54 protein-coding genes, 1 pseudogene and 1 other annotated feature (2 of these 56 running past the window's edge) are annotated in these 56,803 nt (G+C 56.1%); of the genes and pseudogenes, 29 read left to right on the top strand and 26 right to left on the bottom strand.

Features of this window, described 5'->3' with window-relative positions; translation table 11 throughout:
- Together K7H94_RS08725 and K7H94_RS08730 are read left to right on the top strand one after the other, a co-directional pair.
- Positions 1 to 459, top strand: partial view of a UDP-glucose dehydrogenase family protein gene (locus K7H94_RS08725; protein WP_021510077.1) — the 3' end only. The gene continues 882 nt to the left of window position 1, outside the view; the window shows 459 of its 1,341 coding nt (coding positions 883-1,341); its start codon lies off the left edge, out of view; its stop codon occupies positions 457 to 459.
- Between the two features lie 14 nt (positions 460 to 473).
- Entirely contained in the window at positions 474 to 1,481 is a 1,008-nt protein-coding gene (locus K7H94_RS08730) for an NAD-dependent epimerase (RefSeq protein WP_222951975.1), read from the top strand.
- Positions 1,482 to 1,579: 98 nt separating this feature from the next.
- Here the strand turns inward: K7H94_RS08730 and hns are convergent, their stop codons facing one another.
- Positions 1,580 to 1,987, bottom strand: coding sequence for a histone-like nucleoid-structuring protein H-NS (gene hns / locus K7H94_RS08735; protein WP_031280215.1), 408 nt, complete (start codon positions 1,985 to 1,987; stop codon positions 1,580 to 1,582).
- A 403-nt stretch (positions 1,988 to 2,390) separates the two neighbouring features.
- On the opposite strand from hns, the gene tdk reads away from it, so the two are divergent.
- Positions 2,391 to 3,011: a thymidine kinase gene (gene tdk, locus K7H94_RS08740; protein ID WP_222951976.1), complete on the top strand. Its 621-nt coding sequence runs from the start codon at positions 2,391 to 2,393 to the stop codon at positions 3,009 to 3,011.
- 53 nt (positions 3,012 to 3,064) lie between these two features.
- Here tdk and adhE read toward each other — a convergent pair whose 3' ends face one another.
- Positions 3,065 to 5,743 carry a bifunctional acetaldehyde-CoA/alcohol dehydrogenase gene (gene adhE, locus K7H94_RS08745; protein ID WP_222951977.1) on the bottom strand — a complete coding sequence of 893 codons (2,679 nt, stop codon included), beginning with the start codon at positions 5,741 to 5,743 and terminating at the stop codon, positions 3,065 to 3,067.
- A 444-nt stretch (positions 5,744 to 6,187) separates the two neighbouring features.
- On the opposite strand from adhE, the gene K7H94_RS08750 reads away from it, so the two are divergent.
- From K7H94_RS08750 to oppF, 7 genes are all read left to right on the top strand, one after another.
- Positions 6,188 to 6,835 carry a YchE family NAAT transporter gene (locus K7H94_RS08750; protein ID WP_031280216.1) on the top strand — a complete coding sequence of 216 codons (648 nt, stop codon included), beginning with the start codon at positions 6,188 to 6,190 and terminating at the stop codon, positions 6,833 to 6,835.
- A 571-nt stretch (positions 6,836 to 7,406) separates the two neighbouring features.
- A complete protein-coding gene (locus tag K7H94_RS08755) occupies positions 7,407 to 9,041 on the top strand; it encodes an ABC transporter substrate-binding protein (RefSeq protein ID WP_222951978.1) in 1,635 nt (544 codons plus the stop codon).
- Positions 9,042 to 9,199: 158 nt separating this feature from the next.
- Positions 9,200 to 10,840, top strand: coding sequence for an oligopeptide ABC transporter substrate-binding protein OppA (oppA, locus tag K7H94_RS08760; RefSeq protein ID WP_021510084.1), 1,641 nt, complete (start codon positions 9,200 to 9,202; stop codon positions 10,838 to 10,840).
- An 81-nt stretch (positions 10,841 to 10,921) separates the two neighbouring features.
- Positions 10,922 to 11,842, top strand: a complete 921-nt coding sequence (gene oppB, locus K7H94_RS08765; RefSeq protein ID WP_021510085.1) for an oligopeptide ABC transporter permease OppB — start codon at positions 10,922 to 10,924, stop codon at positions 11,840 to 11,842.
- Positions 11,843 to 11,857: 15 nt separating this feature from the next.
- Positions 11,858 to 12,766: an oligopeptide ABC transporter permease OppC gene (gene oppC / locus K7H94_RS08770; RefSeq protein ID WP_021510086.1), complete on the top strand. Its 909-nt coding sequence runs from the start codon at positions 11,858 to 11,860 to the stop codon at positions 12,764 to 12,766.
- An 11-nt stretch (positions 12,767 to 12,777) separates the two neighbouring features.
- A complete protein-coding gene (gene oppD / locus K7H94_RS08775) occupies positions 12,778 to 13,797 on the top strand; it encodes an ABC transporter ATP-binding protein (RefSeq protein WP_222951979.1) in 1,020 nt (339 codons plus the stop codon).
- Positions 13,794 to 14,798, top strand: a complete 1,005-nt coding sequence (gene oppF, locus K7H94_RS08780; protein ID WP_222951980.1) for a murein tripeptide/oligopeptide ABC transporter ATP binding protein OppF — start codon at positions 13,794 to 13,796, stop codon at positions 14,796 to 14,798. Before oppD ends, oppF begins: the two co-directional genes overlap by 4 nt.
- Before the next feature lie 59 nt (positions 14,799 to 14,857).
- Here oppF and K7H94_RS08785 read toward each other — a convergent pair whose 3' ends face one another.
- The gene (locus K7H94_RS08785; RefSeq protein WP_013509338.1) at positions 14,858 to 15,187 is read right to left on the bottom strand and encodes an HI1450 family dsDNA-mimic protein; all 330 of its coding nucleotides are present in this window, start codon (positions 15,185 to 15,187) and stop codon (positions 14,858 to 14,860) included.
- Positions 15,188 to 15,224: 37 nt separating this feature from the next.
- Positions 15,225 to 16,685: a cardiolipin synthase gene (gene cls, locus K7H94_RS08790; RefSeq protein WP_021510090.1), complete on the bottom strand. Its 1,461-nt coding sequence runs from the start codon at positions 16,683 to 16,685 to the stop codon at positions 15,225 to 15,227.
- A gap of 162 nt (positions 16,686 to 16,847) precedes the next feature.
- Between cls and K7H94_RS08795 the strand changes: the two genes are divergently transcribed.
- Positions 16,848 to 17,021 (top strand): YciY family protein, encoded by a 174-nt coding sequence (locus tag K7H94_RS08795; protein ID WP_088517180.1) that lies wholly within the window; start codon positions 16,848 to 16,850, stop codon positions 17,019 to 17,021.
- A 16-nt stretch (positions 17,022 to 17,037) separates the two neighbouring features.
- Here K7H94_RS08795 and K7H94_RS08800 read toward each other — a convergent pair whose 3' ends face one another.
- Positions 17,038 to 17,211, bottom strand: a complete 174-nt coding sequence (locus tag K7H94_RS08800; protein WP_021510092.1) for a hypothetical protein — start codon at positions 17,209 to 17,211, stop codon at positions 17,038 to 17,040.
- Positions 17,211 to 17,507: a YciI family protein gene (locus K7H94_RS08805; RefSeq protein ID WP_010617723.1), complete on the bottom strand. Its 297-nt coding sequence runs from the start codon at positions 17,505 to 17,507 to the stop codon at positions 17,211 to 17,213. The genes K7H94_RS08800 and K7H94_RS08805 overlap by 1 nt, the downstream gene beginning before the upstream one ends.
- A gap of 205 nt (positions 17,508 to 17,712) precedes the next feature.
- On the opposite strand from K7H94_RS08805, the gene tonB reads away from it, so the two are divergent.
- Entirely contained in the window at positions 17,713 to 18,444 is a 732-nt protein-coding gene (gene tonB / locus K7H94_RS08810) for a TonB system transport protein TonB (RefSeq protein WP_031280217.1), read from the top strand.
- A 52-nt stretch (positions 18,445 to 18,496) separates the two neighbouring features.
- Here the strand turns inward: tonB and yciA are convergent, their stop codons facing one another.
- The 4 genes from yciA to K7H94_RS08830 are packed head-to-tail and all read right to left on the bottom strand — an operon-like array spanning position 18,497 to position 20,746.
- Entirely contained in the window at positions 18,497 to 18,913 is a 417-nt protein-coding gene (yciA, locus tag K7H94_RS08815) for an acyl-CoA thioester hydrolase YciA (RefSeq protein WP_058758638.1), read from the bottom strand.
- A 54-nt stretch (positions 18,914 to 18,967) separates the two neighbouring features.
- Positions 18,968 to 19,507 carry a septation protein A gene (locus K7H94_RS08820; RefSeq protein WP_058758637.1) on the bottom strand — a complete coding sequence of 180 codons (540 nt, stop codon included), beginning with the start codon at positions 19,505 to 19,507 and terminating at the stop codon, positions 18,968 to 18,970.
- Positions 19,508 to 19,567: 60 nt separating this feature from the next.
- Positions 19,568 to 20,302 (bottom strand): YciC family protein, encoded by a 735-nt coding sequence (locus tag K7H94_RS08825; RefSeq protein WP_104092993.1) that lies wholly within the window; start codon positions 20,300 to 20,302, stop codon positions 19,568 to 19,570.
- A gap of 27 nt (positions 20,303 to 20,329) precedes the next feature.
- Complete coding sequence (locus tag K7H94_RS08830) at positions 20,330 to 20,746, bottom strand: YkgJ family cysteine cluster protein (protein WP_058758635.1); 417 nt, start codon at positions 20,744 to 20,746, stop codon at positions 20,330 to 20,332.
- 245 nt (positions 20,747 to 20,991) lie between these two features.
- Here K7H94_RS08830 and ompW point away from each other — a divergent pair, with 245 nt between their 5' ends.
- On the top strand, positions 20,992 to 21,624 hold the full coding sequence (gene ompW / locus K7H94_RS08835; RefSeq protein WP_058771265.1) for an outer membrane protein OmpW: 633 nt from the start codon (positions 20,992 to 20,994) through the stop codon (positions 21,622 to 21,624).
- Positions 21,625 to 21,671: 47 nt separating this feature from the next.
- On the opposite strand, the gene K7H94_RS08840 is transcribed toward ompW, so the two are convergent.
- The 6 genes and pseudogenes from K7H94_RS08840 to K7H94_RS08870 form a co-directional block, all read right to left on the bottom strand.
- Entirely contained in the window at positions 21,672 to 21,986 is a 315-nt protein-coding gene (locus K7H94_RS08840; protein ID WP_021510099.1) for a BON domain-containing protein, read from the bottom strand.
- A 172-nt stretch (positions 21,987 to 22,158) separates the two neighbouring features.
- On the bottom strand, positions 22,159 to 22,962 hold the full coding sequence (trpA, locus tag K7H94_RS08845; RefSeq protein ID WP_058771266.1) for a tryptophan synthase subunit alpha: 804 nt from the start codon (positions 22,960 to 22,962) through the stop codon (positions 22,159 to 22,161).
- Positions 22,962 to 24,155: a tryptophan synthase subunit beta gene (gene trpB / locus K7H94_RS08850; RefSeq protein WP_058758632.1), complete on the bottom strand. Its 1,194-nt coding sequence runs from the start codon at positions 24,153 to 24,155 to the stop codon at positions 22,962 to 22,964. The genes trpA and trpB overlap by 1 nt, the downstream gene beginning before the upstream one ends.
- A 46-nt stretch (positions 24,156 to 24,201) precedes the next feature.
- On the bottom strand, positions 24,202 to 25,569 hold the full coding sequence (gene trpCF / locus K7H94_RS08855) for a bifunctional indole-3-glycerol-phosphate synthase TrpC/phosphoribosylanthranilate isomerase TrpF (RefSeq protein ID WP_222951981.1): 1,368 nt from the start codon (positions 25,567 to 25,569) through the stop codon (positions 24,202 to 24,204).
- 1 nt (position 25,570) lies between these two features.
- Positions 25,571 to 27,164 (bottom strand): annotated as a pseudogene (trpD, locus tag K7H94_RS22985) (bifunctional anthranilate synthase glutamate amidotransferase component TrpG/anthranilate phosphoribosyltransferase TrpD).
- Positions 27,164 to 28,726: an anthranilate synthase component 1 gene (locus K7H94_RS08870; protein WP_031280219.1), complete on the bottom strand. Its 1,563-nt coding sequence runs from the start codon at positions 28,724 to 28,726 to the stop codon at positions 27,164 to 27,166. The pseudogene trpD and the gene K7H94_RS08870 overlap by 1 nt, the downstream one beginning before the upstream one ends.
- 23 nt (positions 28,727 to 28,749) lie before the next feature.
- Positions 28,750 to 28,854 (bottom strand) — a sequence feature (Trp leader region).
- A 155-nt stretch (positions 28,855 to 29,009) separates the two neighbouring features.
- Between K7H94_RS08870 and rnm the strand changes: the two genes are divergently transcribed.
- Positions 29,010 to 29,894: an RNase RNM gene (gene rnm, locus K7H94_RS08875; RefSeq protein ID WP_222951982.1), complete on the top strand. Its 885-nt coding sequence runs from the start codon at positions 29,010 to 29,012 to the stop codon at positions 29,892 to 29,894.
- A gap of 12 nt (positions 29,895 to 29,906) precedes the next feature.
- Entirely contained in the window at positions 29,907 to 30,527 is a 621-nt protein-coding gene (locus tag K7H94_RS08880) for an L-threonylcarbamoyladenylate synthase (RefSeq protein ID WP_021510107.1), read from the top strand.
- Here the strand turns inward: K7H94_RS08880 and K7H94_RS08885 are convergent, their stop codons facing one another.
- Positions 30,528 to 31,184: a serine protease family protein gene (locus K7H94_RS08885; protein ID WP_181444749.1), complete on the bottom strand. Its 657-nt coding sequence runs from the start codon at positions 31,182 to 31,184 to the stop codon at positions 30,528 to 30,530.
- Between the two features lie 818 nt (positions 31,185 to 32,002).
- Between K7H94_RS08885 and rluB the strand changes: the two genes are divergently transcribed.
- Complete coding sequence (rluB, locus tag K7H94_RS08890; RefSeq protein WP_058782079.1) at positions 32,003 to 32,881, top strand: 23S rRNA pseudouridine(2605) synthase RluB; 879 nt, start codon at positions 32,003 to 32,005, stop codon at positions 32,879 to 32,881.
- A gap of 33 nt (positions 32,882 to 32,914) precedes the next feature.
- Here rluB and cobO read toward each other — a convergent pair whose 3' ends face one another.
- Both cobO and K7H94_RS08900 read right to left on the bottom strand, forming a co-directional pair.
- Positions 32,915 to 33,502, bottom strand: coding sequence for a cob(I)yrinic acid a,c-diamide adenosyltransferase (gene cobO, locus K7H94_RS08895; RefSeq protein ID WP_125308571.1), 588 nt, complete (start codon positions 33,500 to 33,502; stop codon positions 32,915 to 32,917).
- The gene (locus K7H94_RS08900; protein ID WP_021510112.1) at positions 33,499 to 34,263 is read right to left on the bottom strand and encodes a YciK family oxidoreductase; all 765 of its coding nucleotides are present in this window, start codon (positions 34,261 to 34,263) and stop codon (positions 33,499 to 33,501) included. Before K7H94_RS08900 ends, cobO begins: the two co-directional genes overlap by 4 nt.
- A gap of 174 nt (positions 34,264 to 34,437) precedes the next feature.
- On the opposite strand from K7H94_RS08900, the gene sohB reads away from it, so the two are divergent.
- A complete protein-coding gene (gene sohB / locus K7H94_RS08905) occupies positions 34,438 to 35,484 on the top strand; it encodes a protease SohB (protein WP_058758624.1) in 1,047 nt (348 codons plus the stop codon).
- A gap of 26 nt (positions 35,485 to 35,510) precedes the next feature.
- On the opposite strand, the gene K7H94_RS08910 is transcribed toward sohB, so the two are convergent.
- The gene (locus tag K7H94_RS08910) at positions 35,511 to 35,759 is read right to left on the bottom strand and encodes a YciN family protein (protein WP_141495395.1); all 249 of its coding nucleotides are present in this window, start codon (positions 35,757 to 35,759) and stop codon (positions 35,511 to 35,513) included.
- A 370-nt stretch (positions 35,760 to 36,129) separates the two neighbouring features.
- On the opposite strand from K7H94_RS08910, the gene topA reads away from it, so the two are divergent.
- From topA to acnA, 5 genes are all read left to right on the top strand, one after another.
- A complete protein-coding gene (gene topA, locus K7H94_RS08915; RefSeq protein ID WP_058774627.1) occupies positions 36,130 to 38,727 on the top strand; it encodes a type I DNA topoisomerase in 2,598 nt (865 codons plus the stop codon).
- A 192-nt stretch (positions 38,728 to 38,919) separates the two neighbouring features.
- A complete protein-coding gene (cysB, locus tag K7H94_RS08920) occupies positions 38,920 to 39,894 on the top strand; it encodes an HTH-type transcriptional regulator CysB (RefSeq protein WP_021510116.1) in 975 nt (324 codons plus the stop codon).
- A gap of 492 nt (positions 39,895 to 40,386) precedes the next feature.
- Positions 40,387 to 40,545: a YmiA family putative membrane protein gene (locus K7H94_RS08925; RefSeq protein ID WP_071813666.1), complete on the top strand. Its 159-nt coding sequence runs from the start codon at positions 40,387 to 40,389 to the stop codon at positions 40,543 to 40,545.
- Between the two features lie 3 nt (positions 40,546 to 40,548).
- Positions 40,549 to 40,725 (top strand): hypothetical protein, encoded by a 177-nt coding sequence (locus K7H94_RS08930; protein ID WP_021314644.1) that lies wholly within the window; start codon positions 40,549 to 40,551, stop codon positions 40,723 to 40,725.
- A gap of 437 nt (positions 40,726 to 41,162) precedes the next feature.
- Positions 41,163 to 43,844 carry an aconitate hydratase AcnA gene (gene acnA / locus K7H94_RS08935; protein ID WP_222951983.1) on the top strand — a complete coding sequence of 894 codons (2,682 nt, stop codon included), beginning with the start codon at positions 41,163 to 41,165 and terminating at the stop codon, positions 43,842 to 43,844.
- A gap of 90 nt (positions 43,845 to 43,934) precedes the next feature.
- On the opposite strand, the gene ribA is transcribed toward acnA, so the two are convergent.
- Positions 43,935 to 44,528: a GTP cyclohydrolase II gene (gene ribA / locus K7H94_RS08940; protein WP_058758620.1), complete on the bottom strand. Its 594-nt coding sequence runs from the start codon at positions 44,526 to 44,528 to the stop codon at positions 43,935 to 43,937.
- A gap of 230 nt (positions 44,529 to 44,758) precedes the next feature.
- On the opposite strand from ribA, the gene pgpB reads away from it, so the two are divergent.
- From pgpB to yciH, 5 genes are all read left to right on the top strand, one after another.
- Positions 44,759 to 45,523, top strand: a complete 765-nt coding sequence (gene pgpB, locus K7H94_RS08945) for a phosphatidylglycerophosphatase B (RefSeq protein ID WP_021505947.1) — start codon at positions 44,759 to 44,761, stop codon at positions 45,521 to 45,523.
- 126 nt (positions 45,524 to 45,649) lie between these two features.
- Positions 45,650 to 45,955 carry a LapA family protein gene (locus tag K7H94_RS08950; RefSeq protein ID WP_058771279.1) on the top strand — a complete coding sequence of 102 codons (306 nt, stop codon included), beginning with the start codon at positions 45,650 to 45,652 and terminating at the stop codon, positions 45,953 to 45,955.
- A 6-nt stretch (positions 45,956 to 45,961) separates the two neighbouring features.
- On the top strand, positions 45,962 to 47,131 hold the full coding sequence (lapB, locus tag K7H94_RS08955; RefSeq protein WP_058758617.1) for a lipopolysaccharide assembly protein LapB: 1,170 nt from the start codon (positions 45,962 to 45,964) through the stop codon (positions 47,129 to 47,131).
- A gap of 205 nt (positions 47,132 to 47,336) precedes the next feature.
- The gene (gene pyrF / locus K7H94_RS08960) at positions 47,337 to 48,044 is read left to right on the top strand and encodes an orotidine-5'-phosphate decarboxylase (RefSeq protein WP_021505950.1); all 708 of its coding nucleotides are present in this window, start codon (positions 47,337 to 47,339) and stop codon (positions 48,042 to 48,044) included.
- Complete coding sequence (yciH, locus tag K7H94_RS08965) at positions 48,044 to 48,367, top strand: stress response translation initiation inhibitor YciH (RefSeq protein ID WP_021505951.1); 324 nt, start codon at positions 48,044 to 48,046, stop codon at positions 48,365 to 48,367. The genes pyrF and yciH overlap by 1 nt, the downstream gene beginning before the upstream one ends.
- Before the next feature lie 69 nt (positions 48,368 to 48,436).
- On the opposite strand, the gene osmB is transcribed toward yciH, so the two are convergent.
- Positions 48,437 to 48,652, bottom strand: a complete 216-nt coding sequence (osmB, locus tag K7H94_RS08970) for an osmotically-inducible lipoprotein OsmB (protein ID WP_150057988.1) — start codon at positions 48,650 to 48,652, stop codon at positions 48,437 to 48,439.
- Between the two features lie 383 nt (positions 48,653 to 49,035).
- On the opposite strand from osmB, the gene araD reads away from it, so the two are divergent.
- Positions 49,036 to 49,734 carry an L-ribulose-5-phosphate 4-epimerase gene (gene araD, locus K7H94_RS08975; protein ID WP_021505953.1) on the top strand — a complete coding sequence of 233 codons (699 nt, stop codon included), beginning with the start codon at positions 49,036 to 49,038 and terminating at the stop codon, positions 49,732 to 49,734.
- A 293-nt stretch (positions 49,735 to 50,027) separates the two neighbouring features.
- Complete coding sequence (locus K7H94_RS08980) at positions 50,028 to 50,894, top strand: crotonase/enoyl-CoA hydratase family protein (RefSeq protein WP_021505954.1); 867 nt, start codon at positions 50,028 to 50,030, stop codon at positions 50,892 to 50,894.
- 15 nt (positions 50,895 to 50,909) lie between these two features.
- On the opposite strand, the gene pdeR is transcribed toward K7H94_RS08980, so the two are convergent.
- The 4 genes from pdeR to K7H94_RS09000 form a co-directional block, all read right to left on the bottom strand.
- Entirely contained in the window at positions 50,910 to 52,895 is a 1,986-nt protein-coding gene (gene pdeR / locus K7H94_RS08985; RefSeq protein WP_058758614.1) for a cyclic di-GMP phosphodiesterase, read from the bottom strand.
- Between the two features lie 154 nt (positions 52,896 to 53,049).
- Entirely contained in the window at positions 53,050 to 53,346 is a 297-nt protein-coding gene (locus K7H94_RS08990) for a YbdD/YjiX family protein (protein ID WP_222951984.1), read from the bottom strand.
- Entirely contained in the window at positions 53,339 to 55,405 is a 2,067-nt protein-coding gene (locus K7H94_RS08995) for a carbon starvation CstA family protein (RefSeq protein ID WP_222951985.1), read from the bottom strand. The genes K7H94_RS08990 and K7H94_RS08995 overlap by 8 nt, the downstream gene beginning before the upstream one ends.
- Before the next feature lie 184 nt (positions 55,406 to 55,589).
- Positions 55,590 to 56,803 carry the 3' portion of an exoribonuclease II gene (locus tag K7H94_RS09000; RefSeq protein WP_222951986.1) on the bottom strand. 721 nt of this gene lie beyond the right edge of the window, so only the last 1,214 of its 1,935 coding nucleotides appear in the window; the start codon falls outside the window, past its right edge; it ends in the stop codon at positions 55,590 to 55,592.

Here is a 56,803-nt window from a genome sequence, read left to right on the forward strand (position 1 = left end):
AACGATTCGCAGAAGAACAAGCTGCCGACGTTTATTAAACGTCACTTTGGCGACGATCTGCGTGGCAAGACGTTTGCGCTGTGGGGTCTGGCGTTCAAACCGAACACCGACGACATGCGTGAAGCCTCAAGCCGCGTGCTGATGGAAGCACTGTGGCAGGCGGGCGCAACGGTGCAGGCGTTTGATCCGGAAGCGATGGAAGAAGCCCAGCGCATCTACGGCCATCGTGACGATCTGAAGCTGTGCGGCACTAAAGAAGCTGCGCTGCAGGGCGCTGATGGTCTGGTGATCTGCACCGAGTGGCAGAACTTCCGTGCTCCGGATTTCGACGTGATTAAATCCTCGTTAAAACAACCCGTGATTTTTGATGGTCGTAACCTGTATGATCCGGAGCGTATCAGCAAACGCGGTTTCGTTTATTATGCAATCGGCCGCGGAGCGTCTATTCAAATTGTGTAATAAATGAGGGATGTATGAATTTTCTGGTCACCGGCGCGGCAGGATTTATTGGTTTTCACGTTAGTCAGCGTTTGCTGGCTGCCGGTTACCAGGTTGTTGGTATCGATAACCTGAATGATTACTACGATGTTAGCCTGAAACAGGCGCGCCTCGACCAGATTACCGCACATCCCGCGTTTACTTTCCTTAAAATGGACCTGGCGGATCGCCAGGCCATTTCTTCCCTGTTTGAACAGCATGCTTTTGCGCGCGTGATCCATTTAGGCGCACAGGCAGGGGTTCGCTATTCCATCGAGAATCCGCACGCCTACGCTGATGCCAACCTGATTGGTCACTTAAATATTCTGGAAGGTTGCCGTCATCATAAGATTGGCCACCTGCTGTATGCTTCATCGAGTTCGGTTTATGGCCTGAACCGTAAAATGCCGTTCTCCACGGATGATTCGGTTGATCATCCGGTATCACTTTATGCTGCGACGAAAAAAGCCAACGAATTAATGTCGCATACCTATTCACACCTTTACCAATTACCCACCACCGGATTGCGCTTCTTTACCGTTTATGGTCCGTGGGGCCGTCCGGATATGGCGCTGTTTAAGTTCACCCGCGCGATGCTGGCCGGTGACGCGATTGATGTGTACAACCGCGGCCAGATGACACGTGACTTCACCTATATTGATGATATTGCCGAAGCGATTGTGCGTTTGCAGGACGTGATTCCGCAGGCAGATGAAAACTGGACGGTGGAAAACGGCTCGCCTGCCACCAGTTCGGCGCCGTATCGCGTGTACAATATTGGCAATAGTCAGCCTACCAGCCTGATGACTTACATTGAGTCGCTGGAAAAAGCGCTGGGGATTGAGGCGAAGAAAAATATGCTGCCGATGCAGCCCGGCGATGTATTAGGCACCAGTGCAGACACCCAGCCGCTGTATGACGCGATAAATTTCCGCCCGCAGACCAGCGTAGAGCAGGGCGTGCAGCGTTTTGTTGACTGGTACCGCGACTTCTATCAGCAGTAAATCGCGATAAAAAAAGGAAGCCAGCGGCTTCCTTTTTTCTTACCCGGTGTAAAACAGAGCACAGCGCCAGGGCTGGCATGCTGCGAAGCACTGGTTCCTTACAGCAGGAAATCGTCCAGTTGTTTACCTTGTTCTTCAATCGCTTTTTTAATCACGGCTGGTGTACGTCCCTGGCCGGTCCAGGTACGGTTCTCACCGTTTTCATCGACGTAACCATACTTCGCCGGGCGAGCCGCACGTTTGGCTTTACCTGGCGCTTTGGTTTCTGCTAATGCCTGCAGCAGTTCGTTTGGATCAATACCGTCTGCCATCAGCATTTCACGATATTGTTCCAGCTTACGGCTGCGCTCGGCATTTTCCGCCTGGGCAAGAGATTCTTCTTCACGACGTTCATTCACCACAACCTCAAGTTTTTCCAGCATCTCTTCCAGTGTTTCCAGAGAGCATTCCCGAGCCTGCGCGCGCAATGTACGGATATTATTAAGAATTTTAAGTGCTTCGCTCATTGTCCTAATCTCAAAATATAATAAATGGAGTTGTTCTGCCGCCTCATAATAGTGGCGGCGAAAAATAACTGCAATAGCCAGATTAAAAAGCAAAACGTAAAGTTAATGTTGTTAAGCTTTTTAAGTCGCTATTTATTATTCTTTTTATAGATTTGATAGCACAGGTTTTGCAGGGATAAATACCGCTGCGCGCCTTTCGCCGGGGCATCAGCGCTATTAATACTGAATAAAATTGCTGCATGATGGCGGCTTTGACATAACGTGCGAATGTTGATCACGATGCCGCTGATCTATGACGATGGCGTTAATTTGAGCAGTTGATAAAAATAATGCATCGCAACAGTGCAGCAGCTTTATGATAGACTCACGCGCAACAGTTTCGGGCAGTGACAAGAGATATTTTATGGCGCAACTCTATTTTTATTACTCAGCGATGAACGCGGGAAAATCCACCGCACTGCTGCAGTCATCCTACAATTACCATGAGCGCGGCATGCGTACGCTGGTGTATACCGCGGAAATTGACGACCGCTTCGGCGCCGGAAAAGTCAGCTCGCGTATTGGTCTTTCGTCTCCGGCTTTTTTATATAACGCGCAGACCAACCTGGAAAGTGAAATAGCGGAACAGCACGCGAAGCAAACGGTTCACTGTGTACTGGTGGATGAGAGCCAGTTTCTGACGCGGGAGCAGGTGAAAGCCCTGTCGGACGTGGTAGATAATCTGGATATTCCGGTGCTGTGTTATGGTCTGCGTACCGACTTTCGCGGTGAGTTATTTACCGGCAGTCAGTATTTACTGGCCTGGGCCGATAAGCTGGTGGAATTGAAAACCGTGTGTCACTGTGGACGCAAAGCCAGCATGGTGTTAAGGCTGGATGTGCAGGGTAAACCGTTCAGCGAAGGGGAGCAGGTGGTGATCGGTGGTAATGAGCGCTATATCTCTGTGTGCCGCAAGCACTATAAACAGGCGATTAATGACGGCTCGCTAAACGCCATTTACGGTTCACAACTGCCTCACGCCTGAATAGCCGCAGCATAAAAAAACCCGCCGCAGCGGGTTTTTTTGTATCAGGCCAGTCAGGCCTTTTTGGTTTTCTTCTCACTCTTTACGGCTTTAGCTTCACCCTCAGCGGCAACACTGATATCTGCTTCTGAGAACTCACGGCCATAGAAGGTATCCAGCATGATTTGTTTCAGTTCGGCAATCAGCGGATAGCGTGGGTTAGCGCCAGTACACTGGTCATCGAACGCATCATCCGCCAGCTTGTCGACTTTCGCCAGGAAGTCAGCTTCCTGCACGCCCGCTTCGCGGATAGAAGTTGGGATACCCAGCTGAGTTTTCACCTCTTCCAGCCATGCCAGCAGTTTTTCAATTTTCTGCGCGGTACGGTCACCGGCCGCACTCAGACCGAGATGGTCAGCAATCTCAGCATAGCGGCGGCGTGCCTGCGGACGGTCGTACTGGCTGAAGGCGGTCTGCTTGGTTGGATTGTCATTCGCGTTATAGCGAATCACGTTACAAATCAGCAGGGCGTTGGCCAGACCATGTGGAATGTGGAACTCAGAGCCCAGTTTATGCGCCATGGAGTGACACACGCCGAGGAAGGCGTTGGCGAAAGCGATACCGGCAATGGTCGCCGCATTGTGAACACGCTCACGCGCCACAGGATTTTTCGCGCCGTCGCGGTAGCTGGCAGGCAGGTTCTCTTTCAGCAGCTTCAGTGCCTGCAGCGCCTGACCGTCAGAGTATTCGTTGGCCAGTACCGATACGTAGGCTTCCAGCGCATGGGTGACGGCATCCAGACCCCCAAAGGCGCACAGCGAACGCGGCATCTCCATTACCAGGTTGGCATCGACAATCGCCATATCCGGCGTCAGGGCATAGTCTGCCAGTGGATATTTCTGTCCGGTGGCATCGTCGGTTACTACCGCAAACGGGGTAACTTCTGAACCGGTACCGGAAGTGGTGGTGATGGCCACCATGCGCGCTTTGACACCCATTTTCGGGAACTTGTAGATACGTTTACGGATGTCCATAAAGCGCAGCGCCAGTTCTTCAAAGTGGGTTTCCGGATGCTCGTACATCACCCACATAATCTTGGCCGCATCCATCGGTGAACCCCCGCCCAGGGCGATGATCACGTCAGGTTTGAAGCTGTTCATCTGCTCGGCACCTTTACGCACGATGCTCAGCGTTGGGTCTGCTTCTACTTCAAAGAACACTTCGGTTTCAATCCCGTGCGACTTCAGCACGCGGGTGACCTGGTCAGCATAACCGTTGTTGAACAGGAAGCGGTCGGTGACGATAAAGGCGCGTTTTGCACCGTCAGTCGCCACTTCTTCCAGCGCAATTGGCAGAGAGCCGCGGCGGAAGTAGATAGACTTCGGAAGTTTATGCCACAACATATTTTCAGCTCGCTTGGCCACGGTTTTCTTGTTAATCAGGTGTTTTGGACCCACGTTTTCAGAGATAGAGTTACCACCCCATGAACCGCAGCCCAGCGTGAGTGAAGGGGCCAGCTTGAAGTTATACAGGTCACCGATCCCGCCCTGTGAAGCCGGGGTGTTGATCAGGATGCGCGCGGTTTTCATTTTGTCGCCGAAGAAGTTAACGCGCTCGCGCTGGTTATCCTGGTCGGTATAAAGACAGGAGGTGTGGCCGATACCGCCCATTGCCACCAGTTTTTCTGCTTTATCCACCGCATCGTAATAGTCTTTCGCGCGGTACATGGCCAGCGTAGGCGAGAGCTTCTCATGGGCGAACGGCTCAGACTCATCCACCAGTTTCACTTCACCAATCAGAATTTTGGTGCTCACCGGCACGCTAATCCCTGCCAGTTCAGCAATTTTGTAAGCCGGCTGACCGACAATCGCCGCGTTCAGCGCGCCATTTTTCAGGATGATATCCTGCACCGCTTTCAGCTCTTTGCCCTGCAGCAGGTAGCCACCGTGGCTGGCGAAGCGCTCGCGCACGGCATCATAGACAGAGTCCACGACAATCACTGACTGTTCAGACGCGCAAATCACGCCGTTGTCGAAGGTTTTGGACATCAGGATCGAGGCAACCGCGCGTTTGATATCGGCCGTTTCGTCAATTACCACCGGGGTGTTACCCGCGCCCACACCAATCGCTGGTTTGCCGGAGCTGTAAGCCGCTTTCACCATGCCCGGACCACCGGTGGCGAGAATCAGGTTGATATCCGGGTGATGCATCAGCTGGTTAGAGAGCTCAACCGATGGCGCATCAATCCAGCCAATAATGTCTTTTGGCGCGCCGGCCGCGATAGCAGCCTGCAGTACGATGTCAGCCGCTTTATTGGTGGCGTCTTTGGCACGTGGATGAGGAGAGAAGATGATACCGTTACGGGTTTTCAGGCTAATCAGGGCCTTGAAGATGGCGGTAGAGGTCGGGTTGGTGGTGGGCACGATGCCACAAATCAGGCCAATCGGCTCAGCGATGGTGATGGTGCCAAAGGTATCATCGGTGTCCAGCACGCCACAGGTTTTTTCGTCTTTGTAAGCGTTGTAGATATATTCGGAAGCGAAGTGGTTTTTGATGACTTTATCTTCAACGATACCCATGCCGGATTCGGCAACGGCCATTTTGGCGAGAGGGATACGGGCATCGGCAGCGGCGAGGGCGGCCGCACGGAAAATGGTATCAACTTGTTCCTGACTAAAATTGGCGTATTCGCGCTGTGCCTTTTTAACACGTTCTACCAGTGCGTTAAGCTCGGCAACATTAGTAACGGCCATAATACTCTCCTAAGGAAGTTAAACTTTTTTAGTAAACAAGCCTGAATCCAGAAGTATAGTCTCGTTACGCTTATGGATAGCTAAGGATGGCGATGCCCGTGCCGTTGCTTACTAAAAAGGTTTTTCCGCCAGGATGACCTGAGTCACAGGGTTGAGTTCCGATGGGCTAAGATTACCCCTGATGGGGTAGGCAATTTATGATGCAGATCAATTTAACTATCAGCTGACACCTTTCAGCGCTCACTTTTGCAAGTAAAGTTAGCGTCGACGGCTACAGAAGGCGATCTGACCGGCTGCAGGCCGATAACATCGCGCTAACAGTAGCGGAATAAACTGGGATAGTGCTTTAAGTGCAGCATTTATTTCTGTGTTAGCCTCTGGTGTTTCGCCAGGCTTTTGCACTACATTAAGCGCGATTTTTTTCGCCATCACCTGGAGCCCACCGTGACCCCTGCGCTACTCGATCTTTCTGGCTACATTAAATTTTTTGTGGGTTTGTTCGCGCTGGTTAACCCGGTCGGCATTATTCCGGTATTTATCAGCATGACCAGCTACCAGGCGGTGGCGGAGCGCAATAAAACCAACCTGACCGCGAACCTGGCGGTGGCGATTATCCTCTGGACCTCGCTATTTCTTGGCGACGGTATCCTGCATCTGTTTGGTATCTCGATTGACTCTTTCCGCATCGCCGGTGGCATTCTGGTGGTCACCATCGCCATGTCGATGATTAGCGGCAAGCTGGGTGAAGACAAACAGAACAAGCAGGAGAAGTCAGAAACGGCGATTCGTGAAAGCATCGGCGTGGTGCCGCTGGCGCTGCCACTGATGGCAGGGCCGGGCGCGATCAGCTCGACCATTGTCTGGAGCTCGCGTTATCACAGCTGGCCAAATCTGCTGGGCTTTACCCTGGCGATTGCGATATTTGCCTTCTGCTGCTGGTTATTGTTCCGGGCCGCACCGCTGATGGTGCGCGTATTGGGACAAACCGGTATCAACGTCATTACGCGTATCATGGGGCTGCTGCTCATGGCGCTGGGCATTGAATTTGTCGTGACCGGAATGAAAGCTCTGTTTCCAGGATTACTGAATTAACGGCGGTTATTTTTTATCGCTAAGCGCTTTGTGAACCAGAATGGTGCAAATAAATGAAATATTGCACCATTATAGTAATTTTATTTGTCGCGCTTAATATCGGCCTGACCGCATCAGTTTTACTACTGGTGTTATCCCGCACACAGCCTGAGCCGCAAAATACTGTGATAATCGTCACAGCATATCCCTCTGCTCTGCAAATCATCCGCAGTATCATTCTATAGCTTGTGCTGTAAATCTGAATAAAAATCCGGGCTTCAGCATTAAAAGCAGCAATATTCGTAAATATTATAAAGTTAGTTGATTAACGAATAATTAACGTGCAAATCAGGCTTAAATTCATTATTTATCAGTGTTTTAATCGATAATTCTGCTCAAGAATTAACACTTTTCCTGTGCGCGGCAACGTGATAAAAGAGAATCAGCTAACATTTTTGTGGTTTAGCTTTGGCGTGCGGGCAACGCTTCTGATAATTTTCGGCTCACCGCAAAATTTTTTATCTGCTAGCAACAAATGTGTACGCTTCTTGCTTACTGCTATCAGGTTTATGTTGAAGGTTGATATTGGTTGATGAAAAGCATGGTAGCGAAAACGGCAGCGCGCACGTTTCTGGCGCTTTGCCTCTCCAGTGCGCTGGCGCAAAGTCAGGCCGCTGAGATCCCAGCCGGGACGTCATTAGCGGATACGCAACGCATCGTTATTAACAACGGCAGCGAAGTGTCCTCACTTGATCCGCAAAAAGTCGAGGGCGTGCCGGAATCCAATGTGATTCGCAATCTGCTGGAAGGACTGGTTGAGACCGACAACAACGGTCAACTGGTGCCCGGCGTGGCGCAGCAGTGGCAAAATCAGCAGGGCCGCATCTGGACGTTCACGCTGCGTAAAGACGCCCGCTGGAGCAATGGTGAGCCGGTCACCGCGCAGGACTTTGTTTACAGCTGGCAGCGTCTGGCCGATCCGCGCACCGCCTCGCCGTACGCCAGCTATTTGCAGGCTGCACACATCAGCAACATTGACGCCATCCTCGCCGGTAAAGCGGCGCCTTCCCAGCTGGGCGTGAAAGCGCTGGACGACCATCATTTGCAGGTTACGCTCTCCGAACCGGTACCGTATTTTGTTGATATGCTGGCTCATACTTCGATGAAACCGGTGTATCGTCCGGCGGTAGAGCAGTGGGGCGATGCCTGGACACAGCCGCAGCATTACGTGGGTAATGGCGCTTACACGCTGGCGGACTGGGTGGTGAATGAGCAGATCGTGGTGAAGCGTAATCCGCACTACTGGGACAATGCCCATACCACGCTGGACGAAGGCGTATTTCTGGCACTCACCTCTGAGAATAGCGATATAAACCGCTATCGCAGTGGCGGCACCGACATGACCAACAGCGTGGTGCCGCCCGATATGTTCAAAAAACTGCAGCAGGCGCTGGGAGATGAAGTAAAAGTCAGCCCGCTACTGTGCACCTTCTATTACGAAATCAATAACAAGAAAGCGCCGTTTGACGACGTCCGCGTACGCAACGCGCTGAAGTTAACGCTCGACCGCGACATCATCGCGCAGAAAATTATGGGGCAGGGACAGATCCCGGCCTACGGCCTGACGCCGCCCTTTATTCACGGTATTTCTCTCAATATGCCAGCGTGGGCGCGGCAGACGCAGGCGCAACGTAACGCGGCAGCGAAGCAGCTGCTGGCGGAAGCTGGCTTCAATGCCCAGCATCCGCTGCGTTTTACCCTGCTGTATAACACTTCAGAACAGAACAAGCGTCAGGCGATCGCGGCTGCCTCGATGTGGCAAAAGAATCTCGGTGCGCAGGTCACGCTGCAAAATCAGGAGTGGAAAACGCTACTGGAGACCCGTCATCAGGCACAGTTTGATGTGGTGCGCGCCACCTGGTGTGCGGATTACAACGAGCCATCCAGCTTCCTCAATCTGCTGCTGAGTGGTTCCTCCATCAACACCGCGTTTTATCACAGCGCCGCATTTGATGCGCTGATGGCGCAAACGCTCAACACCGCTGATGACGCGCAGCGCGCGCAACTCTATCAGCAGGCGGAACAACAGCTGGATCAGGATTCACCGATCATCCCGGTTTACTACCGCGTTAGCGTGCGGCTGGTGAAGCCGTGGGTGGGCGGTTTCAGCGGCAAAGATCCGCAGGATATGCTGGCGCTGAAATACTATTACATAAAGAAACATTGAGTAATGTGACGATCCGGCGCTACAGTCGGGCGTCACGTTGCCGTGGTAACCCTGCAGGGTGGTAGTGATCTTCGCGCAGACAGGCGGAGATCTCCCGGAAACGGGGTACGCCGGGCGGTCAGCCGACCCGGTGACGATAATAAAACTGGAGCGTAATAATGAACAACATCACGAAAAAAAGCCTGATCGCCGCAGGCGTACTGGCGGCCATCGGCGCGCTGGCAGGGAATGCTGCACTGGCGGCCAACGTACCGGCGGGTACCGAATTGGCAGCGAAACAGGAACTGGTGCGCGGCAATGGCGATGAAGTACAGTCGCTGGATCCGCACAAAATCGAAGGCGTGCCGGAAGATAATATCGCCCGTGACCTGTATGAAGGTCTGATCGTGAGCGACAGCAACGGCAAGCCAGTTCCGGGCGTTGCGGAAAGCTGGGAAAACAAAGACTACAAAGTCTGGACCTTCCATCTGCGTAAAAATGCCAAATGGTCAAACGGCGAGCCGGTCACCGCGCAGGACTTCGTCTACAGCTGGCAACGTCTGGTCGATCCAAAAACCGCCTCGCCCTATGCGAGCTACCCGCAGTATGGCCACATCCTCAACGTGGATGACATCATCGCCGGCAAAAAACCGACCTCCGATCTCGGCGTGAAAGCACTGGATGACCACACGCTGGAAGTGACGCTGAGCGAGCCGGTACCGTACTTCGATAAGCTGCTGATCAACGCGGTGATGTCGCCAGTGTATAAGCCAGCCATTGAGAAGTTTGGCGACCAGTGGACACAGCCGCAGAACTGGGTCGGCAACGGTGCCTTTAAACTGGAATCTCACGTGATCAACGAACGCGTGACGCTGGTGCGTAACCCGGAATACTGGGACAACGAACATACCGTACTGAATAAAGTCACCTTCCTGCCAATCAACTCCGAAGTCAGCGATGTGAACCGTTATTTCTCCGAGAACGGCAGCGACATCACTTACAACAACATGCCGATCGAGCTGTTTAAAAAACTGCAGCGTGATAATGGTAAAGAGCTGATGGTGAAACCGTATCTGTGCACCTACTACTATGAAATCAACAACCAGAAAGCACCGTTTACCGATGTCCGCGTGCGTACCGCGCTGAAGCTGGGTCTGGATCGCGACATCATGGTGAACAAAGTGCTGGCGCAGGGTCAACAGCCGGCCTACAGCTTCACCCCGCCAGCCACTGACGGCATGGAACTTCTGCCGCCGGACTGGTACAAGTGGGATCAGAACAAGCGTAACGAAGAAGCGAAGAAACTGCTGGCCGAAGCCGGTTATACCGCCGACAAACCGCTGACCTTCAACCTGCTGTACAACACTTCCGATCTGCACAAAAAACTGGCGATTGCCGCCTCGTCCATCTGGAAAAAGAACATCGGCGTCAACATCAAGCTGGAAAACCAGGAGTGGAAAACCTTCCTGGATACCCGTCATCAGGGCAACTTCGATGTCTCCCGCGCGGCATGGTGTGCCGACTATAACGAACCGACCTCCTTCCTGAACATCATGCTGTCGGACAGCAGCAGTAACACCTCGCACTATAAGAGCGCGGACTTCGACAAAGTGATTCATGATGCGGTGAAAGCGGCGGATGACAAAGCGCGCGTGGCCGATTATCAAAAAGCAGAGCAGATCCTGGATAAAGACAGCACCATCGTGCCGGTTTACTACTACGTGAACGCGCGTCTGGTGAAACCGTACGTTGGCGGCTACACCGGCAACGATCCGCTGGATAAAACCCTGGATAAGAACCTGTACATCATTAAGCATTAATAGCACTCAGGCTATCGACAGTGGCGGTGCTGCGGCGCCGCCTTTTTGACTTTGTGAAGCAACAGCCTGGTAGGTACGGCAATGTTAAAATTCATCCTGCGTCGGCTCCTTGAAGCCATCCCGACGCTATTCATTCTGATCACCATCTCCTTCTTTATGATGCGACTGGCACCCGGCAGTCCGTTCACCGGCGAGCGTGCGCTGGCGCCGGAAGTCATGGCCAACATTGAGGCCAAATATCATCTCAACGACCCGATCGGCAAACAGTATCTCAGCTACCTGGTGCAGCTGGCACACGGCGATTTCGGGCCGTCGTTTAAATATAAAGACTACTCGGTTAACTACCTGGTTGGTCATGCGTTTCCGGTATCGGCCAAACTGGGGCTGGCAGCCTTCTTCCTTGCGGTGGTGCTGGGCGTCACGGCGGGGGTTATCGCCGCGCTGAAGCAAAACAGTTTGTGGGATTACGCGGTCATGGGGGTGGCGATGACCGGGGTGGTCATTCCCAGCTTCGTGGTGGCACCGCTGCTGGTACTGATCTTTGCCATCACCCTGCGCTGGCTGCCGGGCGGCGGCTGGAATGGCGGGCAGTGGAACTACATGCTGCTGCCGATGGTGGCGCTGTCACTGGCTTACATCGCCAGTATCGCCCGTATCACCCGCGGCTCGATGATTGAAGTGATGCACTCCAACTTCATCCGCACCGCGCGTGCGAAAGGTCTGCCGCTGCGCCGTATTGTGCTGCGCCACGCGCTGAAGCCGGCGCTGCTGCCGGTGCTCTCCTATATGGGGCCGGCGTTTGTTGGCATCATCACCGGTTCGATGGTAATCGAATCAATTTACGGTCTGCCGGGCATCGGTCAGCTGTTCGTCAACGGCGCACTAAACCGTGACTACTCGCTGGTGATGAGCCTGACCATTCTGGTCGGCGTGCTGACCATCCTGTTCAACGCGATCGTTGACGTGCTGTACGCCGTTATCGATCCGAAAATTCGTTACTGATGGTGGAGCTCGCTCATGATGTTAAGTAAGAAAAATAGCGAAGCTCTGGACGCGTTCAGCGAAAAGCTGGAAGTGGAAGGGCGCAGCCTGTGGCAGGACGCACGTCGCCGCTTTATTCATAACCGTGCGGCCCTCATCAGCCTGCTGGTGCTGCTGGTGATTGCGCTGTTCGTGGTGTTCGCCCCGATGCTGGCGCAGTTCAAATATGATGATACCGACTGGGCGATGATGTCTGCACCGCCGGACACCACCTCAGGGCACTGGTTTGGCACCGACTCCTCGGGACGTGACCTGCTGGTGCGCGTGGCGATTGGCGGCCGTATCTCACTAATGGTTGGCATCGCTTCAGCGCTGATCGCGGTGCTGGTGGGCACGCTGTACGGTTCGCTGGCCGGCTACCTCGGCGGCAAGATTGACTCGGTGATGATGCGTATCCTGGAAATCCTCAACTCGTTCCCGTTTATGTTCTTCGTCATCCTGCTGGTGACCTTCTTTGGCCGCAATATCCTGCTGATCTTCGTTGCCATTGGCATGGTGTCATGGCTGGATATGGCGCGTATCGTGCGCGGCCAGACGCTGGGACTGAAGCGCAAAGAGTTCATCGAAGCGGCACAGGTCGGCGGCGTTTCTACCGGCAATATCGTGCTGCGCCACATCGTGCCGAACGTGCTGGGTGTGGTGGTGGTGTATGCCTCGCTGCTGGTGCCAAGCATGATCCTGTTTGAATCCTTCCTGAGTTTCCTCGGCCTCGGCACCCAGGAACCACTGAGCAGCTGGGGCGCGCTGTTGAGCGACGGCGCCAACTCGATGGAAGTATCACCGTGGCTGCTGATGTTCCCGGCGGGCTTCCTGGTGGTGACGTTGTTCTGTTTCAACTTTATCGGCGATGGCCTGCGTGACGCCCTCGACCCGAAAGATCGTTAAGGAGTTTCCCGATGACCCATCATGATACTCAGCAGCCGCTGGCGGCTGCACCTGCGGGAAACGCTAACCTGCTGCTGGACGTTAAAGATCTGCGCGTCACCTTCAGTACCCACGACGGCGACGTGACCGCTGTGAACGACCTCAACTTTTCCCTGCGCGCCGGTGAAACGCTGGGCATTGTTGGTGAATCCGGCTCCGGAAAATCGCAAACCGCGTTTGCGCTGATGGGACTGCTGGCGAAAAATGGTCGCATTGGTGGCTCGGCGCAGTTTAACGGCAGAGAAATCCTCAATCTGCCGGAAAGCAAGCTGAACAAGCTGCGCGCGGAGCAGATTGCGATGATTTTCCAGGACCCGATGACATCGCTCAATCCGTACATGCGCGTCGGCGAACAGCTGATGGAGGTGCTGAAACTGCACAAAGGCATGAGCAGCGCCCAGGCGTTTGAAGAGTCGGTGCGCATGCTGGATGCGGTGAAAATGCCGGAAGCGCGCAAGCGCATGAAGATGTTCCCGCACGAGTTTTCCGGTGGCATGCGTCAGCGCGTAATGATCGCCATGGCGCTGCTGTGCCGGCCAAAGCTGCTGATTGCCGATGAGCCAACCACCGCGCTGGATGTCACCGTGCAGGCGCAGATCATGACGCTGCTGAATGAGCTGAAGCGTGAATTTAACACCGCCATCATCATGATCACTCACGATCTCGGCGTTGTTGCCGGGATCTGTGACAAGGTACTGGTGATGTATGCCGGGCGCACCATGGAGTATGGCCGTGCGCGCGATGTGTTCTACCAGCCGGCCCATCCTTACTCGATCGGTTTGCTAAGCGCGGTGCCGCGTCTTGACGCGGAGGGAGAGTCGCTGACCACCATTCCCGGCAACCCGCCCAACCTGTTGCGTCTGCCGCAGGGCTGTCCGTTCCAGCCGCGCTGCGCATATGCCATGGATATTTGTGCCAAATCACCGCCGCTTGAACCGTTTGCCGAAGGGCGCCTGCGCGCCTGCTTCAAACCGGTGGAGGAGTTAGTATGAGCACCGTAACTGAAGAGAAAAAAGTGTTGCTGGAAATCGCCGATCTCAAGGTGCATTTCGATATCAAAGACGGCAAGCAGTGGTTCTGGCAGCCGCCGAAAACCCTGAAAGCGGTGGATGGTGTCAGTCTGCGTCTGTATGAAGGCGAAACCCTCGGCGTGGTCGGTGAATCCGGCTGCGGCAAATCCACGCTGGCGCGCGCCATTATCGGTCTGGTGAAAGCCACCGACGGGCGCGTGGCGTGGCTGGGGCGCGATCTGCTGGGCCAGAGCCAGGAAGAGTGGCGTCAGGCGCGCAGTGACATTCAGATGATCTTCCAGGACCCGCTGGCCTCGCTCAACCCGCGTATGACCATTGGTGACATCATCGCCGAACCGCTGCGCACCTACTATCCAAAGATGCCGCGTCAGGAAGTGAAGGATAAGGTTAAAAACATGATGATGAAGGTCGGTCTGCTGCCGAACCTCATCAACCGCTATCCGCACGAGTTCTCCGGTGGCCAGTGCCAGCGTATCGGTATCGCCCGTGCGCTGATTCTTGAGCCGAAGCTGATTATCTGTGATGAGCCGGTGTCGGCGCTCGACGTGTCGATTCAGGCGCAGGTGGTCAACCTGCTGCAGAAACTGCAGCGTGAAATGGGCCTGTCGCTGATCTTCATCGCGCATGACCTGGCAGTGGTGAAGCACATCTCTGATCGCGTACTGGTGATGTATCTCGGCCACGCGGTTGAGCTGGGTACCTATGATGCGGTGTATAACGATCCACAGCATCCGTACACCAAAGCGCTGATGTCGGCGGTGCCGATTCCTGATCCGGACCTGGAGAAGAATAAGCAGATTCAGCTGCTGGAAGGGGAACTGCCGTCGCCGATCAATCCGCCATCAGGCTGCGTGTTCCGCACCCGCTGCCCGATTGCCGGCCCGGAGTGCGCCAAAACCCGACCGCTACTCGAAGGCAGTTTCCGCCATGCGGTGTCCTGTCTGAAGGTTGATCCGCTTTAATAGCGGTGCCACAAACAACAACGCCGGGCAGTGCCCGGCGTTTTTTTATGCGCTGCGGCTTATTCACGCCACAGAATATGACACAGCTTGTGGTCTTTCTCACGGCACAGCAGGATGCGCGCGAACACATCGGTAATCGGTTCGCCGTCCGCTTCACCGAGGCCGATCACCACTTCTGAGAAGAAGTCAGGGTTGAGATCGAAATCCACATGTTCCTGCCAGTCTTCGGATGGATCAAACAGCTCGGCGCCGCCGCGCTCTTCAAATTGCAGATTGAACAGAATGATGTCTGCCGGATCGAGGTTATCGCCTGCCAGCTCAAGAAAAATATCGTAAGCCTGTTCCAGCGTTTCATCTTCAGTAAGGCGATTATTTAAATCCATGGTCATTCCTGCTTGCCCTGAGGCGGTAATATTTTCGCTCGTTTTACAGTAAAGGGCTAAAGAAGTAAAACAGTCGTTCGACGATGCGCTGCCACCAGGCACGTTTTGCCCAGCGCGCGCCGTCCAGCAGACGCGAACGGGCGATATAATCATCCTGGACGGTGGCGAGATCGCTACCAAAGCCGTCATCATCCACCACCAGCGTGATCTCGAAGTTGAGCCACAGGCTGCGCATATCCAGGTTCACCGTGCCCACCAGACTGAGCTGACCGTCCACCAGCACGCTCTTGGTGTGCAACAGGCCATCTTCAAACTGGTAGATTTTCACCCCGGCTTCCAGCAGTTCAGTGAAGAAGGCGCGGCTGGCCCAGCCGACCAGCAGCGAGTCATTGTGGCGCGGTACAACAATGCTCACCTCAACGCCACGCAGCGCGGCGGTACAGATGGCGTGCAGTAAGTCGTCGCTCGGCACGAAGTAGGGCGTGGTCATGATCAGCTGCTCGCGCGCCGAATACACCGCCGTCAGCAGCGCCTGGTGAATCATGTCCTCCGGGAAGCCCGGCCCTGAGGCGATCACCTGAATGGTGTGACCGCTCTCCTGCTCAAACGGCATCACATTGCCGTCCGGCGCCGGCGGCAGAATGCGTTTGCCGGTTTCGATTTCCCAGTCGCAGGCGTAGACGATGCCCATGGTGGTGGCCACCGGGCCCTCCATGCGCGCCATCAGATCAATCCACTGACCTACGCCAGCATCCTGTTTAAAGAAGCGCGGATCCACCAGGTTCATGCTGCCGGTATAGGCAATGTAGTTATCGATCAGCACCACTTTGCGGTGCTGACGCAAATCCATGCGGCGCAGGAACACACGCCACAGGCTGACCTGCAATGCCTCGACTACATCAATACCGGCGTTGCGCATCATGCCCACCCACGGACTGCGGAAGAACGCCACGCTGCCGGCGGAGTCCAGCATCAGGCGGCAGTGCACGCCGCGCCGTGAGGCAGCCATCAGCGATTCCGCTACATCATCAGCCAGACCACCCGGCTGCCAGATGTAAAACACCATCTCAATATTATGGCGCGCCAGCTGAATATCGCGGATCAGCGCCTGCATCACGTCATCGGCGCTGGTCAGCAGCTGCAGCTGATTGCCTTTAACGCCGGCAATGCCCTGACGATGACGGCACAGCTCGAACAGGGAACGCGCCACGTCGCTGTGTTCAGTCGCGAAGATGTGACGACACTGCTTCAGGTCGTTGAGCCATTTGGCGGTCGAGGGCCACATGGTGCGGGCGCGTTCTGCGCGACGTTTACCTAAATGCAGTTCGCCAAACGACAGATAGGCGATAATACCCACCAGCGGCAGAATGTAGATGATCAGCAGCCAGGCCATCGCCGAGGTCACCGCACGCCGCTTCATCAGGATGCGCAGCGTAACCCCGGCAATCAGCAGCCAGTAGCCAAACAGCAGCAACCAGCTGATAAGGGTATAAAATGTGGTCATAAAGTGGACGTCCCGTTCGCGCTTTGATGGGCAAAGTTTACGTGTTGATCTACGCCAGCGAAACCTTTAATCGTTGATGACGTTTCGATGAAGGTTTCGATTTGGCATTTTTAGCCAGATCACTATAATGCGTCGCGGGTTTAGCCAGTCAGAGAGGATGTGATGAGACGCAGCAGAAATGAAGTGGCCCGCTGGAGAATGTTACGCCAGGCGCATCGCCGTCGTGCCCGCTGGCTGGAAGGGCAGTCACGTCGTTATAAGCGCATCCATGCGATTCGTCATCAGGTAGCGCAGCAGCAGCGTCGCTCTATCCTGTTTATCACGCAGAATACCTGAGCAATGAACGCGGTCGTCAGTGGCCGCGTAATACCAGTGAAACATTCACTATCTGCAGGGCCGCCGCCAGTACCACCAGCATGACGATGTGCTGGCGCGCCTGACGCCAGCCCTGACGGCGCCACAGCCACAGCGCACGACCAATCAGCAGCAGCACCAGCACTAACAACAGAAGGGGCTGCCACTGCATCAGAACACCCGTTTAAACGGTTTAACCGTGACTTTGTCGTACACGCCAGCGGCGATATACGGATCGTCATTGGCCCATGACTGGGCCGTTTCCAGCGATGAGAACTCGGCAACAATCACAGAACCGGTGAAACCAGCCGGGCCCGGCTCATTACTGTCGACGGCAGGCAGAGGACCGGCGACAATCAGACGCCCCTCATCCTGCAGCAGCTGCAGACGCGCCAGGTGTGCCGGGCGCACAGAGTTACGTTTTTCCAGTGAATCTGCGGTATCTTCCGCATAAATGACGTAAAGCACGATGGGATACTCCCGTTAGACTTGCCGAATTTGCGAGACACGTTAAGTGATCGCTAAACAGAGTGCAAACGAAAGATAATGGCCGCGCGCTGCAACGCAGGCAGGGTTAAAAAGCGCCTTTCTTTTGGGCTTCAGTAGCGTGCTTATTGAAACTGATTGCTATTTGCATTTAAAATCAGCGCTTCACTCAATGAACATGACTGATATGACGACGTTGACTACGCCTTTTCCAACCCGAACGCCTGTGTCCGTGATTTTATCCGTGCTCCTTCACGGTTCGGTAATCGCCGGCATTCTTTATGCTTCATTTCATCAGACCATTGAGGTTCCTAAAGCGTCTCAACCTATCAGCATTAGCATGGTAGCCCCCGAAGTGCAGCCTGAACCGGCACCGGCAGCAGTAACTCCGCCGCCGCCGCCCGAGCCGGAACCCGAGCCGGAGGTCGCACCTGAGCCACCAAAAGCCGAGCCGGTGCCGATCCCTAAGCCGGAACCTAAACCGAAGCCAAAACCGAAACCGAAGCCAAAGGTGGAGAAAAAGGCAGAGCCGAAGCCGCGCCAGCAGGTGAAGCCGCAGGAGAATCCGTTTAAACAGGACGCGCCAGCCGCGCAAACGCGCCCCTCGACGGCACCGAAGAGTAACCCGGCCCCAACGCAGACGGTGTCGGATGGACCGAAAGCGATGAGCGTCAGCAAGCCGGCCTATCCGGCGCGTGCGTTCGCGCTGCGCGTTGAAGGGCGGGTGCGGGTGAAGTTTGACGTGGACAGCGATGGGCGCGTCGATAACGTCGAGATTTTGTCCGCCGAGCCGCGCAACATGTTTGAGCGCGAAGTGAAGCAGGCGATGAAGAAGTGGCGCTATCAGCCAGGGCGGCCGGGCAAGGGGCTGACGATGAACATCGTGTTCCGCATTAACGGCGGCGCGAACATCGAGTAAAGCCAGACAGGCAAAGAAAAAGCGGCCATTCCGGGCCGCTTTTTTTATACGCTTAATTGCTCAGATTGGCCTGGCCTTCCGGCAGCGGACGGGATTTCCCGCTGTTATCGACCGCCACGTAAACAAACACCGCTTCGGTGGCGCAGTAAGTCTGGCCGATCGGTTCGGACGACACTTTTTTAATCCACACTTCCACGTTAATGGTCATCGAGCTATTGCCGGTGCGAATGCAGCGCGCGTAGCAGCTCACCACATCCCCGACGGCGACGGGCTTGAGGAAGGTCATACCGTCCACGCGCACCGTTACCACGCGGCCTTTGGCAATCTCTTTAGCCAGTATCGCGCCGCCCATATCCATCTGCGACATCAGCCAGCCGCCGAAGATATCACCGTTGGCATTGGTATCTGCCGGCATCGCCAGGGTGCGCGAGACCATCTCGCCTTGCGGCAACTTATGTTTTTCGTCCATTGCTCAGTTCTTTTGCAGGTGAAGACAAGCCCGGCGGAGACCGGGCTGCATCGATTATTTTTGTTCTTGTTGCGGCATCTGTCGCCAGATATACAGGCCGCTTAACAGCGTAAACAGCAGGGTCAGGCCGGTAAGACCGAACACCTTAAAGTTAACCCAAAACGCCTGGGATAACCAAAACGCGACATAAATATTCGCCAGGCCGCAGGCCAGGAAAAACAGGGCCCAGGCGATATTCAGCCGACGCCATACCGCACCCGGCAGCTGCAGCTCTTTGCCAAGCATGGTCTGGATCAGCGGTTGCTGCATAAACCACTGGCTGTACAGCAGTGCCAGCGCAAACAGCGAGTAAATCACCGTGACTTTCCACTTGATGAACTCATCGTTGTGGAACACATAGGTCAGGGTGCCGAACACCGCAACCAGCACAAAGGTGAAAATGGTCATCTTTTCCAGCTTGCGGTACAGCACCCAGCTGACCACCAGCGCGATACCGGTCGCCACCACCAACGCGCCGGAGGCGACGAAAATGTCGTACAGCTTGTAGAAAATAAAGAAAACTACCAGGGGAAGAAAATCGAGTAACTGCTTCATAGCGTTTCCAGTCAGGGGCAGGAGCGTTGAGTTACGGCGCCGCCGCGGGCGCCGTAACGCTTAACGTAACAGCATATACAGCCGGTACAAATAGATAATCAGAATGGCTGATACCAGGTTGCCCAGCGCGTTGAGCACCACCGAGGCGATATTGGCAGGCAGCACGGTCAGCGAGGAGAAGAAGAACATCAGCGCAATTTTCGCCAGCAGCCACAAAATAATCGCCGGGGCGATCACCTTAATGTTCTTCCAGGCCAGACGCATACTGGCGCGCATCGCACTGAAAATGCCCATTTTTTCACTTGCCAGCATCACCGGCGCCAGCGACAGCAGAATCGCCAGAATCACACCCGGCACCATCAGTACCATAAAGCCCAGCTGCACCAGCAGGGTGATCAGGAAGGTCTGCACCAGCAGTTTCGGCAGCAGCGGCGCAGAGGCGCCAATCGCGCGCAGCGCGCTGACGCGCTGTCCACTGGATACCATCGGCAGCAGGCATAGCATGCCGCCCAATAGCAGCGTGTTGCCAATCAGGGCAGCGAAAGTGCCGGCGGCAGAGGCGCGCAGCAGAATGCGTTGCTGATCCGGTGACATGTTCTGGACGATTTCAAACAGCGAAGAGGCGCTGCTGTCGGTCTGGCTGAGCAGGGATAACTGATCCTCGCCCGGCGTCAGGGCGTGGCCAACAATCACGGTAATAAACGAGGTCAGCAACGCCATCAGCACGATGGTGACCAGCTGATGGCGCAGAAAATTTCCTGTGTCACGGTATAACGAGCTCGCCGTGATAGACATGTACACTCCTTGAAGGAACCGGGTTAATTAACCCGGCGATTGTACATGTTCTGCAGGCAGGCTGGCACCCGGAATCCCATAACTTTCTGTCATCTCAGGTAAAGAAGGGTGAAAAAGCGCGGGTAAACCATAGCGCGCCCGGGCGCGATCGCAGGCGTCATTCGGCACGCCATTTTCGCCGGACATGGCGAACTCCCGGCACGGTGACGGCCGCTGCGCATAAATACCACAGGAAACACAGCCGCCAATTTCACCCTGCAGCGCCACGCAGCGCGGGGCACGATCGTTGGTGCCGCGCATGTTGCGCATCAGCAGGCTCAGGGGTTCCGTCAGTTCAACCGGCACCGTGCCACCACCGTCGTCGGCTTCGGCCCAGTAAAATGAAACGCGAAAATGGGCGCAGCAGGCGCCACAGGTCATACAGGGGTTAAGTAAATCGCTCATCTGATCGCCCGCCACTCCTGAGGCTTCGAACCAAAATCACAAAAGGGGAATAGCAACATAATCACGCCGCGTGATGGCGGCAACAGGATTTTTATGTCCGCTTGTAAAGGCAAAATTGATCTGAATCAATTCATTGTTTTATAAGTGATTAATTTGAATTGATGCTGATGATCTTTTCGCAAAAAAGGGGTAAATCTTGTGCCGCGATTAACCTCAATACCCTGTTTTCCGGCAAAGGAGTGATTATGAAACTGGCTAAATGCGCGCTGCTGCTGGCGCTGGCGATCCCGCAACTGGCACTGGCTCACCAGGCCGGTGATTTTTTTGTGCGCGCCGGTAGCGCGACCGTTCGTCCGACCGAAGGCTCTGATAATGTGCTGGGTATGGGCGGCTTCAGCGTCAGTAATGATACCCAACTGGGTCTGACGTTTACCTGGATGGCGACCGACAATATCGGCGTTGAGCTGCTGGCGGCCACGCCGTTCCGCCACAAAGTGGGACTTGGCCCGACCGGCAATCTCGCTACCGTGCGTCAGCTGCCGCCCACCTTAATGGCGCAGTACTACTTTTTCGACAGCCAAAGCGCGCTGCGCCCTTACGTTGGCGTCGGGATCAACTACACCACTTTCTACGATGCGAAGTTCAACCAGACCGGGCAGGATGCGCAGCTGAGCGATTTAAGCGTGAAAGATTCGTGGGGCGTGGCGGGTCAGGTCGGGCTGGATTATCAGATCAACCGCGACTGGATGCTCAACGCGTCATTGTGGTACATGGACATCGATACCGAGGTGAAATTCAAAGCGGCGGGCGAACAGCAGAATATCAATACCCGCATCGATCCGTGGGTGTTCTTCTTTGGCGCGGGCTACCGTTTCTGATTTTTACACCAGAAAGAAAAAGGGCGACCCGCAGGTCGCCCGTTTAGTTACTTAATCTGCATATTGTTGACGACGGATTTTACCCCCGCCACGTTACGCGTTACCGCAACCGCACGGTTGGCCATCTGCGGCGAGCTGACAAAGCCGCTCAGCTGTACTTTCCCTTTGAAGGTCTCAACGTTAATTTCTGTCGATTTCAGCGCCTCGTCATTCAGCAGCTGTGCCTTCACTTTGGTGGTAATGACCGTGTCATCGATGTAACCGCCGGTCCCTTCCTTTGTTGCTGTTGGTGCACAGGCACTTAAGGTGAGCGCCATCACTGCAGCCACTAAAAAACCCGCAACGACTTTGAACAATTTCATTGGTTATCTCCCTGTCATAGATGGTGGTGCACCGTAACGTGACGGCACGCTTAAGTGTGGGCCGTGCCTCGCATTTCGGCAACTCAGGCGCGATGAAAAATTTTGTCGCAGGGGAGAAAAAAGGGGGTAGGAAGTAAGAAGGGCCCTGCAGCCAGTGCAGGGCCGTGCCAACTCAGCGGGTAGCCGCTTTGAGATCGCTGACGAACGTTTGCAGTTCGCTAAGCAGCGCCGTTGGGTCGTTCTGATTACGCTCGATGATTTTCACGATGGCCGAGCCGGAAATGGCTCCGGCGGCTCCGGCGGCAACTGCCTCTTTCACCTGACCCGGCTCAGAGATGCCGAAGCCCTGCAGCGGCGGCGCAGCATGATATTCGCGCAGCTTCTCAATCAGATGATGCAGCGGCAGGCTGGCGCGATTTTCCGCACCGGTAACGCCGGCGCGTGACAGCAGATAGGTGTAGCCACGGCCGTGCGAGGCGATTTCGCGCAGCAGATCGTCATCCGCGTTGGGCGGACAGATAAAGATCGGCGCAATGTTGTGACGCATCGCCGCCTGGCGGAACGGGGCCGACTCTTCCACCGGCACGTCAGCCACCAGCACCGAGTCAACGCCCACCGCAGCGCACTGCGCGTAGAAGTTGTCGATACCTCTGCTGAACACCAGGTTGGCGTACATCAGCAGGCCAATCGGCAGATCGGGGTATTTCTGGCGCACGGTGGCCAGCATTTCAAAACACTGCGCCACGGTGGTGCCGGCGGCAAAGGCGCGCAGCGTAGCGCCCTGAATCGTCGGGCCATCGGCCAGCGGATCGGAGAACGGAATGCCCAGCTCCAGCGCATCCGCACCGCCCGCGACCAGCGCATCAATAATTTTCAGCGACAGCGCCGGCGACGGATCGCCAAGGGTGACGAAGGGCACAAACGCGCCTTCCTGTTTCGCGGACAGACGTTGAAACAGCTGATTATAACGTTCCATCAGATCTCTCCCTTAGCTTTCAGAATATCGTGAACGGTAAAGATGTCTTTGTCGCCGCGGCCGGAAAGGTTTACCACCAGCAGCTGCTCTTTGTCCGGGTTTTCGCGGATCATCTTCAGCGCATACGCCAGCGCGTGTGATGACTCCAGTGCCGGAATGATGCCTTCGGCACGACACAGCGTCTTAAAGGCTTCCAGCGCTTCGTCATCCGTGATTGACACGTAGTCAGCGCGGCCGGTGCTGTTCAGGTGCGCATGCTGCGGACCGACCGACGGGAAATCGAGACCGGCAGAGATGGAGTAGGACTCTTCGATCTGTCCCTCTTCGGTCTGCATCATCGGCGCCTTCATGCCGAAATAGATGCCGACGCGACCGTGCTTGAGCGGCGCACCGTGCTCACCGGTGTCAATACCGTGACCCGCAGGCTCCACGCCGATCAGGCGCACGCTGCTCTCTTCGATGAAATCCGCAAACATGCCGATGGCGTTAGAACCGCCGCCGACGCACGCCAGTACCGCATCCGGCAGGCGACCCTCTTTTTCCAGAATCTGCGCTTTAGTCTCTTCGCCAATCATGCGCTGGAATTCACGCACAATGGTCGGGAACGGATGCGGGCCTGCGGCAGTGCCGAGCATGTAGTGCGCGGTTTCGTAGCTGCCGGACCAGTCGCGCAGCGCCTCGTTACAGGCATCTTTCAGCGTGGCCGAGCCGCTGTGTACCGGAATCACCTCTGCGCCCATCAGCCGCATACGGAACACGTTGGGTGACTGACGCTCAACGTCTTTTGCGCCCATGTAAATACGGCATTTCATGCCGAGCAGGGCACACGCCAGCGCCGACGCCACGCCGTGCTGACCGGCGCCGGTCTCCGCGATGATCTCGTTTTTGCCCATGCGTTTTGCCAGCAGCGCCTGGCCCAGCACCTGGTTAGTTTTGTGTGCGCCGCCGTGCAGCAGGTCTTCGCGCTTCAGGTACAGGCGGGTTTTGCTGCCTTTGGTCAGGTTGCTGCACAGCGTCAGGGCCGTCGGGCGACCGGCGTAGTTTTTCAGCAGGTCAGTAAATTCTGCCTGAAACGCCGGATCGCGCTGTGCTTCAACAAAGGCCGTTTCCAGCTGACGCAGTGCTGGCATCAAAATCTGCGGCACATACTGGCCGCCGAATTCGCCAAAGTAGGGATTAAGTAATGTCGTCATCGTGTCCTCTTCCTTATCCGGCCCGCCCGCAGGCGGGCAGACGCAATTAATAGGCGCGCAGCGTGCGGAATACCGCCGCGACTTTGCTGGCATCTTTGATGCCCGGCGCGGATTCCACGCCGGAGTTGAAGTCGAGGCCGGCACAGCCGAGCTGAGCGGCTTCGACGCAGTTATCGGCGCTCAGGCCACCTGCCAGCAGCACATCAGCCAGGTCTTCACCCTGCAGCAGCGACCAGTCAAAGCGCTGACCGCTGCCACCCTGGCCATTATCCAGCACGTAGCGATCAACGTGCGCCCAGTCGCGTGGCGGCAACCGATCTTTAATACTCAGTGCTTTCCAGATGCGCACGCTGGCCGGCAGCGCCTGGCGCAGTTCCGCGACGTAGGCTTTGTCTTCATCGCCGTGCAGCTGGACGGCCGCCAGCGATAAGTGCGTGGCTAACGTGACAACGTCACTGATAGTCTGATTGCGGAACACGCCGACATACTTCAGCGGCGCAGCGGCGATCACCGCCTGCGCCTGCGCCTCGTTAACCTGGCGCGGCGAACCGGCGGCAAAGATCACGCCGCCATACAGCGCGCCAGCCTGATGCGCGGCCTGCGCATCTTCCGGGCGGGTCAGGCCGCACACCTTGTTATCGCCCAGCAGCACGCGGCGCACACCGGCGTCGAGGTCGTGCTCTTCCATCAGCGCCGAGCCAATTAAAAAGCCGTTGGCAAAATGGCTCAGCTCGCGCACCTGGGCGTAGTTATGGATGCCGGACTCGCTGATCACGGTGACGCCATGGCTGAGACGTGGGGCCAGCTGACGCGTGCGATTCAGGTCAATCGACAAATCACGCAGATCGCGGTTGTTGATGCCGACCACTTTAGCTTCCAGCGCGATAGCGCGCTCCAGCTCTTCTTCATTACTGACTTCGGTCAGCACGCCCATTTTCAGGCTATGCGCCACCGCAGCCAGCTGACGGTACTGCTCATCATCCAGTACTGACAGCATCAGCAGAATGGCATCGGCCTGATAATGGCGCGCCAGGTAAATCTGGTAGGGATCAATAATAAAGTCTTTGCACAGCACCGGCTGCGTGATGGCGGCGCTGACCACCGGCAAGAAATCAAAGCTGCCCTGGAAATATTTCTCATCGGTCAGCACTGACACCGCAGAGGCGTAATGGCGATAGATCCCGGCGATAGTCGCGGGATCAAAATCGGCGCGAATCAGCCCTTTCGACGGGGAGGCTTTTTTACACTCCAGAATGAAGACGGTGCGCGTGCCACGCAGCGCCTCGTAAAAATGACGCTCCGCCGGCTGCAGATCGTTCTGGAAGGAGGCCAGCGGCTGCTGCGATTTACGTGCTTCAACCCACAGGGCTTTATCCTGCACAATTTTCTCTAATACGGTGCCCTTGATACTCATTTCATCCTCTCGCTGCCAGTGCCACAACGCGCTCGTACGCCTGACCGCTGCGAATGGCAGCCATGGCGCGCTCAGCGTTATCGCGCAAATCTTCATTTCCGAATACTTTCAGCAACATTGCGACATTTACCGCAACGGCCTGCTCGTGGGCGGGCTGGCCTTTACCCTGGAGCAAACGCGTCAGAATGTCACGGTTTTCTTCCGGTGTGCCGCCGGCCAGCGCCTCTTTCGGCTGGAAGCTGAAGCCAAAGTCTTCCGGCGTCAGCTGGTAGCTGGTGATCTCGCCGTCACGCAGCTCAGCGACCTGGGTCGCACTGTGCAGCGCCACTTCATCCATGCCGCCACCGTGCACCACGGCAGCACGCTGGTAGCCCAGCACTTTCAGCGTCTGGGCGATGGGCAGCACCAGTTCCGGACTGTAGACGCCAATCACCGCCAGCGGTGGGCGCGCCGGGTTGATCAGCGGACCAAGTACGTTAAACAGCGTGCGTGTTTTCAGCTGCTGGCGCACCGGCATCGCGTGGCGGAAACCGCTGTGATATTGCGGCGCAAACAGGAAACAGACGTTGAGATCGTCCAGCGCCTGCCGTGCCTGCTGTGCCGGCATGTCGAGATTGATACCGAAAGCGGCCAGCAGATCGGAAGATCCGGATTTGCTGGAGACGCTGCGGTTACCGTGCTTAGCCACTTTCAGCCCGCAGGTGGCGGCGACAAAGGAGCTGGCCGTTGAAATATTAATGCTGTTGCTGCCATCACCGCCGGTGCCAACGATATCGGCAAAGGTATAGTCCGGACGCGGGAACGGTCTGGCATCGGCCAGCAGCGCGGAGGCGGCACCGGCGATCTCTTCCGGGCGCTCGCCACGCACTTTCATGGCGATCAGCGCCGCTGCCAGCTGCGTCGGCTCCAGCTGTCCGGTAATAATCGCGCTGAACAGCTGGTGGCTCTCGGCCTGGCTCAGCGTTTGCGCCTGATACAGTTTTTCCAGAATAGTTTGCATCATCATCTCCCTGTTATTTCGCCAGCGCCCAGGCCAGTGTTTGCTCCAGCAGACGTGCGCCCTGCGTGGTGAGAATCGACTCGGGATGGAACTGGAAGCCGCACACGCGGTCCGTTTCGTGACGCACCGCCATCACCATGCCGTTGTAGCTGGCGTTGACCGTCAGTTCCGCCGGCGTATTGCTGCCCACCAGCGAGTGGTAACGCGCCACCGGCAGCGGGTTGCTGAGGCCGGTAAACATCGCCTCGCCATCATGGGTAATGGCGGAAGCTTTGCCGTGCAGAATTTCGCCCGCCTGGCCGACGTGCCCGCCGTAAGCTTCGACAATGGCCTGATGGCCGAGACAGATACCAATGATCGGCAGCTGACCGCGCAGCGCCTGTAACAGCTGCGGCATGCAGCCCGCATCTTTCGGTGCGCCAGGGCCGGGTGAGAGCATCAGCACCGGGTTTTCCATCTGCTGCAGGCGGTCGATCAGCACTTCTGCCGGGACGTTGTTGCGGTAAATCACCACGTTGTGGCCAAAGGTACGCAGCTGATCAACGAGGTTGTAGGTAAAGGAGTCGATATTATCGAGCAGCAGGATATCGGCCATCAGAAAATCTCCTTGCAGTGATGGGCAGTAGCGATGGCGCGCAATACCGCGCGGGCTTTGTTGCGGCTCTCATCCGCTTCAGCCTGAGGCTGAGAATCCAGCACCACGCCGGCACCGGCCTGCACGGTGGCAACGCCACCTTCCACCCAGGCGGAGCGGATGACGATGCAGGTATCAAGGTCGCCGCTGGCGGTGAAGTAGCCGACCGCGCCGCCGTAGCTGCCGCGCCGCGTGCCTTCTTTTTCCGCAATCAGCTGCATCGCGCGCACTTTCGGTGCGCCACTTAGCGTGCCCATGTTCATGCAGGCGCGATAGGCGTGCAGCACATCAAGATCGTTACGCAGCGTGCCTACCACGCGGGATACCAGATGCATCACAAACGAGTAGCGGTCCACTTTGGTTAAATCCGCCACGTAACGGCTGCCGGGCACACAGATACGTGCCAGGTCGTTGCGCGCCAGATCCACCAGCATCAGGTGCTCAGCCAGCTCTTTATGATCGGTGCGCATTTCCAGTTCAATACGGCTGTCCAGGTCGCGATCCAGCGAGCCATCCGCATGGCGACCGCGCGGACGCGTACCGGCAATCGGGTAGATTTCGATCTGGCGCGAGCTGGCGTCATATTTCAGCGAGCTTTCCGGCGAAGCGCCGAACAGCGCAAAGTCCTGATCCTGCATAAAGAACATGTACGGGCTGGGGTTGCTGTTTTTCAGCGTATCGTAAGCCGCCAGCGGTGACGGGCACGGCAGTGAGAAGCGGCGCGACGGTACCACCTGGAAAATTTCACCGATGCGAATGGCCTGCTGCAGTTCGCTTACCACGTTGCAGTAAGCTTCATCGCTCTGGCTGGTGCTCAGCGTCATCTGCTCGACGCGCTGCACCGGCAGCGCTGGCGCTGGCTGCGTCATCTGACCGTGCAGCTGTTCGATACGGCTCTGCAGACGCTGAAACTCGCTGGTCGACGGCGCAAACAGGCTGGCCTGCAGACGGGCGCTGCGCTGCTGGTGATCGATCACCAGTAACGTTTCGGCGAGGTAGAAACAGTAGTCCGGGCAACTTTGGTCATTGCGCAGCGGCGGCAGATCTTCAAATCCCGCCACCAGATCGTAGGCAAACAGGCCGCCCAGCAGCATGGCTTCACGTTCTTCGGCCGGGCTGTTAACCAGATGCGGAATCAGACGCAGCGCATCAAACACCGACAGCGCTTTCAGGCGGGAGTCTTCATCGTGCAGACCCTCAACCGGCGTGAAATGCAGCTCACGTCCGTCCGGGCGCACGGCGATGCGCACCTCGGGGGGCAGTGCTTCGTCCAGCAGCGGCAGCAGCGCGCGGCCGTTTTCCGACAGCGCCTGCAGGGTAACAACATTGCCCAGGGCGCTGATGCGCAGCGCGCTGTCGACAATCAGCAGGCTTTTCAGGTTCTGCTTGCTGTCGATATCGGCAGATTCAAGCAGCAGAGTTGCCGGACGTGCGCCGCATAATTGATGAAACACTGCGGCCGGATCTTCGCGGTAGGGCGCGGTACCGGTAATCAACTTCAATGTAGGTTTCGCATTAGCCATAATGGATTCTCTGAATTTCGCTCAAAAAAAAGCCCGCTCGGTGGCGGGCTCAGGTATCTGCACTGCGGTTACGCAAAATGTGCATGACGACGTCGCCCGTGAAAGGGATCATCGCGCCACCAACCATTAACATGCGTACCGATAAGAGCCATGATTAAATACCCGTTACGTGTGAACTTGTGTACTAGTTAACTGGTTCGGGTGAAAAAAGTCAATACCCTTTTTCAGTTACGGGCAAAATCGTTATCATGCCAGCCGGTTTAATGCAGTCGCTGGAGTGACCTTGTCAGATATCGCCCGTTTTCCACTTTATGATTTACACAGCCATACCCAGGCTTCTGACGGTTTGCTGACGCCGACCGCGCTGGTGCAGCGCGCCGTTGAGATGCACGTCGGCGTGCTGGCGATTACCGATCACGACAGCGTGGCGGGCGTTGCCGAAGCGCAGGCGGCGGTGCAGCAGCTTCAGCTACCGCTGCGGGTACTGGCCGGTGTGGAAGCGTCGACGCTGTGGGAAAACCACGAAATTCATATTGTCGGACTCAACGTTGATACGCAGCATCCGGCGTTAACCGCTTTTCTGGCGCAGCAGCACCAGTGCCGTATGGCACGTGCAGAACTGATTGCCGAACGGCTGGAGCGCGCGCGCATTCCTGACGCGCTGGCCGGCGCTCAGCGTCTGGCGCAGGGCGGGGTGATTACCCGCGGGCATTTTGCCCGCTATCTGGTAGAGCTGGGCAAAGCCGATAACATGGCGCAGGTATTTAAAAACTATCTGGCGCGCGGCAAAACCGGCTACGTGCCACCACAATGGTGTACAATTAAACAAGCCATTGATGCTATTCATCATTCTGGCGGCGTGGCGGTGCTGGCCCATCCTGCGCGCTACGGGCTGTCGGCCAAATGGCTGAAGCGACTGATTGCGCATTTTGCCGCAGAAGGCGGCGATGCGATGGAAGTGGCACAGTGTCAGCAGGCACCGAATGAACGTACCCAACTGGCGAGCCATGCGCGCGATAATCAGCTGGCGGCCTCGCAGGGGTCCGATTTTCACCAACCCTGTCCGTGGATTGAACTGGGGCGCAAGCTATGGCTGCCGGGCGGCGTGGAGCCGGTCTGGGAGCGTTTTCCCGCTTTAGCGCCGGTCAGATCGCACGTTGATGGGTGATATGAGGTTTTTATGAGTCAACTTTTTCACATTCATCCGGAAAATCCGCAGCCGCGTCTGGTTAATCAGGCGGTGGATTATCTCAATAAAGGCAGCGTTATTGTCTATCCGACCGATTCCGGCTACGCGCTGGGATGCCGTCTGGAAGAGAAGAATGCCATGGAACGCATCTGCCGCATTCGTCAGCTCGATGGTAACCATAACTTTACCCTGATGTGCCGCGATCTCTCTGAGCTGTCGACCTATTCGCAGGTGGATAACAGTGCGTTTCGCATTCTGAAAAACAACACGCCAGGCAATTACACCTTCATTCTGAAGGCCACCAAAGAAGTGCCGCGTCGTCTGATGAACGATAAACGTAAAACCATCGGCCTGCGCGTACCGTCTAATCCGGTGGCGCTGGCGCTGCTGGAACGCCTCAATGAGCCGATGATGTCGACCTCACTGATGCTGCCAGGCAATGATTTCACTGAATCCGATCCGGAAGAGATCCAGCACAGCATCGGCAAGCTGGTGGATTTAATTATCGATGGCGGCACCCTGGGCCAGCAGCCAACCACCGTGATCGATCTCACCAGCGATGCGCCCGTCATCGTGCGTGAAGGGGCAGGCGATACCCGCCCGTTCCTGTGATTACGCCGGGCCGGGCGCTGTTTGTGGCGTCTGGCCGATATTGGCTTCCAGCCAGCGTTTGAAATCGCCGTACGGAATGTACAGCGAGACATCTTTTAAGATGACTTTTTTGCTGCGTACGTTAGCAATTTCATGGCTGTAACCCACAATCACTCCGCTGATTGTCTGGTCGGCATTATAGACAGCGCCGCCTGACATCCCCTGAACGACACCGGCATCGGAAGCCATTGCCATACAGGGCTTTTTATTCCAGCGATTATTAATGGCGGTGCGCGCCAGATTAACGCCGCTCGACTCCACCGGCATCGCGGAAATAAAACTATAGCCATACATTTTAATTGGCTCGCCCACCGCGCTGCTGCGGAATTTCGCCAGCGTATCCGGACTGTTTTTATGATAAATAATCGCGACGTCGCAATAGGGGTGATAAGCCTTCACGCGCTGCACGGCGGTTTTGGCCACGTGCGCGGCAGTCAGACTGTATTCCGGCGTTAACGGAATGGTTGTACCGAGGATGCCCAAACCCAGTACCGTCGGGATGCCGGTCACGCTCATATCCACGTGCTGCAGCGCCGTACGACTGTACTCAGTATGGCCCACGGAACAGCCGCTCAGTGCCAGCGCTGCAAGCGCCGGCCAAAGCAGGGAGGTTCTCATGATGGCGGTCTTCATTTAATGTCCGTCAGCAAAATCCCTGGTGAAGACTTTCGACAGACAAATTAAATTCAATCCGTGAAACGATTAGCGCGCCATTTCCCGTGCGCGCCGGATTGTATTATCAGGCCAGCTGTACCATTATTTGTTAATGGCTTGTTGTTTGAAAGCTTATAAAAAGTAATTAAAATAATTTTTGATACTGCTTAGCCGAATTCAGGATTAAATTTTACACAGTTTTCGCGGCAGAACAATTCATCATATTTAATCTTTATCAAATAAAAACGAAAATACAGACTTAATCCAACCTGCAGCGCCAATCCGCTGTATGGCTGGCTATTCTGGCTGCAATAAGCTTTACTAACAACATTATTCAGTTCTTTATGCTGATTTTGGTGTTTTGCGCCGATTTTCTGTTTGCTCAACTGCAGCTGTGCCGGGAACGCTGCGGGTAACAGACTGGTGAGCCTCTTTAATCTATTGCGGCACTAATTGGCGCGCTATTAAATAAATAAACGGTCTCAGGCAAAACGACGTAATTTCAGCGGGTTGCGCAGGCTATCCCAACGCTCTTTACGCAAATCAATCAGAAATCTGAATCAATGACCTTGCTGCCCGCTTCAGCCTCCGGATCGCTGGCGCTTTATTATCGGCAGAAAAGGAAAAGGTGTTAACGAAACTGTAGCTGGTGTAAAATCTCCGGCCGTCCGCGCTGGCACCTGGCGCGAAGCGGTCACAGATTCTGATACGGGACCTGGTAACGCCGGTATCTTACCTCTTCATTACCACGACGCCTGGGAAGGCGACAACGAGGCAGCTCCATGAGCGAGAAATTACAAAAAGTATTAGCGCGCGCCGGACACGGTTCGCGCCGTGAAATCGAAGCAATGATTTCAGCCGGACGCATCAGCGTCGATGGCAAACTGGCGACGCTGGGCGATCGCATCGAAAATGACAAAACCCTGAAAATCCGTATTGATGGCCATCTGGTATCGATTGCTGAATCGGCCACCGAGGTGTGTCGCGTACTGGCGTATTACAAACCGGAAGGTGAGCTGTGCACGCGCAACGATCCGGAAGGGCGCCCAACGGTATTTGATCGCCTGCCGCGCCTGCGCGGTTCACGCTGGATTGCCGTCGGCCGTCTGGACGTGAACACCTGCGGTCTGATGTTGTTCACCACCGACGGTGAGCTGGCCAACCGCCTGATGCACCCAAGCCGCGAAGTTGAGCGTGAATACGCAGTGCGCGTATTTGGTGAAGTGGATGACGAAAAAGTGCGTCAGCTGAGCAAGGGCGTGCAGCTGGAAGACGGCCCGGCAGCGTTCAAAACCATCAAATTCGCCGGCGGCGAAGGCATTAACCAGTGGTACAACGTCACCCTGACGGAAGGGCGTAACCGTGAGGTGCGTCGTCTGTGGGAAGCGGTTGGCGTGCAGGTAAGCCGTCTGATGCGCGTGCGCTACGGCGATATTCAGCTGCCAAAAGGTCTGCCGCGCGGCGGCTGGATGGAGATGGAACTGCCGGCGGTCAACTACCTGCGTAAGCTGGTGGGACTGCCGGAAGAGACGGTGACCAAAGTGGCCGTCGAGAAAGATCGTCGCCGCACCAAAGCGAACCAAATCCGCCGGGCGGTGAAACGCCATAGCGCGGTAAGCAATAACAGCCCGCGTCGCAACAACACCAAACGCGGTTCCTGATGCTCCCTGACGCCGCGCCTGCGGCGTCCGTTTTTACCAGTCGATTCCCTGCTGTGCCTGGATGCCAGCGTCAAACGCGTGTTTGACCGGACGCATCTCGCTGACGGTATCCGCCAGTTCCAGTAGCGTGCGGTGACAGCCGCGCCCGGTTATGATCACACTTTGCTGCGGCGGACGCTGCTGCAGTGCAGCGATCAGCTCATCCAGATCGAGATAATCCATACTCACCATGTAGGTGATTTCATCCAGGATCACCAGATCCAGCGACGCGTCTTGCAGCATGCGTCTGGCGTGTTGCCACACCTGCTGGCAGGCGGCCGTATCGCTGGCACGGTTTTGCGTCTCCCAGGTAAAGCCGGTGGCCATCACCTGAAACTCCACGCCGTGCTGCGCCAGCAGATTGCGTTCACCATTAGGCCATTCGCCCTTAATAAACTGCACGGCAGCCACGTTTTTACCGTGGCCACAGGCGCGCAGCGCGGTGCCAAAAGCGGCGGTGGTTTTACCTTTGCCGTTGCCGGTAAACACCATCAGGATGCCGCGCGTTTCGGTGGCAGCGGCGATGCGAGCGTCAACCTGCTCTTTCAGCCGCTGCTGGCGTTGCTGGTGACGATCGCTCATGCGCTGGCCGGTCCCGGCTTGCGCCCCGGTTGTGCATCGTAGCTGATACCGGTTTTACGGCGGCTGTCATCGCCCATCAGATAGAGGTAGAGCGGCATCAGGTCGGCCGGGGTTTTCAGCAGGCTGGCATTCTCCTCCGGGAAGGCGCTGGCGCGCATTTTGGTGCGCGTGCCGCCGGGATTGATGCAGTTCACCCGCAGATGGCGGTTTTTATACTCATCGGCCAGCACCTGCATCATGCCTTCGGTGGCGAATTTCGACACGGCATAGGCGCCCCAGCCTGCGCGACCGGTGCGGCCCACGCTGGAGGTGGTGAACACCAGCGAACCGGCGTCGGATTTTAGCAGCAGCGGCAGCAGCGCCTGCGTTAAATAGAAGGTGGCGTCGAGGTTGATTTGCATCACCTGCTGCCAGACCGCCGGATCGAGTTCCGCCAGCGGCACGATCTCACCAAGAATGCCGGCGTTATGCAGCACGCCATCCAGCCGCGGCACCAGCGCGGCAACCTGTTGTGCCAGCTGCTGACAGCTTTCCGGTGTGGCGTGCGCCAGATCCAGCAGCAGCGTAGCGGCGGGCTGTTTATTGAGCTGATTAATCGCCTCAGCGGTTTGCTGTAGCGTGGTGGCATTGCGGCCGAGCAGAATCACGCGCGCACCATAGCGCGCATAGGTCAGGGCGGCTTCGCGGCCGATGCCGTCGGAAGCACCGGTCACGAGAATGATGCGATTGTCCAGCAGGTCGCTTTTCGGTTGATAATGCACAGCGATGTCCTTTGCAGGTCAGAGGGTTTTTTGGCTTTATGCCTCAATTTGGCGCAAGGTGCAATCGCCGCAACGCGCATTCTGTGCCGCCTGCCGGCATTTCAGGCGACGAACGGCATCAAAGCGGGTAAACTCAGGGTTTGACTGTAATTCACTGTTTAATAAGGCGGCAGAATGGATTTACTCTCCAGCTATGGATTATTTCTGGCCAAGGCCGTCACCGTCGTGGTGGCGATCGCAGCTATTGTACTGATTGTGCTCAATGCCGCGCTGCGTAAACGTCACAGCGGCGGTCAGCTGCGCTTAACCCATCTTGACGAAGCCTATCGTGAGATGAAAGAGGACCTGCAGCTGGCGAAGATGAAGCCGCAGGCGCAAAAAGTGTGGCTGAAGCAGCATAAGAAAGAAGAGAAACAGAAAGCCAAAGCCGAAAAGCGCAATGCCAAAGCCGGTGTAACTGAAGCGGCGAAGCCGACTCTCTATGTGCTGGAGTTCAAAGGCAGTATGGACGCCGGCGAAGTCAGCTCGCTGCGCGAAGAGATCTCCGCCGTGCTGGCGGTGGCTCAGCCGGGTGATGAAGTGCTGCTGCGGCTGGAAAGCCCCGGTGGCGTGGTGCACGGTTATGGCCTCGCCGCGTCGCAGCTGCAACGTCTGCGTGATGCGGGGCTGCAGCTGACGGCGGTAGTGGATAAAGTTGCCGCCAGCGGTGGCTACATGATGGCCTGCGTTGCGGATCGCATCGTGGCGGCGCCGTTCTCCATCATTGGTTCCATCGGTGTGGTGGCGCAAATCCCTAACTTTAACCGGCTGCTGAAGCGTAACGACATTGATGTGGAGCTGCACACTGCCGGCCAGTACAAGCGTACGCTGACGCTGTTTGGTGAGAATACCGAGGAAGGGCGGGAGAAATTTCAGGAAGACCTGAATGAAACCCATCAGCTGTTTAAAGATTTTGTGCATCAGATGCGTCCGGCGCTGGATCTGGACAAAGTGGCGACGGGCGAACACTGGTATGGCCGTCAGGCGCTGGATCTGGGGCTGATTGATGAGATTGGTACCAGCGATGCGCTGATCATTGCGCGCATGGACCGTTTTAGCGTGCTGGGCGTGCACTTCGCGCGCAAGAAAAAGATGATTGATCGCGTGACCCACAGTGCCAGCGTGGCAGCCGAGCGGCTGATTCTGAAAATCTGGCAGCGCGGTGATAAACCGCTGTTGTGAACCAACCCGGCGCAGGCCGGGTTTTTTTATGCCAGGTGATACTGCGCGGAGAGCACCACGGCAAGGTGCTTAAACACGTTAAACACCGCCGTGGTTTTGGCGGTCGGCAACCCTTCATCGTCGAGGAACCACGGGCCGCGAAACACCAGAACCTCGCCCTGCTGAATCACCTCCGTGGCTTCCATCCCGGCAAAATATTCATCGTGCTGCTTAATGCGCTGATTAGCGATTTCCAGTAGCGCCTGGCGTGAAATGGATTCCGTTTCTGCTGACATTTTTCACCTCTTTTTTGACAGCGAATTTTCTCCTTCTATATTACTTGCCTGTCGGTGCGTTCAGCAAATCAGCGTTCGGTCAGAAAACTGGCGAGAAATTAAACAGAATGCTAATTAAGTTGCGTAACAGATTTTATCAGGTAGAGTGTGGGCGATTCAGCTTTCAGGGAGATCACACCAGGATGTGTGATACCGTCAGACGGAAAACTCGCTCTTAATCATCAAGTTGCAAATGCCGATGCAATCTGACCAGAGATTGTCCCCGCTGGCTTGAAAAGCAAAAAGTCAGCAGCAATATTGAACCCATTGGGTTTTGGGGCTGCCAATCCTCTCCCGTTTATCAGGACGTTTCAATTAGGTAAAGGTACATATGGGTAAAGCACTCGTCATCGTTGAGTCCCCGGCAAAGGCCAAAACAATCAATAAATACCTCGGTAATGACTACGTGGTGAAATCCAGCGTCGGTCATATCCGTGATTTGCCGACCAGTGGTTCAACGGCCCGTAAAAGTGCCGACGGGGAAAAGGCGAAAACCGGCAAGAAAGTAAAGAAAGATGAAAAGGCCGCGCTGGTTAATCGCATGGGCGTTGACCCGTGGCACGGCTGGGAAGCGGACTACCAGATTCTGCCCGGCAAGGAAAAAGTCGTCTCCGAACTGAAGAACCTGGCTGCCGATGCCGACCACATCTATCTCGCAACCGACCTTGACCGCGAAGGGGAAGCCATTGCCTGGCACCTGCGGGAAGTGATCGGTGGCGATGACAAACGCTTCAGCCGCGTGGTGTTTAACGAAATCACCAAAAATGCGATTCGTCAGGCGTTCGAGAAGCCGGGCGAACTGAATATTGAGCGCGTCAATGCGCAGCAGGCGCGTCGTTTTATGGACCGCGTGGTGGGCTATATGGTCTCGCCGCTGCTGTGGAAAAAAATTGCCCGTGGCCTGTCGGCCGGACGCGTGCAGTCGGTTGCCGTGCGTCTGGTGGTGGAGCGCGAGCGCGAAATCAAAGCCTTCGTACCGGAAGAGTACTGGGAAATTGACGCCGATCTTTCGACGCCGAAAGGCGATGCGCTGGCGGTCAGGGTGACGCATCAGGGCGACAAAGCGTTCCGCCCGGTTAACCGCGAGCAAACTGAAGCGGCCGTGGCCATCCTGGAAAAGGCGCGTTACGCCGTTCTGGATCGTGAAGACAAGCCGACCAGCAGCAAACCGTCGGCGCCGTTTATTACCTCGACGCTGCAGCAGGCGGCGAGCACCCGCCTTGGTTTTGGCGTGAAGAAAACCATGATGATGGCGCAGCGTCTGTATGAAGCCGGTCACATCACCTATATGCGTACCGATTCCACCAACCTGAGTCAGGATGCGGTGGCGATGGCGCGTGGCTACGTGGAGAAAAAATTCGGTAAGAACTACCTGCCGGATGCGCCCAACACCTACGCCAGCAAAGAGAATTCACAGGAAGCGCACGAAGCGATTCGTCCTTCTGATGTCAACGTTGCCGCCGAGCAGCTGAAGGATATGGAAGCGGATGCGCAGAAGCTGTATCAGCTGATCTGGCGCCAGTTCGTGGCCTGCCAGATGGTGCCCGCGCAATATGATTCTACCACGCTGACCGTCGGCGCGGCAGATTTCAAACTGAAAGCGAAAGGGCGTACGCTGCGTTTTGACGGCTGGACCAAAGTGATGCCGGCGCTGCGTAAAAATGACGAAGATTTGACGCTGCCGCCGGTGAACGTGGGCGACACGCTGGATCTGAAATCCCTGCTGCCAGGCCAGCACTTTACCAAGCCGCCGGCGCGCTTCAGCGAAGCTTCGCTGGTACGCGAGCTGGAGAAGCGTGGCATTGGCCGTCCGTCTACCTATGCTTCGATCATTTCCACCATTCAGGATCGCGGTTACGTGCGGGTGGAAAACCGCCGTTTCTACGCCGAGAAGATGGGTGAGATTGTTACCGATCGTCTGGAAGAGAATTTCCGTGAGCTGATGAATTATGATTTCACCGCGCACATGGAAGACAGTCTCGACCAGGTCGCGAATAACGAAGCGCAATGGAAAGCGGTGCTGGATTCATTCTTCAGTGATTTCAGCCAGCAGCTGGAGCAGGCGGAGAAAGATCCGGAAGAGGGCGGCATGCAGCCGAACCAGATGGTGCTGACCTCCATCGACTGCCCAACCTGCGGACGCAAAATGGGGATTCGCACCGCCAGCACCGGCGTGTTCCTCGGCTGTTCCGGTTATGCACTGCCGCCGAAAGAGCGCTGCAAGCAGACCATTAACCTGATCCCGGAAAACGAAGTGCTTAACGTGCTGGAAGGCGATGATGCCGAAACCAACGCGCTGCGCGCCCGTCGTCGCTGCCAGAAATGCGGCACCGCGATGGACAGCTACCTGATCGACAACGGCCGTAAACTGCACGTCTGTGGTAATAACCCGGAGTGTGACGGTTATGAAATCGAGCAGGGTGAATTCCGTATTAAAGGTTATGACGGTCCGATTGTTGAGTGCGAAAAATGTGGCTCTGAAATGCACCTGAAGATGGGGCGTTTTGGTAAGTACATGGCCTGTACCAACGACGAGTGTAAAAATACCCGTAAGATTCTGCGTAACGGCGAAGTCGCGCCGCCGAAAGAAGATCCGGTACCGCTGCCGGAGCTGCCGTGCGAGAAATCGGATGCGTATTTTGTGCTGCGTGACGGAGCTGCGGGCGTGTTCCTGGCCGCTAACACCTTCCCGAAATCGCGTGAAACCCGTGCGCCGCTGGTGGAAGAGCTGCAGCGCTTTGCTGACCGTCTGCCGGAGAAACTGAAATATCTGGCCGAAGCGCCGGCAGTGGATCCGGAAGGCAATAAAACGCTGGTGCGTTTTAGCCGTAAGACTAAACAGCAGTATGTTGCCTCAGAAAAAGAGGGCAAAGCGACCGGCTGGTCAGTTTTCTATATCGACGGTAAGTGGCAGGAAGCGAAGAAGTAATCCCCCTGGAGGCCAGCGTTCGCTGGCCTTTTTCCCATCCTTATAGCTAATCGTTCTACATTCTTACGTTAACTGATATAGTAGTTATAGCTTATTGCATTTTGCTGACTCGCTTTCCCTCATTATTACGCCATCAGGGCGGATACACGCCTGCAGGGAATGCACCTCTGTCGCTATCGGGAAGATATAACTATGAAATTGCAGCAGTTGCGTTACATCGTTGAAGTCGTTAACCACAACCTCAATGTCTCCTCCACGGCAGAGGGGCTGTATACCTCGCAACCTGGCATCAGTAAGCAGGTGCGCATGCTGGAAGATGAGCTGGGCGTGCAGATTTTTGCCCGCAGCGGCAAACATCTGACGCAGGTGACGCCAGCGGGTGAAGAGATTATCCGTATTGCCCGCGAAGTTTTGTCCAAAGTGGATGCGATCAAATCGGTTGCCGGTGAGCACACCTGGCCAGATAAAGGATCGCTGTACGTGGCCACGACCCACACTCAGGCGCGTTATGCACTGCCTGGCGTAATCAAAGGCTTTATCGAACGCTATCCGCGCGTTTCCCTGCATATGCATCAGGGCTCGCCCACACAAATTGCTGAGGCGGTCTCCAAAGGCAATGCCGATTTCGCCATTGCCACCGAAGCGCTGCACCTGTACGACGACTTGATTATGCTGCCGTGCTATCACTGGAACCGTGCCATTGTGGTCACGCCGGATCATCCGCTGGCGGGGAAATCCAATGTGTCGATTGAGGAGCTGGCTGATTTCCCGCTGGTGACTTACACCTTTGGTTTTACCGGCCGCTCAGAACTGGATACTGCCTTTAACCGTGCCGGTTTAACGCCGCGTATTGTTTTTACCGCAACCGACGCCGACGTGATCAAAACCTATGTGCGTTTAGGCCTGGGGGTAGGGGTAATTGCCAGCATGGCGGTGGACCCGGTTTCCGATCCGGATTTGGTGCGCATCGAAGCTTCAGAAATCTTCACCAATAGCACTACCAAGATTGGTTTCCGGCGCAGCACCTTCCTGCGCAGCTATATGTATGATTTCATTCAGCGCTTCGCACCACATCTTACACGAGACGTGGTGGACGCCGCTGTGGCGCTGCGCTCAAACGAAGATATCGAAGCAATGTTCCGCGATATCAAGCTTCCTTTCAGGTAATCACCTAACTCATTATTTTTGCGGGATGTCCAGCGACTTCCCGCACACCTCCCGCCGCTTAGCACCAGCAGAACCTCAAAAAATTCCATTATTTTTTTGTAAATGAAACATGCGTCACATGTTTTTTCATTGTTATTTATTAAATGCGAATCAGTACACAATTTTTACTTTGCCGCTTTGCGGACTGCCAGGAATATTCCCATACTCCAGTTAAAAGCTGATGAGAAAGGGCTTTTTAACTGGCTCGTTAAATTAAACTCAAATTTAGAGTGGATCTAATTTTGGTTTAAGCCAAATTTACAATGTAACTATTAAATTAATAGTTTGCAGCGTGCTTAAATTTATCTCATCAGTTTTGGCGGTTTTGATAAATAGCGTTAATCGTTGTGCTCAATAAAAATAACTGGATTTTTGGACTTAACAAGTTTAGGATTCGTCCTAAATCTTCATCGTTGTTATCAATCGTTTTATTGAGAGTGATTATCAAAAACTATGACTACGAGATTAACTGTACAACCGGACTTCCGGGCTAAAAGCACCAAGGTAGAGCGTTCAGGTAACATCCGTCGCAAAGCCTGGTTGACTGTCTTCGCTGCTTCAGCACTGTTCTGGGTAGTGGTGGCGTTAATGATTTGGCGTATGTGGGGTTAAGCCATGTGGGCAAATACACTCAGTCGTAAATATCCGGTCGCTGCGCGTCAGCCCAAAGCACCGGTGTGCAAAGCCAAAGAAGCGCCTGCTGAACCGCAAGTGGCAATCCCGGCTTCCTGGGAACTGAGTGAACAGCAGCGCAGCTTTATTGAATCATTCATGGATCCGAAGTCTAAATAACGCAGTCTGCGTCCAATTCTTATTAAGACATACTGTCGCGCATTTTTACCGGACTCTCCGGTGGGCACGTTAAAAGCCCGTCCTTTAACACTCAGCATCTAAAAAAACGGTGTCATCAGTACAACGCTGAAGACGATGGCTTTTTGTTGCCCGCGATCCGGGAGGAGTGACAGATGAATACCACAACTTTTTCATGGCTCAGCGTTTATGCCTTCTCAATGGCCTTTTGGGCTGCGGCCGTCTGGGCCGTCCTGTAATTCGCTAATCCTGCCAGTTAACGCTTTCTGAATGCCCTGACTTTTGTCAGGGCATTTTTCGTTGCGGTTTTGTGTGTCAATTCGTGTTGTTATCAAAACGTTAACGAAAATGTGGTCTATCTTTAAGCTAAACCTTGCACTCTCTGAGGTTTAGCAGAAGAGCCCATAAAAGGAGGAGTTATGTCGTTAACGTTACGTGAGCAGAGTCAGGATGCGCTGGAAGTAGGGGCAAAAAAATATCATTACTACAGCTTGCCGAAAGCCGCTCAGCAGGTCGGTGATATCGATCGCTTACCAAAATCCCTCAAGGTTCTGCTGGAAAACCTGCTGCGCTGGCAGGATGAAGATTCCGTAACGGCAGCAGATATTCAGGCGCTGGTGGCGTGGCAGCAAACTGCACATGCCGAGCGCGAAATTGCTTATCGTCCGGCGCGCGTATTAATGCAGGATTTCACCGGCGTACCGGCCGTGGTTGACCTGGCGGCGATGCGTGAAGCCGTTAAGCGGCTGGGCGGTGATGTGGCGAAAGTTAACCCGCTGTCACCGGTCGATCTGGTGATTGACCACTCGGTCACGGTTGACCATTTTGGTGATGACGATGCGTTTGAAGAAAATGTGCGCCTGGAGATGGAACGCAACCACGAACGCTACGTTTTCCTGCGCTGGGGGCAAAAAGCCTTTAACCGTTTCCGCGTCGTGCCGCCGGGCACCGGTATCTGTCATCAGGTCAATCTGGAGTACCTCGGTAAAGCCATCTGGCATGAAACGCTGGACGGCAAAGAAGTAGCTTATCCGGATACGCTGGTCGGTACCGATTCCCATACCACCATGATTAACGCCCTGGGCGTGCTTGGCTGGGGCGTGGGCGGCATTGAAGCTGAAGCCGCCATGCTGGGCCAGCCGGTTTCAATGCTGATTCCCGATGTGGTAGGTTTCAAGCTGACCGGCAAACTGCGTCCCGGTATCACCGCCACCGACCTGGTATTAACCGTGACGCAGATGCTGCGCAAGCATGGGGTGGTCGGTAAGTTTGTCGAATTCTATGGTGACGGACTGGCCGATCTGCCGCTGGCGGATCGCGCAACCATCGCCAACATGGCACCAGAATATGGCGCAACCTGCGGTTTCTTCCCGATTGATGAAGTAACGCTCAGCTACATGACGCTCACCGGGCGCGATGCGCAGCAGGTTGAGCTGGTGGAAGCCTATGCAAAACAGCAGGGGCTGTGGCGTAAACCGGGCGATGAGCCCATCTTCACCAGCACGCTGGCGCTGGATATGGCCGAGGTTGAGTCGAGCCTCGCCGGCCCGAAACGTCCGCAGGACCGCGTCTCCCTCGGCGACGTACCGGCGGCCTTTGACGCCAGTAACGAGCTGGAAGTGAATCACGCGCAGAAGCCGCACAAAACGGTCAGCTATCTGGACAGTGAAACCGGCGACCGCATCCAGCTGGATGATGGTGCCGTGGTGATCTCCGCGATTACGTCCTGTACCAACACCTCGAACCCCAGCGTCTTAATGGCGGCTGGCCTGCTGGCGAAAAAAGCCGTTGAGCGCGGACTAATGCGTAAACCCTGGGTAAAAGCCTCGCTGGCACCAGGATCAAAAGTGGTGTCCGACTATCTCGCCGTGGCGCAGTTGGCCCCGTATCTTGATGAGCTGGGCTTTAACCTGGTGGGTTACGGCTGCACCACCTGCATCGGTAACTCCGGCCCGCTGCCGGATGAGATCGAAAGTGCGATCAAAGAGGGCGATTTGACGGTAGGTGCCGTGTTGTCCGGTAACCGCAACTTCGAAGGGCGTATCCATCCGCTGGTAAAAACCAACTGGCTGGCGTCTCCGCCGCTGGTGGTGGCGTATGCGCTGGCGGGCAACATGAAGATCAACCTGCAGACTGATCCGATCGGTCAGGATCAGCAGGGCAATGACGTCTATCTGAAGGACATCTGGCCATCGCCGGAAGAGATTGCCGCATCGGTGCAGAAAGTTACCAGCGACATGTTCCATAAAGAGTACGCCGAGGTGTTCGACGGCACGCCCGAGTGGCAGCAGATCAAAGTCAGCGAAGCCGCCACCTATGACTGGGACGAAGGCTCCACCTATATTCGTCTGTCTCCGTTCTTTGACGATATGGAAAAAACACCCCAGCCGGTACAGGACATTCACGGCGCGCGCATCCTGGCGATGCTCGGTGATTCGGTGACAACCGACCATATCTCTCCGGCTGGCAGCATTAAAGCGGAGAGTCCGGCGGGGCGTTATCTGCTGGCGCACGGCGTTGAGCGTAATGACTTCAACTCGTATGGCTCACGACGCGGTAACCACGAAGTCATGATGCGCGGTACTTTCGCCAACATCCGTATTCGCAACGAAATGGTGCCTGGCGTCGAGGGCGGTTATACCCGGCACTATCCGAGCCAGGAACAGCTGGCTATCTACGATGCGGCGATGAAGTATCAGGAGGAGGGCGTGCCGCTGGCGGTGATCGCCGGGAAAGAGTACGGCTCCGGCTCCAGCCGCGACTGGGCGGCGAAAGGTCCGCGCCTGCAGGGCGTGCGCGTGGTGATTGCCGAATCGTTCGAGCGTATTCACCGCTCTAACCTGATCGGCATGGGCATTTTACCGCTGGAGTTCCCGGCGGGCGTGACGCGTAAGACGCTACAGCTGACCGGGGAAGAGCGTATCGATGTGGCAAATCTGGCGCAGCTGCAGCCCGGCTGCAGCGTCCCGGTGACGCTGACGCGGGCTGACGGCAGTCAGCAGACGCTGGATACTCGTTGTCGTATCGATACCGGTAATGAGCTGACCTATTACCAGAACGACGGCATCCTGCATTATGTGATACGCAATATGCTCAACTAAAAAACAAAGCCGGGCATGCATGCCCGGCTTTATTTATTGACGCTGAAAATACATGACGCGAGGGCGCTATGGCGTGCGCGCACCGCCGCGTTACGATTTCGGCAGCAGATGTCCCATCTTCTCGGCTTTCGTATCGAGATAGTGCGCATTTTTTGGGTTACGGCCAACGATCAGCGGCACGCGCTCAACGATATTGATACCCGCTTCTGACAGGATCTCCACTTTGCGCGGATTGTTGGTCAGCAAACGCACTTCATTAATGCCCAGCAGTTTAAACATGTCGGCGCACAGGGTGAAATCACGCTCATCGGCGGCAAAGCCCAACTGATGGTTTGCTTCCACCGTGTCGTAGCCTTTGTCCTGCAACGCATAGGCGCGAATTTTGTTCAGCAGCCCAATGTTACGGCCTTCCTGACGATGGTACAGCAGCACGCCGCGTCCTTCTTCCGCAATGGCGGTCAGCGCCGCTTCCAGCTGGAAGCCGCAGTCGCAGCGCAGGCTGAACAGCGCATCGCCGGTAAGACATTCGGAGTGGACGCGCGCCAGCACCGGATTGTGATCGCTAATATCACCATAAACCAGCGCGACGTGGTCGTGGCCGGTTGCCAGTTCTTCAAAACCAACCATCAGGAAATCTCCCCATGGCGTGGGCAGTTTGGCTTCTGCTACCCGTTTCAGCTGCATGTGACTCTCCAGAACCTTCAGAGGATGCGCTATCATCATGATAACGCACGGGCCCGACTGGCCCGACGAAACTGCCGATATTGTGCCACAACCTGAACCAGGGCCGCTAATCAGTCAGAGTGATTGTAGTGATAAAGCACAATTATCTAAGCCGCAACGGGTATGTTATTCTTTTTTCAACTAAAGTTATGCAATACGCCTGTCAGGTCGTGAAACAATAAAGGAATGAGATGTTAAAAATTGTGCAACGCACCACGCTGGGCGCGTTTTTATTATTGCTGATGCCGCTGGGCGTATGGCTTTCCGGCTGGCAGTGGCAACCGGGGGAGAGCGGGCATCTGTTGCGCGTGCTGTTCTGGATCACCGAAACCGTCACCAGTCCGTGGGGCACGCTGACCAGCCTGATTCTGAGCGGCTGGGTATTGTGGTGCCTGCGCTTTCGCCTCCGGCCGGCCATTCTGTTGTTGATTATCATGAACGGCGCGATTCTCGCTGGTCAGTCGACCAAAACCTTTATAAAAGAGCAGGTGCAGGAGCCGCGACCGTATGTGGTCTGGCTTGAGCACAGCCACGGCGTCAACGAACAGCAGTTTTATCAGCTGAAACGGCAGCAGCGCGGCGAAATGGTGTCCGCCTTGCTCGCCAATGACACAAAGCTGCCCGCCTGGTTAAAAAATCACTGGGCGTTTGAGACGGGCTTTGCTTTTCCGTCTGGCCACACCATGTTTGCCGCCAGCTGGGCGCTGCTGGTGATTGGCCTGTTATGGCCGCGCCGGCATGTTGTTACGGTGGTGGTGCTGTTTGTCTGGGCTACGCTGGTCATGGGCAGCCGGCTGGTACTGGGCATGCACTGGCCGCGCGATCTGGTGGTCGCGACGCTGATCTCGTGGCTGCTGGTGACGCTGGCAACCTGGCTGGCACAGCGCTTTTGTGGCCCGCTCAGCGTGCCGCCGGAAGAGCAGCGTGAGATTGCCGGGCGCGATGACGGATTGTAATTTCTCCCTTTGCCCCCATATGATTGATTGTACTTGCAGAAAGGGCACTAACTGCTGCGCGGATAAGCAGCAACGGCGGCACTTTTTTGGCATACTCTACCGGATAACCTCACGACAGGACGCATTGTGAAATATTTGCTGATTTTTCTCGTGGTTTTGGTCATTTTCATCATCTCCGTCACGCTCGGAGCGCATAATGACCAGATTGTCACCTTCAACTATCTGCTGGCGCAGGGCGAATTCCGCATTTCAACCTTGCTGGCCTGTCTGTTTGGTGCCGGATTTTTGCTGGGCTGGGCGATCTGTGGCCTGTTCTGGCTGCGCATTCGTGTTTCGCTGGCGCATGCACAGCGCAAACTGAAGCGCATGCAGGCGCAAAATGAACAATCTGCTGCGGTAAATAGCACCTCCACTGCAGTGCGTCGGGATTAATGTTCGATGCTTGAATTGCTGTTTCTGCTTCTTCCTGTCGCGGCGGCGTACGGCTGGTATATGGGCCGCCGCAGTGCGCAACAGGATAAGCAACAGGAAGCTAACCGTCTGTCACGCGAATACGTGGCAGGGGTCAACTTTCTCCTTTCTAATCAGCAGGATAAAGCGGTCGATCTGTTCCTCGATATGTTGAAAGAGGACAGCGGCACCGTTGAAGCCCACCTGACGCTCGGTAACCTGTTCCGTTCGCGCGGCGAAGTCGACCGCGCCATCCGCATCCACCAGTCGTTAATGGAAAGCGCGTCGCTGACCTACGATCAGCGTTTGCTGGCCATTCAGCAGCTGGGACGCGACTATATGGCCGCCGGCTTGTACGATCGCGCCGAAGACATGTTCAGTCAGCTGATCGATGAAACCGATTTTCGTATCAGCGCGCTGCAGCAACTGCTGCTGATTCATCAGGCGACCAGCGACTGGCAGAAAGCCATCGAAGTGGCGGAGCGGCTGGTAAAACTCGGCAAAGATAAGCAAAAGGGCGAAATCGCCCATTTTTACTGCGAGCTGGCACTGCAGGCGCTGAGCAGTGACGACCTCGATCGTGCCATGAGCCTGTTGAAAAAGGGTGAAGCGGCCGACCACCAAAGCGCGCGCGTTTCCATCATGATGGGACGTATCCTGATGGAGCAGGGCGAATACGCGAAAGCGGCGCAGCGGCTGCAGCGCGTGCTGGAGCAGGACAAAGAACTGGTGAGCGAAACGCTGCCGATGCTGGAAACCTGCTATCAGCGGCTGGAGCAGCCTGACAGCTGGGCGCAGTTCCTGCAACGCTGCGTTGAAGAGAACACCGGTGCCGCGGCAGAACTCTATCTGGCGGACATTCTGGAGCAGCAGCAGGGGCCGGAAGCGGCACAGCTCTATATTAACCGTCAGCTGCAGCGCCATCCCACCATGCGCGTGTTTCATCGTCTGATGGATTTCCACCTGCATGAGGCAGAAGATGGCCGCGCCAAAGAGAGTCTGATGGTGCTGCGCGACATGGTTGGCGAACAGATTCGTACTAAACCGCGCTACCGCTGCCAGAAGTGCGGCTTCACCGCGCATGCGCTTTACTGGCACTGCCCATCGTGCCGTGCCTGGTCTTCCGTTAAACCGATTCGCGGACTCGACGGCCAGTAAGCTGGCCGCGTTCGGTGATTATTCATAACGCATAGTAGTTACAACATACTAATAGAGAAATTATCATCCACGCATCAGCACTGTGCATCAGCTCGTCAATCAGCAAGGCAATCGCCGTCGCAACGTTGTCGTGGCCGGGTTGCACGGGTAGAATGCTTGCCGTTTGTCCATCGCGCCTGCGGGTGCCAGCCTCTGAGGAAACGTTATGCCTGTTACTCACTCACCGATTCTGGTGGCACTCGACTATCATGATCTCAATAGCGCACTGCAGTTCGTTGACCGTATCGATCCGGGCCAGTGCCGTCTGAAAGTGGGTAAAGAGATGTTTACCCTGTTTGGACCGTCGCTGGTGAAGACGTTGCAGGCGCGCGGTTTTGAGGTATTCCTCGATCTCAAATTTCATGACATCCCGAACACGACGGCACATGCGGTCGCGGCGGCAGCGGATCTCGGTGTATGGATGGTCAACGTGCATGCCAGCGGCGGGGCGCGGATGATGAATGCGGCACGCGAAGCGCTGCTGCCGTTTGGCAGTGATGCGCCCTTGCTGATTGCGGTAACGGTGCTGACCAGCATGGACGAAGACGATCTCAAAGGTCTTGGCATCACCTTATCGCCGGCGCAGCAGGCTGAGCGTCTGGCACGACTGACGCGCGAATGTGGTCTTGATGGTGTGGTGTGCTCGGCGCAGGAAGCTGCGCACTTTAAACAGGTTATCGGGCAGGATTTCGCGCTGGTTACGCCGGGTATTCGCCCGGCGGGTAGCGAGGCCGGCGATCAGCGTCGCATCATGACGCCGCAGCAGGCACAACAGGCCGGCGTGGATTACATGGTGATTGGGCGACCGATCACCCAATCTGCCGACCCGGCGCAGACGCTGCAGCAAATCCTGCACAGTTTACAGGAGGGCTAATGGCTCAGGACAATCCGCTGGTTTACTCCACCGAAACCGGCCGTATTACGCATAGCGAAGAGAAACCGCAGCGACCGAAAGGCGATGGCATCGTGCGCATTCAGCGCCAGACCAGCGGGCGTAAAGGTAAAGGCGTGTGCCTGATTACCGGTATCGATCTCGATGATGACGCGCTGGCAAAGCTGGCGGCCGAGCTTAAGAAGAAGTGCGGCTGCGGCGGGGCGTTGAAAGAGGGCGTGATTGAGATTCAGGGCGATAAGCGCGATTTGCTTAAAACGCTGCTGGAAGCCAAAGGCATGAAGGTTAAACTGGCGGGCGGTTAATGAAAGCGGGCCACGCAAGGTGGCCCGATGTGACGTAGATGCGCTGCGTAGCCTGCTACAATATTATTATTAATCAACCTGATGGCCAATAATGCCGCCCACCGCAGCGCCACCGACGGTACCCAGCGCGCTGCCGTTGGTGAGCACCGATCCACCAATAGCACCGGCACCGGCGCCAATCGCCGTGTTGCGGTCACGTTTTGACCAGTTGGAACAGCCGCTCAGGGCCACCACTAACGTCGTTGCCAGCACGGCAACCGTCACGCGTTTCATTGTTTTAGTCATGGACATCTCCTTGATGGTTTGCTCAGAGGCAACTCGTTAAGTATAGATGTTACGCCCTGAAGTTGTTCGCCCGATGCACTCAGGCGATGCTTTTCCTTCAGCCTGCACGCTGGCGCGCAACACTTTACGCGCGTTGTTCACGCTGCTGGCAAAGACCATTTTGGTACCGCCGCAGGCTTGAGATAATTCTAGGCGTAAGCGGATGTGTATGCAGAAAGAAAACTCTGAAATCCCGACGTGGTGTCCGCATCCGGATCCCGTATCAAACCCCACACTTTGCCCGCTTTAGCCACTTTCCGCTGCTAATCCAGCCATTCCCTCCATAACGTTTTTACCGGTGGCTCCGCACAATTCAGTGATGACTGTATGGCGGAGAAAACACAATGCTGGAAGCGCTGAAACAGCAGGTTCTGGAGGCCAATCTCGACCTGCCGCGTTACAACCTGGTGACTTTTACGTGGGGCAATGTCAGTGCGGTGGACCGCGAGCGCGGGCTGCTGGTGATCAAACCCTCGGGCGTTAAATATGAGCAGATGCAGCGCGACGACATGGTGGTGGTCGAACTGGAAAGCGGCAATGTCGTTGAGGGCCAGCTGCGGCCATCCTCGGATACCGCAACACACCGCGCACTGTATCTGGCGTGGCCGGAGATTGGCGGCATCGTACACACCCATTCGCGCCACGCCACCATCTGGGCGCAGGCGGGCAGGGACATCCCGGCATGGGGCACCACCCACGCTGACGATTTCTATGGCACCATTCCCTGCACCCGCGCGATGCAACGGGCAGAGATTGAGCAGGAATATGAATGGCACACCGGCCAGGTCATCATTGAAACCTTTGCGCAGCGCGGCATTGAGCCCGGCGCGATTCCTGCTGCGCTGGTGAACTCCCACGGGCCGTTTGCCTGGGGTAAAGACGCACATAGCGCGGTGCACAGTGCGGTGGTGCTGGAAGAGGTGGCCTATATGGCGCTGCACACTGAGCAGCTGCGCGCCGAGCTGCCGCCTATCGCTCAGACCCTGCTTGACCTGCACTATCTGCGCAAGCACGGGAAGAACGCCTGGTACGGGCAAGGCTGAGCGCGTGATAATTCCTCAAGGCACCGACAGGTGCCTTTTTTATTTAAGGGGATTGCGTGCCCGGACGAGACGGGGACTGTTAATGCAGTGATTTATTCACTATGCGTTAAGCGTATTTATACGCTTGCCGGCTGTTGCGCCGTCATTAAGTAAGCCCGCTAATCTTTCCTCAGGCAGGGGCTCGGGGATCTCTCTGGATTTTACGTTATAAATCAAACTCTCATTTGGTCTGGCCTCACTCTGCATTACGCTGATGTGGCGTTTAACGCATCACATAAATAGAGGATGAGACGATGACAGTAATTAACCAACCAACCTGCCGCCTGTTTACCGAAGTCGGCCAAACCACCCAGCTCGCCGCCTATTATGAGGAAGGTCGACACACCATGTGGATGATGCTGCGCGCTCAGCCGCGCCCCAGTTTCAACCACGAATTAATCGAGGAGATCATGAACCTGAGCTACGCCGCCCAGCGTTCCGGTCTGCCGATTGATTTCTGGGTGACCGGATCGCTGGTGCCGCAGATGTTTAACGCCGGGGGCGATTTGCGTTTCTTTGTCGAATGCATTCGTAATAACCGCCGTGAAGCACTGCGCGCCTACGCCCGCGCCTGTGTTGACTGCATCCATTCGGCGGCCCGCGGGTTTGACACCGGCGCCGTGACGCTGGCGATGATTGAGGGCAGTGCCTTGGGCGGCGGTTTTGAAGCAGCGCTGGCGCACCACTTCATTCTGGCGCAGAACAGTGCGCGTATGGGCTTCCCGGAAATTGCCTTCAACCTGTTCCCCGGCATGGGCGGCTACTCACTGGTGGCACGCCGCTCCGGGATGAAGCTGGCCGAAGAGCTGATCTGTGAAGGGGAGTCGCACAGTGCAGAGTGGTATGAAACCCGTGGTCTGGTGGACAAAGTGTTCCAGCCTGGTGACAGCTACCGCACCACGCGTACCTTCATCGATACGCTGCGGCCAAAACTGAATGGAGTCCGTGCCATGCTGAAAGCGCGACAGCGCGTGCTGCAGCTGTCACGGGCAGAACTGATGGATATTACTGAGGATTGGGTCGACTATGCTTTCACGCTGGAACCGAAAGATATTGCCTACATGGAACGTCTGGTACAGCTGCAAAATCGTCACAGCGCATCACTGCGTAAAGCCGGTTAGCAGTACGCTAAGACGTTAAACGCGGGCAGGATGCTTAGCCAGCCAATGCCCGAGCTGCTCTGCGGGCATTGGTTTCGCATAATAATAACCCTGACGCCCATCGACACCGTTGGTCAGCACAAACTTCTCTTCGGCTTTGGTTTCGATGCCTTCGGCAATGACCTGTAAATCCAGGGCTTTCGCCACGGCAACGATCGCGCGCACCAGCGACTGCGATACCGGTTGCTTGTTGATATTGCGCACAAAACTTTGATCCAGCTTAATCGCATCGATCGGCACGCGCGCCAGCTGGGAAAGCGAAGAGTAGCCCGTGCCGAAATCATCCAGATGCACCTGTGCGCCTAACTCCTGAAACTGTTTCATCAGCTTCAGCGCACCGGCCTCGTTCTCGATCAGGCAGCTTTCCGTCAGCTCGATGTCTATCGGACACTCACTGATGCCCGCTTCGCTCAGCGCCTGTTTCAGGTCGCTGTAGATGCTCTGGTCGATCAGCTGTTTGGCGGAAACGTTCACTGCGACGCGCAGGTAAATGCCTTCGCTGCGCCATTTAACGATTTGCTGCAGCACGTTCAGCATCACCCAGCGCCCGAGCGGCACAATCAGTCCGGACTCTTCCGCGTAAGAAATGAAATCGCCAGGCGGCACCAGGCCGCGTTCAGGTGAATTCCAGCGCACCAGCGCCTCGGCACTGCGCACTTCGCCGTCGCGATCGATCTTAGGCTGATAGTGCACCACCAGATGATCCTGCTCCAGCGCTTTGCGCAGATTGGTATCCAGCCACAGATATTCAAATACGCGCTGGTTCATCTCGCTGGCGAACACGCAGAATTTGCCGCGCCCGTTCTCTTTAGCGTGGTACATCGCGGTATCGGCGTTACGAATCAGACTTTCGCGATCTTCACCATGCAGCGGGGCGAGGGCGATACCAATCGAGCAGCCGCTGTAGACTTCGATCAGCCCGATACGGAACGGCTGACGCAGCCGCTCCAGAATACGTGAGGCCATCGCCTCCAGCGCCGCCTGACTGGTGTGCTCAGCCAGCACCACAAATTCATCACCGCCGAGGCGCGCCAGCGTCTGGTCCTTGCCGAGACAGCTGAGGATCGCCAGCGACACCGCCTGCAGTAGCTGGTCGCCAAACATATGGCCGTAGGCATCGTTTACCTTCTTGAAATTGTCGAGATCGAGGTAAACCACGCCGGTCTGGCTGCCGTTAGCCAGCTCCAGTGCCAGGCTAATTTGCTGATGGATAGCGTTGCGATTCGGCAGGCCGGTCACCGTGTCGGTGTTGGCCATAACGCGTAAGCGCTCCTGCGCCCGACGCTCTTCTGTGATGTCGGTTCCGGAACAGATGAGGAAAATTTCATTTTTTCCGCTACCGCTGTGGACGAACTTATTACGAAACAGAAACAGTCGCTGACCTTTTCGGGTTTTAACCCAGCGCTCCACTTCGTAGGAGTTGCCGTCGCGAAAGAAGCCGGCGATATTGCGGCGCGATGCCTGCGCTTCCTGCTTGGTCATAAACAGCTGAAACACATTGCGGCCAATCACTTCCTGCTCTTTCAGGCCGGTGTACTCTTCGCTCAGGCGGTTAAAACGCTGAATGTTGCCGCGCTGATCGAGGATGACGATCACCGAATTCGCTTCTGACACCACCTGTTCGGCGAAGGAGAGACCAAGGGTTAAATCGCGCGCCACCGACGAGGTATCGCCCCAGGCGGACGCAGTGCCGGCCCAGGTCGACTGATTCACTTTACGGCCGACAAAGTGCATCGGCACTGGCGAGCCGTGCAGTGAAAGGGTCAGGTTGATGCTGGAAGTAATTACCGTCATGGCACGCAGCAGACTGGCCTGAGCAGGCGTCAGGGGCACCGCCATATTGGTATTGGCATTTTCATCTTCGGCAAAATGCAGCGCATCGCTATCTGAAGTTAAACGCCAATGAGGGCTGGTTGTGCCAAACAAGGTATATAGCAACGTTTGCCCTTGTTCATCGGTCATGGAAACTTCCTCCGGAGGAATGCGCAGCAGGGGGTATCTCATTATTTTAGCAACAGTATTCAACCTCCTGCGCCAGCACAAGATGCAAACTGAATATATTTTTGTTTTTATTAAAGAATGGCACGAAAAAGCCCCGGATTCCGGGGCTGAAAGGTTAGCACGGGCACTTGCCGAGTTTGCCCGCCTGGCTGGGAAAACGCGCCTCCAGGCAGTAACGATGGAAGGCGCGCTCATCCATGGGGGCCTGTTCCGGATGTTTTTCGCGCATATGCTTCAGATAAGTTTGATAGTCGTGCACGCCCACCATTAACCGGAAGCTCTGCTGTAATCCCTGCCACAGACGCTGCCAGCGTGAGCGTGGTGCAGCAGGGGCGCGGGCAGCGAGCGGTAAGCACTGCTGAATTTGCCAGCCCGCATGCGGCTTTTTCCAGCGTAAAATGGCCTCAGACATTTCGCATCTCCTGACGGAGTGACACGTCCGATTCATGGGTGGTCGGCACTGCACTGCGCAGCGCGCGCCGGATCACGAAGAACGCCGCAATCAGCATGGTTACCGCGACCAGCATGAAAAAGCCGCACAGCGCCGCGTTGATCTGGTTGCTGAACACGATGGTTTGCATGTCGGCCACGGTTTTCGCCGGTGCGATAATCACGCCCTCATCGAGACCTTTACGGAACTTACTGGCCTGCGCGAGGAAACCAATTGACGGTTTCTCATGGAAAATTTTCTGCCAGCCGGCGGTCATGGAGGTGATAAACAGCCAGGCGGTAGGCACAATCGTCACCCAGGCGTAACGCTGCTTTTTCATTTTGAACAGCACCACGGTACCGAGGATCAGCGCCATCGACGCCAGCATCTGGTTACCGATGCCAAACAGCGGCCACAGGGTATTGATGCCGCCGAGCGGATCGACCACGCCCTGATACACGAAGAAACCCCAGCCGGCCACCGCCACGGTGGTACCGGCCATGTTTCCGAGCCACGAGCGATTGTTAGCCAGCGAAGGCACCACGGTCCCGACCAGATCCTGCACCATAAAACGGCAGGCGCGGGTACCGGCATCCACGGCGGTGAGGATAAACAGCGCCTCAAACAGAATGGCGAAGTGATACCAGAACGCCATCATCGCGCGGCTGTTAAACACCTCGGTGATGATATGCGCCATCCCGACGGCAAACGTCGGAGCGCCACCGGCGCGGGAGAGAATGGTGCTTTCGCCCACTTCGCCGGCGATACCGCTCAGCATCTCCGGCGTCACCACAAAGCCCCAGCCGTTAATTACCTGAGACGCGTTCTCCACCGTGGTGCCAATCAGCGCCGCCGGTGAGTTCATGGCAAAGTAGACGCCAGGATCGAGCACCGAGGCACAAATCAGCGCCATGATTGCCACAAAGGACTCCATCAGCATGGCGCCATAGCCGATGAAGCGAATATGGCTTTCGCGCTCTACCAGTTTTGGCGTCGTACCGCTCGACACCAGCGCGTGGAAGCCGGAGATCGCGCCGCAGGCAATGGTGATAAACAGGAACGGGAACAGCGCACCGGAGAACACCGGCCCCGTGCCGTCGATAAAGCGCGTCACCGCCGGCATCTTCAGTTCCGGCATGGCGAACAGAATGCCCACCGCCAGCCCGATGATCACGCCGATTTTTAAAAAGGTGGAGAGGTAATCACGCGGTGCCAGCAGCAGCCACACCGGCAGCGACGAGGCAACAAAACCGTAGATCACCAGCACCCACGTCAGCTCGGTGCCTTTCAGGGTAAAAATCGGTCCCCAGTACGGATCGGCCGCCACGTCACCGCCGTAAATGATCGCCGCCATCATCAGCACAAAGCCGATGATCGACACTTCGGCGATTTTACCCGGACGCAGAAAGCGCATATACACGCCCATGAAAAGGGCAATCGGAATGGTGGCGGCGATGGTAAACAGCCCCCACGGACTGTTGGCCAGCGCTTTCACCACCACCAGCGCCAGCGCAGAGAGAATAATGATCATCACACCGAGCGCACCGAGCATGGTGACTACGCCGGCGAACGAGCCCAGTTCCTGGCGCGCCATCTCACCCAGCGAACGACCGTCGCGGCGCGTGGAGATAAACAGCACCAGAAAATCCTGCACCGCGCCGGCCAGCATCACGCCGACCAGAATCCAGATGGTGCCGGGCAGAAAACCCATCTGCGCCGCCAGGATCGGCCCGACCAGCGGACCGGCACCAGCGATGGCGGCAAAGTGGTGGCCAAATAGCACCCATTTGTTGGTAGGAACATAGTCCAGCCCGTCATTGAAGCGCTCTGCCGGCGTGCGGCGCCGGTCGTCCAGCTCAAAAATGCGCCTGGCGATAAACAGGCTGTAGAAGCGATACGCGATGCTATAGCAGGCGACGGAGGCGATCACCAGCCAGACGGCATTAACGTGCTCGCCGCGACTGAGCGCCAGCATGGCGAACGCAGCCGCACCAATTAACGCCACCGCTAACCAGATCAATCCGGTTCTGACGTTGTTCATGAGTTAACTCCTTGTAGGGACCGGGAAAAAGGCGATCGGAATACAACAAGTTAAAAGTAATGTAATGAATTGTTAACGACAGGGAATCGGATCAGAAGTGTGAAGCGGGAAACAAATTTAACAACTGTTCAGGCGGGCGGGGAAAAATGCGGGATAACGGCTGTTATCCCGCACGATTTCATGCTCAGGCGGCCGGACGGGCCACCACGCTGCGTGTTTCCATGCGCACTTCGGCGATGGTTACATCAATCACATCGGTCACGCGGTAGGCCACTTCACCTTTGATCTGCACAGTGCCGCTCTCCTGCGAGCACACCAGTTCGTCACGCACGGCGTGAATGAACGGGGCAGGGATAAAGGCGACCGCACCGTTCTCCAGCAGGCGCACGCGCATGCCGCCGCGCGAAACGTCGATGATCTCCGCGCTGAATTTGCGGTCAGTGCCGGCAAACGGCGCGAGGAAGCGCGCGTACAGCCAGTCACCGACATCGCGCTCGGCCATGCGGTTGAGACGGCGACGCTCACTCATGATCAGGGTCACGTCATCCTGTGGCCGTGCAATGCTTTCGCCGCGCACGATAGCCTTCAGCAGACGATGGTTGATCATGTCGCCGAATTTACGAATAGGAGACGTCCAGGTCGCGTAGGCGTCGAGACCGAGGCCAAAGTGCGGGCCCGGTTCGGTGCTGATTTCGGCGAAACTCTGGAAACGACGAATGCGGCTGTCGAGATACTGGGTTGGCTGCGCATCAAGCTGACGACGCAGCTGACGGAAGCCTTCCAGCGTGGTAATGGCCTGCGGATTAACCGTGATACCGTGACCAGCCAGTACCCCAGCCGCCTGTTCCGCGTTCGCCTGGTCGAAACCGGTGTGCAGGTTGTAGATACCGAAGCCAAGCTTCTCCTGCAGCACTTTAGCGGCGCAGACGTTAGCGAGGATCATCGCTTCTTCCACGATGCGGTTAGCGATGCGGCGCGGTTCCGCAATAATATCCAGCACTTCGCCTTTCTCACCCAGCACGAAGCGGTAGTCAGGGCGATCTTTGAACACCAGCGCGTGCGTCTGACGCCACTCGCCACGCGCCAGGCACAGGCGATGCAGCAGGCGAATCTGCTGCGCGATGGTGTCATTTTCCGGCTGCCAGCTGCCGCTGTTCTCCAGCCAGTCCGACACTTCGTCGTATACCAGCTTGGCTTTGGATTCGATCCACGCGGCAAAGAAGTGGGCATCGTCAGCCAGGCTGCCATCCGGCAGCACAGTGACGCGACACACCAGCGCCGGACGCCTGACGTTAGGGCGCAGCGAGCAGACATCATCTGACAGTTCGCGCGGCAGCATCGGGATGTTAAAGCCCGGCAGATAGTTGGTGAAGGCGCGTCTGGAGGCCAGCTGGTCGA

The sequence above is a fragment of the Pantoea dispersa genome, from assembly GCF_019890955.1.
In the GTDB taxonomy this organism is placed as follows: Bacteria; Pseudomonadota; Gammaproteobacteria; order Enterobacterales; family Enterobacteriaceae; genus Pantoea; species Pantoea dispersa.

What these genes read in the sequence shown, in the direction of transcription:
- K7H94_RS08730 (WP_222951975.1), top strand. Translation starts at nt 474, where the DNA reads ATGAATTTTCTGGTCACCGGCGCGGCAGGATTTATTGGTTTTCACGTT.
- hns (WP_031280215.1), bottom strand. Translation starts at nt 1,987, where the DNA reads ATGAGCGAAGCACTTAAAATTCTTAATAATATCCGTACATTGCGCGCG.
- tdk (WP_222951976.1), top strand. Translation starts at nt 2,391, where the DNA reads ATGGCGCAACTCTATTTTTATTACTCAGCGATGAACGCGGGAAAATCC.
- adhE (WP_222951977.1), bottom strand. Translation starts at nt 5,743, where the DNA reads ATGGCCGTTACTAATGTTGCCGAGCTTAACGCACTGGTAGAACGTGTT.
- K7H94_RS08755 (WP_222951978.1), top strand. Translation starts at nt 7,407, where the DNA reads ATGAAAAGCATGGTAGCGAAAACGGCAGCGCGCACGTTTCTGGCGCTT.
- oppA (WP_021510084.1), top strand. Translation starts at nt 9,200, where the DNA reads ATGAACAACATCACGAAAAAAAGCCTGATCGCCGCAGGCGTACTGGCG.
- oppB (WP_021510085.1), top strand. Translation starts at nt 10,922, where the DNA reads ATGTTAAAATTCATCCTGCGTCGGCTCCTTGAAGCCATCCCGACGCTA.
- oppC (WP_021510086.1), top strand. Translation starts at nt 11,858, where the DNA reads ATGATGTTAAGTAAGAAAAATAGCGAAGCTCTGGACGCGTTCAGCGAA.
- oppD (WP_222951979.1), top strand. Translation starts at nt 12,778, where the DNA reads ATGACCCATCATGATACTCAGCAGCCGCTGGCGGCTGCACCTGCGGGA.
- oppF (WP_222951980.1), top strand. Translation starts at nt 13,794, where the DNA reads ATGAGCACCGTAACTGAAGAGAAAAAAGTGTTGCTGGAAATCGCCGAT.
- K7H94_RS08785 (WP_013509338.1), bottom strand. Translation starts at nt 15,187, where the DNA reads ATGACCATGGATTTAAATAATCGCCTTACTGAAGATGAAACGCTGGAA.
- cls (WP_021510090.1), bottom strand. Translation starts at nt 16,685, where the DNA reads ATGACCACATTTTATACCCTTATCAGCTGGTTGCTGCTGTTTGGCTAC.
- K7H94_RS08795 (WP_088517180.1), top strand. Translation starts at nt 16,848, where the DNA reads ATGAGACGCAGCAGAAATGAAGTGGCCCGCTGGAGAATGTTACGCCAG.
- K7H94_RS08800 (WP_021510092.1), bottom strand. Translation starts at nt 17,211, where the DNA reads ATGCAGTGGCAGCCCCTTCTGTTGTTAGTGCTGGTGCTGCTGCTGATT.
- tonB (WP_031280217.1), top strand. Translation starts at nt 17,713, where the DNA reads ATGACGACGTTGACTACGCCTTTTCCAACCCGAACGCCTGTGTCCGTG.
- yciA (WP_058758638.1), bottom strand. Translation starts at nt 18,913, where the DNA reads ATGGACGAAAAACATAAGTTGCCGCAAGGCGAGATGGTCTCGCGCACC.
- K7H94_RS08820 (WP_058758637.1), bottom strand. Translation starts at nt 19,507, where the DNA reads ATGAAGCAGTTACTCGATTTTCTTCCCCTGGTAGTTTTCTTTATTTTC.
- K7H94_RS08825 (WP_104092993.1), bottom strand. Translation starts at nt 20,302, where the DNA reads ATGTCTATCACGGCGAGCTCGTTATACCGTGACACAGGAAATTTTCTG.
- K7H94_RS08830 (WP_058758635.1), bottom strand. Translation starts at nt 20,746, where the DNA reads ATGAGCGATTTACTTAACCCCTGTATGACCTGTGGCGCCTGCTGCGCC.
- ompW (WP_058771265.1), top strand. Translation starts at nt 20,992, where the DNA reads ATGAAACTGGCTAAATGCGCGCTGCTGCTGGCGCTGGCGATCCCGCAA.
- K7H94_RS08840 (WP_021510099.1), bottom strand. Translation starts at nt 21,986, where the DNA reads ATGAAATTGTTCAAAGTCGTTGCGGGTTTTTTAGTGGCTGCAGTGATG.
- trpA (WP_058771266.1), bottom strand. Translation starts at nt 22,962, where the DNA reads ATGGAACGTTATAATCAGCTGTTTCAACGTCTGTCCGCGAAACAGGAA.
- trpB (WP_058758632.1), bottom strand. Translation starts at nt 24,155, where the DNA reads ATGACGACATTACTTAATCCCTACTTTGGCGAATTCGGCGGCCAGTAT.
- trpCF (WP_222951981.1), bottom strand. Translation starts at nt 25,569, where the DNA reads ATGAGTATCAAGGGCACCGTATTAGAGAAAATTGTGCAGGATAAAGCC.
- K7H94_RS08870 (WP_031280219.1), bottom strand. Translation starts at nt 28,726, where the DNA reads ATGGCTAATGCGAAACCTACATTGAAGTTGATTACCGGTACCGCGCCC.
- K7H94_RS08880 (WP_021510107.1), top strand. Translation starts at nt 29,907, where the DNA reads ATGAGTCAACTTTTTCACATTCATCCGGAAAATCCGCAGCCGCGTCTG.
- K7H94_RS08885 (WP_181444749.1), bottom strand. Translation starts at nt 31,184, where the DNA reads ATGAGAACCTCCCTGCTTTGGCCGGCGCTTGCAGCGCTGGCACTGAGC.
- rluB (WP_058782079.1), top strand. Translation starts at nt 32,003, where the DNA reads ATGAGCGAGAAATTACAAAAAGTATTAGCGCGCGCCGGACACGGTTCG.
- cobO (WP_125308571.1), bottom strand. Translation starts at nt 33,502, where the DNA reads ATGAGCGATCGTCACCAGCAACGCCAGCAGCGGCTGAAAGAGCAGGTT.
- sohB (WP_058758624.1), top strand. Translation starts at nt 34,438, where the DNA reads ATGGATTTACTCTCCAGCTATGGATTATTTCTGGCCAAGGCCGTCACC.
- K7H94_RS08910 (WP_141495395.1), bottom strand. Translation starts at nt 35,759, where the DNA reads ATGTCAGCAGAAACGGAATCCATTTCACGCCAGGCGCTACTGGAAATC.
- topA (WP_058774627.1), top strand. Translation starts at nt 36,130, where the DNA reads ATGGGTAAAGCACTCGTCATCGTTGAGTCCCCGGCAAAGGCCAAAACA.
- cysB (WP_021510116.1), top strand. Translation starts at nt 38,920, where the DNA reads ATGAAATTGCAGCAGTTGCGTTACATCGTTGAAGTCGTTAACCACAAC.
- K7H94_RS08925 (WP_071813666.1), top strand. Translation starts at nt 40,387, where the DNA reads ATGACTACGAGATTAACTGTACAACCGGACTTCCGGGCTAAAAGCACC.
- K7H94_RS08930 (WP_021314644.1), top strand. Translation starts at nt 40,549, where the DNA reads ATGTGGGCAAATACACTCAGTCGTAAATATCCGGTCGCTGCGCGTCAG.
- acnA (WP_222951983.1), top strand. Translation starts at nt 41,163, where the DNA reads ATGTCGTTAACGTTACGTGAGCAGAGTCAGGATGCGCTGGAAGTAGGG.
- ribA (WP_058758620.1), bottom strand. Translation starts at nt 44,528, where the DNA reads ATGCAGCTGAAACGGGTAGCAGAAGCCAAACTGCCCACGCCATGGGGA.
- pgpB (WP_021505947.1), top strand. Translation starts at nt 44,759, where the DNA reads ATGTTAAAAATTGTGCAACGCACCACGCTGGGCGCGTTTTTATTATTG.
- lapB (WP_058758617.1), top strand. Translation starts at nt 45,962, where the DNA reads ATGCTTGAATTGCTGTTTCTGCTTCTTCCTGTCGCGGCGGCGTACGGC.
- pyrF (WP_021505950.1), top strand. Translation starts at nt 47,337, where the DNA reads ATGCCTGTTACTCACTCACCGATTCTGGTGGCACTCGACTATCATGAT.
- yciH (WP_021505951.1), top strand. Translation starts at nt 48,044, where the DNA reads ATGGCTCAGGACAATCCGCTGGTTTACTCCACCGAAACCGGCCGTATT.
- osmB (WP_150057988.1), bottom strand. Translation starts at nt 48,652, where the DNA reads ATGACTAAAACAATGAAACGCGTGACGGTTGCCGTGCTGGCAACGACG.
- araD (WP_021505953.1), top strand. Translation starts at nt 49,036, where the DNA reads ATGCTGGAAGCGCTGAAACAGCAGGTTCTGGAGGCCAATCTCGACCTG.
- K7H94_RS08980 (WP_021505954.1), top strand. Translation starts at nt 50,028, where the DNA reads ATGACAGTAATTAACCAACCAACCTGCCGCCTGTTTACCGAAGTCGGC.
- pdeR (WP_058758614.1), bottom strand. Translation starts at nt 52,895, where the DNA reads ATGACCGATGAACAAGGGCAAACGTTGCTATATACCTTGTTTGGCACA.
- K7H94_RS08990 (WP_222951984.1), bottom strand. Translation starts at nt 53,346, where the DNA reads ATGTCTGAGGCCATTTTACGCTGGAAAAAGCCGCATGCGGGCTGGCAA.
- K7H94_RS08995 (WP_222951985.1), bottom strand. Translation starts at nt 55,405, where the DNA reads ATGAACAACGTCAGAACCGGATTGATCTGGTTAGCGGTGGCGTTAATT.